The organism is Streptomyces sp. CNH287 (assembly GCF_000424825.1).
On the sequence record NZ_AUKQ01000003.1, the window covers coordinates 169,621 to 225,384 of the forward strand.

At 72.4% G+C, this 55,764-nt stretch carries 49 protein-coding genes and 3 tRNA genes (1 of these 52 only partly in view); 20 read left to right on the forward strand and 32 right to left on the reverse strand.

Annotated elements, in window-relative coordinates:
• Nucleotides 1-187: the beginning of a glycoside hydrolase family 19 protein gene (locus tag H299_RS0100710; RefSeq protein ID WP_051262060.1), read on the reverse strand. Its footprint begins 644 nt before the window's first position; only the first 187 of its 831 coding nucleotides appear in the window; it begins with the start codon at nt 185-187; its stop codon lies off the left edge, out of view.
• Between the two features lie 251 nt (nt 188-438).
• Here H299_RS0100710 and H299_RS0100715 point away from each other — a divergent pair, with 251 nt between their 5' ends.
• The 3 genes from H299_RS0100715 to H299_RS0100725 all read left to right on the forward strand — a co-directional run bounded on the left by H299_RS0100715 (nt 439) and on the right by H299_RS0100725 (nt 3,011).
• Nucleotides 439-1,149, forward strand: a complete 711-nt coding sequence (locus tag H299_RS0100715) for a hypothetical protein (protein ID WP_051261987.1) — start codon at nt 439-441, stop codon at nt 1,147-1,149.
• A gap of 6 nt (nt 1,150-1,155) precedes the next feature.
• Nucleotides 1,156-1,833, forward strand: coding sequence for a class F sortase (locus H299_RS0100720; RefSeq protein ID WP_051261988.1), 678 nt, complete (start codon nt 1,156-1,158; stop codon nt 1,831-1,833).
• Nucleotides 1,834-1,967: 134 nt separating this feature from the next.
• Nucleotides 1,968-3,011 carry a glycoside hydrolase family 6 protein gene (locus tag H299_RS0100725; RefSeq protein ID WP_027746847.1) on the forward strand — a complete coding sequence of 348 codons (1,044 nt, stop codon included), beginning with the start codon at nt 1,968-1,970 and terminating at the stop codon, nt 3,009-3,011.
• Between the two features lie 41 nt (nt 3,012-3,052).
• Here the strand turns inward: H299_RS0100725 and glxA are convergent, their stop codons facing one another.
• Nucleotides 3,053-5,059, reverse strand: a complete 2,007-nt coding sequence (glxA, locus tag H299_RS0100730) for a radical copper oxidase GlxA (protein ID WP_027746848.1) — start codon at nt 5,057-5,059, stop codon at nt 3,053-3,055.
• Nucleotides 5,056-7,086, reverse strand: a complete 2,031-nt coding sequence (locus H299_RS0100735; protein ID WP_027746849.1) for a glycosyltransferase family 2 protein — start codon at nt 7,084-7,086, stop codon at nt 5,056-5,058. The genes glxA and H299_RS0100735 overlap by 4 nt, the downstream gene beginning before the upstream one ends.
• A gap of 424 nt (nt 7,087-7,510) precedes the next feature.
• On the opposite strand from H299_RS0100735, the gene H299_RS31415 reads away from it, so the two are divergent.
• Nucleotides 7,511-8,212 (forward strand): hypothetical protein, encoded by a 702-nt coding sequence (locus H299_RS31415; protein ID WP_051261989.1) that lies wholly within the window; start codon nt 7,511-7,513, stop codon nt 8,210-8,212.
• Nucleotides 8,213-8,290: 78 nt separating this feature from the next.
• On the forward strand, nt 8,291-9,325 hold the full coding sequence (locus H299_RS0100745) for a DUF3533 domain-containing protein (protein ID WP_027746850.1): 1,035 nt from the start codon (nt 8,291-8,293) through the stop codon (nt 9,323-9,325).
• Nucleotides 9,326-9,404: 79 nt separating this feature from the next.
• On the opposite strand, the gene H299_RS0100750 is transcribed toward H299_RS0100745, so the two are convergent.
• From H299_RS0100750 to ehuB, 6 genes are all read right to left on the reverse strand, one after another.
• Nucleotides 9,405-9,478 (reverse strand) — tRNA-Lys (locus H299_RS0100750).
• A gap of 64 nt (nt 9,479-9,542) precedes the next feature.
• Complete coding sequence (locus H299_RS0100755) at nt 9,543-10,301, reverse strand: IclR family transcriptional regulator domain-containing protein (RefSeq protein WP_027746851.1); 759 nt, start codon at nt 10,299-10,301, stop codon at nt 9,543-9,545.
• Between the two features lie 190 nt (nt 10,302-10,491).
• On the reverse strand, nt 10,492-11,307 hold the full coding sequence (ehuA, locus tag H299_RS0100760; RefSeq protein WP_027746852.1) for an ectoine/hydroxyectoine ABC transporter ATP-binding protein EhuA: 816 nt from the start codon (nt 11,305-11,307) through the stop codon (nt 10,492-10,494).
• Nucleotides 11,297-11,947: an ectoine/hydroxyectoine ABC transporter permease subunit EhuD gene (ehuD, locus tag H299_RS0100765; protein ID WP_027746853.1), complete on the reverse strand. Its 651-nt coding sequence runs from the start codon at nt 11,945-11,947 to the stop codon at nt 11,297-11,299. Before ehuD ends, ehuA begins: the two co-directional genes overlap by 11 nt.
• Nucleotides 11,944-12,687 (reverse strand): ectoine/hydroxyectoine ABC transporter permease subunit EhuC, encoded by a 744-nt coding sequence (gene ehuC, locus H299_RS0100770; RefSeq protein WP_027746854.1) that lies wholly within the window; start codon nt 12,685-12,687, stop codon nt 11,944-11,946. Before ehuC ends, ehuD begins: the two co-directional genes overlap by 4 nt.
• Nucleotides 12,687-13,595 carry an ectoine/hydroxyectoine ABC transporter substrate-binding protein EhuB gene (gene ehuB, locus H299_RS0100775; protein WP_051261990.1) on the reverse strand — a complete coding sequence of 303 codons (909 nt, stop codon included), beginning with the start codon at nt 13,593-13,595 and terminating at the stop codon, nt 12,687-12,689. The genes ehuC and ehuB overlap by 1 nt, the downstream gene beginning before the upstream one ends.
• A gap of 122 nt (nt 13,596-13,717) precedes the next feature.
• Here ehuB and H299_RS0100780 point away from each other — a divergent pair, with 122 nt between their 5' ends.
• Complete coding sequence (locus H299_RS0100780; RefSeq protein ID WP_027746856.1) at nt 13,718-14,218, forward strand: DUF3830 family protein; 501 nt, start codon at nt 13,718-13,720, stop codon at nt 14,216-14,218.
• Nucleotides 14,219-14,268: 50 nt separating this feature from the next.
• Here the strand turns inward: H299_RS0100780 and H299_RS31420 are convergent, their stop codons facing one another.
• Nucleotides 14,269-15,720 carry an amidase gene (locus tag H299_RS31420; RefSeq protein WP_051261991.1) on the reverse strand — a complete coding sequence of 484 codons (1,452 nt, stop codon included), beginning with the start codon at nt 15,718-15,720 and terminating at the stop codon, nt 14,269-14,271.
• Between the two features lie 136 nt (nt 15,721-15,856).
• Nucleotides 15,857-16,822, reverse strand: a complete 966-nt coding sequence (locus tag H299_RS0100790; RefSeq protein ID WP_027746857.1) for a D-2-hydroxyacid dehydrogenase — start codon at nt 16,820-16,822, stop codon at nt 15,857-15,859.
• 214 nt (nt 16,823-17,036) lie between these two features.
• Here H299_RS0100790 and H299_RS0100795 point away from each other — a divergent pair, with 214 nt between their 5' ends.
• The 3 genes from H299_RS0100795 to H299_RS0100805 all read left to right on the forward strand — a co-directional run bounded on the left by H299_RS0100795 (nt 17,037) and on the right by H299_RS0100805 (nt 20,197).
• Entirely contained in the window at nt 17,037-18,026 is a 990-nt protein-coding gene (locus H299_RS0100795) for an aspartate racemase/maleate isomerase family protein (protein WP_027746858.1), read from the forward strand.
• 157 nt (nt 18,027-18,183) lie between these two features.
• Complete coding sequence (locus H299_RS0100800; RefSeq protein WP_027746859.1) at nt 18,184-18,906, forward strand: aspartate racemase/maleate isomerase family protein; 723 nt, start codon at nt 18,184-18,186, stop codon at nt 18,904-18,906.
• Between the two features lie 163 nt (nt 18,907-19,069).
• Entirely contained in the window at nt 19,070-20,197 is a 1,128-nt protein-coding gene (locus tag H299_RS0100805) for an LLM class flavin-dependent oxidoreductase (RefSeq protein WP_027746860.1), read from the forward strand.
• A gap of 36 nt (nt 20,198-20,233) precedes the next feature.
• Here the strand turns inward: H299_RS0100805 and H299_RS0100810 are convergent, their stop codons facing one another.
• Nucleotides 20,234-22,000 carry an EAL domain-containing protein gene (locus tag H299_RS0100810; protein WP_027746861.1) on the reverse strand — a complete coding sequence of 589 codons (1,767 nt, stop codon included), beginning with the start codon at nt 21,998-22,000 and terminating at the stop codon, nt 20,234-20,236.
• 350 nt (nt 22,001-22,350) lie between these two features.
• On the opposite strand from H299_RS0100810, the gene H299_RS0100815 reads away from it, so the two are divergent.
• Nucleotides 22,351-23,637: a M6 family metalloprotease domain-containing protein gene (locus H299_RS0100815; RefSeq protein WP_027746862.1), complete on the forward strand. Its 1,287-nt coding sequence runs from the start codon at nt 22,351-22,353 to the stop codon at nt 23,635-23,637.
• A gap of 67 nt (nt 23,638-23,704) precedes the next feature.
• Here the strand turns inward: H299_RS0100815 and H299_RS0100820 are convergent.
• The 4 genes from H299_RS0100820 to H299_RS31430 all read right to left on the reverse strand — a co-directional run bounded on the left by H299_RS0100820 (nt 23,705) and on the right by H299_RS31430 (nt 26,027).
• Nucleotides 23,705-23,778 (reverse strand) — tRNA-Lys (locus H299_RS0100820).
• A 24-nt stretch (nt 23,779-23,802) separates the two neighbouring features.
• Entirely contained in the window at nt 23,803-24,402 is a 600-nt protein-coding gene (locus H299_RS31425) for a bifunctional DNA primase/polymerase (RefSeq protein WP_037757210.1), read from the reverse strand.
• Nucleotides 24,403-24,616: 214 nt separating this feature from the next.
• Nucleotides 24,617-24,979, reverse strand: a complete 363-nt coding sequence (locus H299_RS0100830) for a hypothetical protein (protein ID WP_027746863.1) — start codon at nt 24,977-24,979, stop codon at nt 24,617-24,619.
• Between the two features lie 58 nt (nt 24,980-25,037).
• Nucleotides 25,038-26,027, reverse strand: a complete 990-nt coding sequence (locus H299_RS31430) for a phosphatase PAP2 family protein (protein WP_078512359.1) — start codon at nt 26,025-26,027, stop codon at nt 25,038-25,040.
• Nucleotides 26,028-26,213: 186 nt separating this feature from the next.
• Here H299_RS31430 and H299_RS0100840 point away from each other — a divergent pair, with 186 nt between their 5' ends.
• Entirely contained in the window at nt 26,214-26,810 is a 597-nt protein-coding gene (locus H299_RS0100840; protein ID WP_027746864.1) for a histidine phosphatase family protein, read from the forward strand.
• A 94-nt stretch (nt 26,811-26,904) separates the two neighbouring features.
• Here the strand turns inward: H299_RS0100840 and H299_RS0100845 are convergent, their stop codons facing one another.
• Nucleotides 26,905-28,437, reverse strand: a complete 1,533-nt coding sequence (locus H299_RS0100845) for an NsdA family TPR-like regulatory protein (protein WP_027746865.1) — start codon at nt 28,435-28,437, stop codon at nt 26,905-26,907.
• 170 nt (nt 28,438-28,607) lie between these two features.
• On the opposite strand from H299_RS0100845, the gene H299_RS31435 reads away from it, so the two are divergent.
• Nucleotides 28,608-29,006, forward strand: a complete 399-nt coding sequence (locus tag H299_RS31435; protein WP_051261993.1) for a hypothetical protein — start codon at nt 28,608-28,610, stop codon at nt 29,004-29,006.
• Between the two features lie 77 nt (nt 29,007-29,083).
• On the forward strand, nt 29,084-30,022 hold the full coding sequence (locus tag H299_RS0100855; protein WP_027746867.1) for a fused MFS/spermidine synthase: 939 nt from the start codon (nt 29,084-29,086) through the stop codon (nt 30,020-30,022).
• A 39-nt stretch (nt 30,023-30,061) separates the two neighbouring features.
• Here H299_RS0100855 and H299_RS0100860 read toward each other — a convergent pair whose 3' ends face one another.
• The 4 genes from H299_RS0100860 to H299_RS0100875 all read right to left on the reverse strand — a co-directional run bounded on the left by H299_RS0100860 (nt 30,062) and on the right by H299_RS0100875 (nt 34,852).
• On the reverse strand, nt 30,062-31,486 hold the full coding sequence (locus tag H299_RS0100860) for a GH1 family beta-glucosidase (protein ID WP_027746868.1): 1,425 nt from the start codon (nt 31,484-31,486) through the stop codon (nt 30,062-30,064).
• Between the two features lie 132 nt (nt 31,487-31,618).
• Nucleotides 31,619-32,545: a carbohydrate ABC transporter permease gene (locus H299_RS0100865; RefSeq protein ID WP_486587123.1), complete on the reverse strand. Its 927-nt coding sequence runs from the start codon at nt 32,543-32,545 to the stop codon at nt 31,619-31,621.
• Nucleotides 32,467-33,519, reverse strand: a complete 1,053-nt coding sequence (locus H299_RS0100870; protein WP_027746870.1) for an ABC transporter permease subunit — start codon at nt 33,517-33,519, stop codon at nt 32,467-32,469. The genes H299_RS0100865 and H299_RS0100870 overlap by 79 nt, the downstream gene beginning before the upstream one ends.
• A gap of 13 nt (nt 33,520-33,532) precedes the next feature.
• Nucleotides 33,533-34,852: an extracellular solute-binding protein gene (locus tag H299_RS0100875; protein ID WP_037757216.1), complete on the reverse strand. Its 1,320-nt coding sequence runs from the start codon at nt 34,850-34,852 to the stop codon at nt 33,533-33,535.
• 200 nt (nt 34,853-35,052) lie between these two features.
• Here H299_RS0100875 and H299_RS0100880 point away from each other — a divergent pair, with 200 nt between their 5' ends.
• Nucleotides 35,053-36,084: a LacI family DNA-binding transcriptional regulator gene (locus H299_RS0100880; RefSeq protein ID WP_027746872.1), complete on the forward strand. Its 1,032-nt coding sequence runs from the start codon at nt 35,053-35,055 to the stop codon at nt 36,082-36,084.
• Nucleotides 36,085-36,183: 99 nt separating this feature from the next.
• Complete coding sequence (locus tag H299_RS31440; RefSeq protein ID WP_078512360.1) at nt 36,184-36,837, forward strand: peptidoglycan DD-metalloendopeptidase family protein; 654 nt, start codon at nt 36,184-36,186, stop codon at nt 36,835-36,837.
• Between the two features lie 81 nt (nt 36,838-36,918).
• Here H299_RS31440 and H299_RS0100890 read toward each other — a convergent pair.
• From H299_RS0100890 to H299_RS0100900, 3 genes are all read right to left on the reverse strand, one after another.
• Nucleotides 36,919-36,991: transfer RNA gene (locus tag H299_RS0100890), tRNA-His, on the reverse strand.
• A 69-nt stretch (nt 36,992-37,060) separates the two neighbouring features.
• The gene (orn, locus tag H299_RS0100895) at nt 37,061-37,669 is read right to left on the reverse strand and encodes an oligoribonuclease (RefSeq protein WP_027746873.1); all 609 of its coding nucleotides are present in this window, start codon (nt 37,667-37,669) and stop codon (nt 37,061-37,063) included.
• A 133-nt stretch (nt 37,670-37,802) separates the two neighbouring features.
• Nucleotides 37,803-39,038 carry a helix-turn-helix domain-containing protein gene (locus H299_RS0100900; protein ID WP_027746874.1) on the reverse strand — a complete coding sequence of 412 codons (1,236 nt, stop codon included), beginning with the start codon at nt 39,036-39,038 and terminating at the stop codon, nt 37,803-37,805.
• Between the two features lie 863 nt (nt 39,039-39,901).
• Here H299_RS0100900 and H299_RS0100905 point away from each other — a divergent pair.
• Entirely contained in the window at nt 39,902-40,423 is a 522-nt protein-coding gene (locus H299_RS0100905) for a universal stress protein (RefSeq protein ID WP_027746875.1), read from the forward strand.
• Nucleotides 40,424-40,817: 394 nt separating this feature from the next.
• Here the strand turns inward: H299_RS0100905 and glmS are convergent, their stop codons facing one another.
• Both glmS and H299_RS0100915 read right to left on the reverse strand, forming a co-directional pair.
• A complete protein-coding gene (gene glmS / locus H299_RS0100910; RefSeq protein ID WP_027746876.1) occupies nt 40,818-42,632 on the reverse strand; it encodes a glutamine--fructose-6-phosphate transaminase (isomerizing) in 1,815 nt (604 codons plus the stop codon).
• A gap of 53 nt (nt 42,633-42,685) precedes the next feature.
• Entirely contained in the window at nt 42,686-42,973 is a 288-nt protein-coding gene (locus tag H299_RS0100915; protein WP_027746877.1) for a hypothetical protein, read from the reverse strand.
• 191 nt (nt 42,974-43,164) lie between these two features.
• Between H299_RS0100915 and H299_RS0100920 the strand changes: the two genes are divergently transcribed.
• Complete coding sequence (locus tag H299_RS0100920; RefSeq protein ID WP_078512362.1) at nt 43,165-44,793, forward strand: beta-N-acetylhexosaminidase; 1,629 nt, start codon at nt 43,165-43,167, stop codon at nt 44,791-44,793.
• Between the two features lie 63 nt (nt 44,794-44,856).
• Here H299_RS0100920 and H299_RS0100925 read toward each other — a convergent pair whose 3' ends face one another.
• Genes H299_RS0100925 through H299_RS0100945 form a run of 5 tightly spaced genes read right to left on the reverse strand, consistent with a single transcriptional unit; the run spans nt 44,857 to nt 51,772 of the window.
• Nucleotides 44,857-45,777, reverse strand: a complete 921-nt coding sequence (locus H299_RS0100925; protein ID WP_027746879.1) for a DUF4429 domain-containing protein — start codon at nt 45,775-45,777, stop codon at nt 44,857-44,859.
• A 45-nt stretch (nt 45,778-45,822) separates the two neighbouring features.
• The gene (locus tag H299_RS0100930; RefSeq protein ID WP_027746880.1) at nt 45,823-46,986 is read right to left on the reverse strand and encodes an acyl-CoA dehydrogenase family protein; all 1,164 of its coding nucleotides are present in this window, start codon (nt 46,984-46,986) and stop codon (nt 45,823-45,825) included.
• A gap of 4 nt (nt 46,987-46,990) precedes the next feature.
• A complete protein-coding gene (locus tag H299_RS0100935; protein ID WP_051261995.1) occupies nt 46,991-47,959 on the reverse strand; it encodes a hydroxymethylglutaryl-CoA lyase in 969 nt (322 codons plus the stop codon).
• Complete coding sequence (locus tag H299_RS0100940) at nt 47,956-50,127, reverse strand: ATP-binding protein (protein ID WP_027746882.1); 2,172 nt, start codon at nt 50,125-50,127, stop codon at nt 47,956-47,958. The genes H299_RS0100935 and H299_RS0100940 overlap by 4 nt, the downstream gene beginning before the upstream one ends.
• A gap of 13 nt (nt 50,128-50,140) precedes the next feature.
• The gene (locus H299_RS0100945) at nt 50,141-51,772 is read right to left on the reverse strand and encodes a carboxyl transferase domain-containing protein (protein WP_027746883.1); all 1,632 of its coding nucleotides are present in this window, start codon (nt 51,770-51,772) and stop codon (nt 50,141-50,143) included.
• A 184-nt stretch (nt 51,773-51,956) separates the two neighbouring features.
• Between H299_RS0100945 and H299_RS0100950 the strand changes: the two genes are divergently transcribed.
• The 3 genes from H299_RS0100950 (at nt 51,957) to tesB (ending at nt 54,831) form a co-directional block, all read left to right on the forward strand.
• A complete protein-coding gene (locus H299_RS0100950; RefSeq protein ID WP_106965687.1) occupies nt 51,957-52,583 on the forward strand; it encodes an SACE_7040 family transcriptional regulator in 627 nt (208 codons plus the stop codon).
• 215 nt (nt 52,584-52,798) lie between these two features.
• Entirely contained in the window at nt 52,799-53,956 is a 1,158-nt protein-coding gene (locus H299_RS0100955) for an acyl-CoA dehydrogenase family protein (RefSeq protein WP_027746885.1), read from the forward strand.
• Entirely contained in the window at nt 53,953-54,831 is an 879-nt protein-coding gene (gene tesB / locus H299_RS0100960) for an acyl-CoA thioesterase II (protein ID WP_027746886.1), read from the forward strand. Before H299_RS0100955 ends, tesB begins: the two co-directional genes overlap by 4 nt.
• Before the next feature lie 32 nt (nt 54,832-54,863).
• Here the strand turns inward: tesB and erm are convergent, their stop codons facing one another.
• Entirely contained in the window at nt 54,864-55,625 is a 762-nt protein-coding gene (erm, locus tag H299_RS0100965) for an ErmE/ErmH/ErmO/ErmR family 23S rRNA (adenine(2058)-N(6))-methyltransferase (protein WP_027746887.1), read from the reverse strand.
• Nucleotides 55,626-55,764: the final 139 nt, after the last annotated feature.

Below are 55,764 nucleotides of genomic sequence, written 5' to 3' on the forward strand. Positions count from 1 at the left end.
GGTCCGACCAGGCGGAGGTGGAGCCCGGGGCCTCGTTCCGCGTCCACCACTTGGCGCTCCAGTTGCGCCCGTGGTGGGAGACCGTCTCACCGGCCGTGTACGTGCTGGTGGAACTCCACAGCGGCGCGCACGCGGGCGCGGCGGAGCCTTCGGCGGCGGCGCCGGCCTGGGGGAGGAAGACGGTCATGGCGAGGACGGCGCTCAGGACGGTCACGAATCTCTTGATGCGTTTCAGCGCTGCTCACTCCTTCGGTGCGGCGCGCCGAAAACCTCGGCAGGCCGACGTGGCGTGCGAACACTGAAGCCGAATGGTCTGGACCTGTCAATGTGCGGAGCGCGCCGCGACAAGGGGGTGCCGCCGCAGCCTGAATGGCGCAGCCGGGCGTGCGCGGCGGTCTCCCAGGGGGGATGTTCGGGAGCAGCGACCCGGAGGTTCCCATGGCCCGGACACCACTTCACCACGCCCGACGGCGTCCCCTGACCGCCGGCGGGCTGACGGCCGCCGTGCTGGCCGTGTGCACGGCGGCGTTCGGCGCGCTGCCGGCCGCCGCGGCGCCCGGCCCCGGCTCCGTCCCCGCCGCGCCCGTACCGGCCGCAGTCGCGGGCCCCGAGGGTGACGAACCGGGGGGCGACGATCCTGGAGGCGGCGACCCTGGCGGCGGCCGGGTCGAGGTGACGCCCCGCCAGGCCAAGCCCGGTGACTGGGTCGACCTGCGCGTCGACTTCTGCGCCGACGACGAGAGCGCCCTCGCCGCCTCCGACGCCTTCGTACGGGACGTCACGCTCGAACCGGCCGCCGACGACGCGCTCGTGGGCACCGCCCGCATCCGCCCCCGCGCCAAGCCCGGCGCGTACGAGATCACCGTCGACTGCCAGGTCGTGATCGACACCGGCGGCGGCGAGGGCACCGTCACCGTGGTCGGCGGCGGCGGTCACCACGAGCCGGCCGTTCCCACAGCGGCCCCCTCCGCCCCCGCGTCCCCCGTGGCGCCCGTACGCGCGGGCGGCGGCGGCACGGCCGGGGACGCCGACGGCACGGGCGGGGCGTCGCGCACCGCGGGGCTCGCCCTGACGGGCGGTGCCCTGGTCCTGGGCGCCGTGGCGTTCACGGTGCGGCGCAGGCGTGCGGCGGACCCGACCGGGCGCTGAGCCGCCGTGGCCGGGGACGAGGGAGTACGGCGCGGGCTGCGCGGCCGGGCCCTGAGCGGCGTGGTCTGGGCCGCGCTGCTGCTGGGGCTGTGGCTGTGGGCACGGGACATCACCGAGGGCGTGACCGGCGGCTTCTCCCTGGGCGAGGCCCCGGCGGCAGGCCGCCCCTCAGGCGACGGGCCGCCGATGCCCGCCGCGCACGACCCGGTGGACGGCACGGCCCGGCCGGTGCAGTTGGACGTGGCCGGTCTCGGCATCCACGCCCGCCTCGTCCCGCGCCCGCTGGACCGGGGCGGTGCCGTCACGGCGCCGCCGTATGCGACCCCCGGCGTGGCGGGCTGGTACCGCGACGGGCCGACGGCGGGCGAGGAGGGGGTAGCCGTGCTGGTCGGTCACGTCGACACCGACCGGAAGCCCGCGGTCTTCTATCCGCTCAGCAGCGCGCGGCCCGGCAGCAGGGTCGAGGTCACCCGGGGGGACGGGCTGGTGGCCGAGTTCACCGTGGAGTCGACGGAGGTGGTCGGCCGGGCGGAGTTCGACGCGGCCGAGGTCTACGGCCCGCGCGAGGAGGGCCGGGCCGAACTGCGACTGCTCACCTGCGGCGGCTCCTTCGACCGGGAGGCGCGCGCGTACACCTCCAACGTGGTGGTCTCCGCCTACCTCACCGGAACCCGACGCGTATGAGCCGCGGCCGCACACCTCCACCGGGGCGGCCCGCGAACGGAGCAACTCCGCCGCCCCACGGTTGCGGGCGCCCGGAGCGCCTGTGCAACGATGTTGGCCAGGACCGGTCCCTGGTCGTCTCCGAAGGGTCGTGGATGTACGGCACACACGCGGGCCGCGCGCGACGAGGCGCACGGGCCCGGCTGGCCGCCGCCGGCGCGGCGCTGGGCACGGCGCTCCTCGCGGGCTGCACCTCCGACGCGGACTCCGCCGACGAGGACCCGGCCGAGGACGGCAGCGCCAAGCAGCGTCCCACCTCGCAGGCGCCGTACTGGGTCAACCCGGACGGCAAGGCCGCCGAACAGGTGGCCGATTACCGCGCGGAGGGCAAGGACAAGCAGGCCGGGCTGATCGAGAAGATCGCCGCGCAGCCGGTGGCCGAGTGGATCATCGGGGACCCGCAGAGCGAAACCCGCCGGATCACCCTCGCCGCCGAGAAGGCCGGCCGCAGCGCCCTGCTGGTCCTCTACAATCTGCCCCACCGCGACTGCGGGCAGTACTCACAGGGCGGCTCGGGCAGTGCCCAGGAGTACCGCGACTGGCTGGGCCAGGTCGTGGCCGGCATCGGCGACCGCAAGGCCACCGTGATCGTGGAGCCGGACGCACTGCCCCACCTGCTGGAGGAGGGCTGCACCCCGCAGGAGTTCCACGACGAGCGCTACGCGCTGCTCGACGAGGCCGTCCAGAAGCTCACCGCGCTGCCGCACACCAAGGTCTACCTGGACGCGGGCAACCCGGACTGGGTCCGGGACGCGGGCGGCCTGGTCGAGCCGCTGCGCCGGGCGGGCATCGACGCGGCCGACGGCTTCGCGCTGAACGTCTCCAACTACCAGACGACCGAGTCGAACGTCGCCTACGGGAACAAGCTGTCGGCCATGGTCGGCGACAAGCCGTTCGTCGTGGACACCAGCCGCAACGGCAGGGGCCCGGCCAAGGGCCATGACGAGGAGTCCTGGTGCAACCCGCCCGGCCGCGGGCTGGGCGAGGAGCCCACGACGAGGACGGGCGAGGAGCGGGTGGACGCCTTCTTGTGGATCAAGCGGCCCGGGGAGTCGGACGGCGCGTGCAAGGGCGGCCCGGAGGCCGGTGACTGGTACCCGGAGTACGCGCTGGACCTGGCGCGGAACGCGGGCGGCTGACCGCGCTCCGAGCCCGTCGTACGCGCGGTGCCCCGGCGCCGTCAGTCCCCCGGCGGCGTCGGGGGCATCTCGGGCATCGTGGTGTGCGACTCGGCCGTGCGGTCGACCGGCACCTTCACCCAGACCGCCTCCGAGGGCACCCCCTCGCCGTCCACCGCGTTGACCATGTACCAGCCCGGCGGCACGAGCGAGGGGTCGTCCGGGATGGCCACCTTGACCCCGTCCGCCGTCTTCTCGTAGTCGAGCGCGAGGGAGCGCTGCTCGACGTTGGTGACGTGGGTGAAGGAGCCGGGCCGGATCAGCCGCATCTTCTTGACGGCGTCCGCGTCCTTGGTGCGGAAGGCCACGGACTCGCCCAGCTCCACCGTACGGCGCGGCTTGCCGGTGTCCTTCAGTTCGGGGCGCTCACCGTCCTGGTGGAGGTAGGGCGGGGTATAGATCTCGATGCGCTGGTCGAACTTGCCGGGCTTGGTGTCGGCGTCGTCGGAGAAGAGCGAGTCGGAGCCGAAGGTCATCACCCGGCCGTCCGGCAGCAACAGCCCGCCGGAGTGGTAGTTGCGGCCCACCAGCGGGTCGGCGACCTCCTTGAACTCGTTCTTCGCCGGGTCGTAGAGCGCCGCCTTCAGGACGTTGCTGCCGCTGCGGCCCCGGTACTCCCCCGAGCCGTTGGTGGTCAGCACCGTGTCGTCGGGCAGGATCACGCTGCTCGGGTAGCGTGCCTCGGCGTAGAGATCGGGTCCGTCCGTGAAGCGGGGGTGCTCCTCGCTCAGGTCGGCGATCCTGGTCTTCGCCGTCGACTTCGGGCTCTCGCCGACCCCGCCGCCGCCGAGCACCATGTACCGCTGGTCCTGGGCGGGCGGCAGCAGCACGGACATGGAGGTCTCCAGGATGCCCGCGTCACTCATGCCGGGCACCTCGGTGAACTTGTTGCTCTCCAGGTCCCACACTCCCGGGACCCGGCCCTTGTCGTCGGGTCCGTAGCCGGCGTTGGAGCCGGTGTAGAAGACCTTGCCGTCCCGGGCGAGGAAGAGCGCGGGGTAGGTGGGGAAGAAGCGTGTCTTGGGGAGGTAGCCCCACTTCTTCGTCTTCGGGTCGTAGATCTCGTTCTTGCCGGGGACGACCTGGCCGATCTCGTCCAGGCCGGAGACCGAGAGGACCGAGCCGTCCTCCAGAGTGGTCAGTGTCGGGTACCAGCGGGCCTCGCCCATCGGGTCGACGGTGATGTAGCGCTCGGCCACCGGGTCGAACTCGTAGGCGTCCTTGATGCCCTGGAAGTCCTTCTTGTCGAAGGAGAGCTTCTGGGCGATGCCGTAGACGTTCTCCTTGTCCCCGGCGCCCAGGCCCTGGATGCGGTACTGGTCCTGGGTGCCCGTCTGGTACTGCTTGCCCTTCTTCGGCGCCTCGACGTACACGCGCGCGCTGCTGGGCTCGACGGTCATCTTCCCGGTGTCCGGGTCCTTCACCTTCTTGGCGCGCGGGACGAGCAGGTTGCTGTGCGCGGTGAACGTCTTGCCGTTCTCCCGGCCGGTGAAGCGGGTGCCCTTCTTCAGGGTCTTTGCCTTGTCCGGGTTCTCGTTGTAGACGATCATCAGGCCACCGGCCTTCTCGACGTCGCCCTCCAGCGTCTCGTAGCGCTGGGTACCGCCCGCCACCAGCAGGTTTCCGTCCGGCAGCTGGGCGTGTCCGGCGCAGAAGAGGTCGGCGGGGGTGTCGATGTTCTTGAAGCTGTTCTTGACCGGGTCCCACAGGACGGTACGGAAGGTGCCCGCGTCGAACAGCTTCGAGTCGTTCCCGGAACCGGCCACCAGCAGCACCTTGCCGGTCTGCAGCAGCGCGGCGTGGATCGTGTTGATCTTGAACTCGTCGGGCACGTCCACCACGTCCCAGTGCCCGTTCACCGCCTTGTACCCGGGCTTGTTGATCTTGTAGTGGTGATACTTGTCCGAGGCGAAGTTGTAGAGCGCGGGACCGTTGAAACCCGCCAGCACGAACGCCGCCGCCGCACCGATCGCCAGGCGGCGGGTACGGCGGCTCGGGCGGTAGTTCATTTCTCACGTCCCCCAAGGGTGATGTGCAGGGTCTGTTCGGGGGCGGCGGGCCGGGGCGCGGGGTCCGGGGCGGCGCCCGGTGCCGGAGGTCCGCCGCCGGCCGGCGGTCCCTGGCCGTCCCGGACCGCGTTCCGGTCCGCGCCCCGGCCGCGGGGCCACCCGTGTTTGCGACCATGTTTGCGCTTCTTCTGCTCGGTACGGAGCGTGACGCGCCAGCCGATGATCGGAGCTGCGGTGATCAGCAGTGCCAGTGCGGCCCAGGTGAGCATCGCCGGGTGGTCGTGGCCGAGGGAGAACGAGCCGCCCAGCGAGCCGCCGAAGACGGCGATGAAGAAGAGATGCACGCGGAAGGTGCCGAAGAGGGTGTCGGGGCTGGCCGAGTCACCCTTGGGAGTGACCACGAACGTGCTCTTGCGGCGCAGCACCGTGTCGAAGAGCGAGCGCGCGTAGATCGGTGCGGACAGGGCCGACATCAGCATCCCGGCCAGTCCGCCGGACCCCTCGGGCTCGTGCGGGGAGACGTTGTGCCGCCGGTTCCAGATGTAGAGGCCGATCTGGAGCGCGGTGGCGTTGCCGTAGAGCATCATCCAGACGGCCGGGTCGATCTGCACGCCGGAGGCGCCCATGCCCAGGAAGAGCGCGCAGCTGAGGGCAGCCAGAATCCAGTTCATGGCGGAGATCGGGTAGAAGATCATCAGCATGGTGTAGTTGAAGAGCTTCCCCGGGCCCAGCGTGGTGACGCCGCGCCAGTACTGCTTGAAGATCGTCTCGTAGGTGCCCCGTGACCAGCGCAGCTGCTGGGTGAAGAAGTCCGTCCAGGCGTTCGGGCCCTCGCCGACGGCGAGCACGTCGGGGGTGTAGACCGAGCGCCACCGGTTGCCGGTCCCCGGGTTCCGGGCCCGGTGCATCTCGAAGCCGGTGGCCATGTCCTCGGTGATCGAGTCGTAGAGGCCGCCGATGCCCTTGAGCGCGGAGATCCGCACGGCGTTGCTGGTGCCGACGAACATCGGCGCCTCGTAGTGGTTCCCGGCGCGTTGGATGAGGGCGTGGAAGAGGAACTGCTGGCTCTCGGCGGCCTTGGTGACGAAGTTGTCGTAGTTGCCGTAGACCTGGGGGCCGATGACGAAGCCGACGTCCGGGTCGCGGAAGTAGCCGAGCATCCGCTCCAGGTAGTTGGGCAGCGGCACGTGGTCGGTGTCGACGGAGGCGAAGTAGTCGTACGCGTCGCCGTGCGCGTCCAGCCAGGCGTTGTAGTTGCCGTGCTTGGTCTTCGCGCGGTGCGGCCCCCTCTCCTGGTTCCAGCGGGCGACGCCCTTGCGGCTGAAGTGGCGTACGCCCAGTCGGCGGCAGACCTCCTTGACCGCAAGATCGTCCCCCTCGTCCAGCAGCCAGACGTGCATCAGCCCGCGGTGCCGGATGCGTACGGCCGCCTCCAGGGTCCTGGTGACCATCTCCAGCGGCTCCTTGCCGGGTACGAAGGAGGTCAGGAAGGCGACCTTGGTGCCGGGCTCGGGGACCACCGGGACCGGGTCGCGTGCGACGAGGGTGGCGTGCGCGTTGGAGATCACGTTCATCGTGCGGAACAGCTCGATCAGGCCGATCGCGACCAGCATCACGATGTCGAGCTTGAGCACCAGGCCCGAGACCTCGCCCCCGTCCCGGTCCGTCCAGTGCCGCGGCTGCATCAGCCAGATCAGCAGGCCCGCCGACAGCAGCGGGGCGAGGCACAGGAGGACGGCGGCGCGGATGCGGTGCGGCTCGTCGGCCAGCAGGCTGCGGTACCGCACCCGGTAGGGCTCACCCGCCGGGGGCTGGGTGAGCGGGCCGGCGAGGCGGCTGTAGTGCTCGTAGTCGTAGCGGGGGAGGGCCTTGCGCGTCCGGCCGGGCGGCGTCCGGCCGTGTGCCGCCTGGCCGTCCGACGCCGCGCCGCCCGTGCGCAGGTGGCGCGGCAGCCGCAGCCGGGTGGTCTGCGACGGGTCGCCCGCGGAGTGCGGTGGCGGCCCGGCTTCCTCGGTCGTCGACGTCATGAATCCTTCCCCCTGTACACGGCGCTGCGCGTCGTGGCTCGCGCCCGCTTCTCCGGTCCCTCTCACACGGGCGAGGCGGCTGCCGGTTTCGGGCCGCCGATCGCGGAGAAGGTGTTCCGATTCCATGCCGCGTGGGGTCAATCGCACTGGTGAGAGGCGCTGCTTGAGGTGGGGCTGCACATTCCGGTTGACCGCTCTCCCGCGCGCTGACTTTACGGCAGGCTGTCGGGAGAATCCGCATGATCGCAAGAATGAATTACAGCGTTTTGCTCCCTTTTGCTCCGTATGGACGGGAGTAGTGGTGACGGACGCGTCGTCAGAACGTGCAGACAGCATGGTCAGGCTGTAACCCCGGGTAAGGATCAGGCCTGCGCATGGCGCGCGTCGGGGAGTATGGACGAGTCGCCGAACAACGGGAGTACGGATGCCGCTCGCCGAAATCCTGACCGCCGCCTGGCAGCTGCGCCACCGGACCGCGGGCGCCGCGCGCGGGCGCGCCGTGCTGGGTCTGGCGGGCGCGCCGGGCGCGGGCAAGTCCACGCTGGCCCGCACGCTGGTGGCGGAGCTGACGGCGCGGCACGGACCGCGCAGCGTGGCCTACCTGCCGCTGGACGGCTTCCACCTCTCCGATCCCCAGCTGGTCCGGCTGGGCCTGCTCGACCGCAAGGGCGCGCCCGCCACCTTCGACGTACACGGCTACGCGGCCCTGCTGGCCCGGGTCGCGGCCTGCCGCGAGCACGACATCTACGTGCCCGACTACGACCGGGTGGCGGACGCCCCGATCGCCGCGCGCCACGTCGTGCCCCCGGAGGCGGAGCTAGTGATCACCGAGGGGAACTACCTCGCCTGCGAGCTGCCCGGCTGGACCGAGGCCCGGCGGCACCTCGACGACCTCTGGTACGTGGACGCACCGGACGCCGTACGGGAGTGGCGGCTGCTGGAGCGGCGGCTCGCCCAGGGCACCGCCCCGCAGGAGGCGCGCGACTGGCTCCGCCGCAGCGACATCCCCAACGGCGAGCTGGTACGCGCCTCGCGGGACCACCCCTGGGTGAGCCGCCGCGTCAGCTCGCCCCTGGACGGCCCGGCCGCGGCGCCGGACGGCCCGCCCGGGCCGGACGCCCGCTGAGCCGCGCGCGCCGCGCCTGTCCGGTGTCCGGCGTGCGGTATGGATGGGGGCAAATCGCCCGCGTCCAAGGAACCGCCCATGCGCAACAGCCCCCTGCTCGCCGAGCTTCGCGACGCGATCACCCCGCGCGCCTTCCTGCTCATGGTGGGCGTGCTCCTGGTACAGCTCGGCTTCCTCCTCTCCTACATCGGCGCCTTCCACCACCCCGAGGCCCAGCGTGTCCCGCTCGCCGTCGTCGCCCCCGCCGAGGTCGTCGAACGGCTGGACACACTGCCCGGCGAGCCGGTCGGCACCACTGCCGTACCCGACGAGCGGGCCGCACGGGAGCGGATCATGCGGCGGGAGGCGCAGGGCGCGTACGTCATGGACCCGCGCGGCACCCGGGACACCGTGCTGGTCGCCTCCGGCGCGGGCAACTCCGTGACCCAGGCCGTGACCGAGGTCGCCCGTGAGTTCGCCGCCGCGCAGAACCGCACGGTCAAGGCGGAGGACATCGCACCGGCCGGGGCGGGCGACCGGGGCAGCCTGACCGCCTTCTACCTCGTCATCGGCTGGCTGGTCGGCGGCTACCTGGCGGCGTCCATGCTGGGGATCACGGCCGGGGCGCGCCCGGCCACCACGCGCCGCGCGGTGCTGCGGCTCGTGGTCATGGCCCTGTACGCGGTGGTCTCCGGCCTGGGCGGCGCGCTGATCGTCGATCCGGTGCTGGGGGCGCTGCCGGGCCACTTCGCGGCGCTGTGGGGGATCGGCACGCTGGTGGTGCTGGCGGCGGGGACGGCGACGATCGCGCTCCAGGTGATGTTCGGCGTGGTCGGCATCGGCCTGGCCATCGTCCTCTTCGTCGTCCTGGGCAATCCCAGTGCGGGCGGCGCCTACCAGCGGAGCATGATCCCGCCCTTCTGGCGCGTCATCGGCGACTGGCTCCCGCCGGGGGCCGGTACGACTGCCATCCGCAACACCGTCTACTTCGACGGCAACGCGATGACGGGTCCGATGTGGGTGCTGGCCGTCTGGGCCCTCGCGGGCGTCCTGTTCACCCTGGTGTGTGCCGTTCGTCGGCGGGACACCGAGCTGCCCGCCCTCAGCCGCTACCCGGCGATGCGGCCCGACTGAGGCGGGCGGGCGAGAGGGCCGGAGCGCAGGAAAACACCGCAGGCCGACGAGGAACTCGCCGACCTGCGGTGGGTGTCTGTGCGCCGTCAGGGACTCGAACCCCGGACCCGCTGATTAAGAGTCAGCTGCTCTAACCAACTGAGCTAACGGCGCCTGCTGACAGGAATCATCATACCCACCCCGCGAGGGTGCTCCCGACCACCGGCCGGCGCGCGGGTCAGATCGCCAGCGAGAGCATGACCGGCGCCGCCCGCTGGTTGAGCGCCTCGGCCGCCTTGCGCAGCCGGTGGGCGTCCTCGACCGGGAGCGAGAGGGCCAGGCAGCCCACCGAAGCCCCGGCCGTGACCGGCACGGCCGCGCAGACCGTGCCCACCGCGTACTCCTGGAGGTCGAGTACGGGGACGGTGGGCGGCTGCTGGTCGAGGGCGTTCAGCAGGAGGCGCTCGTCGGTGATCGTGCGGGAGGTGAGGCGGGCGGTGCGGTGCCGGGAGAGGTGGTCCTTGCGGCCGTCGTGGTCGAGCTGGCCCAGCAGGCACTTGCCGATCGCGGTGGCGTGCACGGCGGAGCGGAAGTCGACCCACTCGTTGACCATCGGGGTGCTGGGGCTCTCCGAGTACCGCATGACCTCCATCTCGCCGTCGGTGTAGCGGCTGAGGTAGATCGCGGCGCCCAGGGCGTCCCGCAGCTCGGAGAGCGTGCGGTCCAGCCGCTCGCGCAGCGCGCGGCTGCGGTCGCCGCCGGAGCCGAGCAGCACCAGCGACTCCCCGACGACGTACGTCCCGTCCGCGACCTGCTCCAGATAGCCCTCCCGGCGCAGCATCAGCAGCAGGTGCGCCAGATGCCCCGAGGGCAGTCCGGTCTCCCGGCTGAGCTGGTCCTCTCCCATGCCGTCGCGGTGCCCGGCGACTGATTCGAGTACGCGCAGCGCGTACTGCACCGAGTGGAACGGCGCGGTCGGTTCCGGCCTGAGCGCCACGGTGCCCCCTGTGGTTGTGACCGTCTGCTCCGTGACCAGAGCTGGGGGTCACGGGATACGTATCACGATAGCGCTCAACGGGCCCTGGTGCGGCGGTTGTCGCCGCTATCGGCATATGCCACACGCGGGTGCGGCCCCCGCCTTCCGTCAGGCGTCAGGGGGGCGGGGGCCGCGGCGTCCGTTCAGCGGATCACAGGACCGCGCTGAGGAACTCCCGGGTGCGCTCGTGCTCGGGGTCGGAGAACATCTTCTCCGGCGAACCGGACTCGATCACCCGGCCCGCGTCGAACATCAGGACGTCGTCGGAGATGTCCCGCGCGAAGTTCATCTCGTGCGTGACGCAGAGCATCGTGATGTCCGTGGTGTGCGCGATGTCGCGCAGCACGTCGAGCACGCCGGCCACCAGCTCCGGGTCGAGTGCGGAGGTGACCTCGTCCAGCAGGAGCACCTGCGGGCGCATCGCGAGCGCGCGGGCGATCGCCACCCGCTGCTGCTGGCCGCCGGAGAGCTGGCTCGGGTACTTGTCGATGTGCTCGGTCAGACCGACCAGTTCGACCAGTTCCCGGGCGCGCTGCTCGGCCTCGTCCTTGGAGAGCCCGAGCACGTGCACGGGGGCCTCGGTGATGTTCCGCAGCACGCCCATGTTCGGGAAGAGGTTGAACTGCTGGAACACCATGCCGATGTTCTTGCGCACCTCGCGCACGTGGCTCTCGCCCGCCGGGACGAGCTTGCCGCCCCGCTCCTCGTGGGTGAGGTACTCGCCGCCCACCTTGATGGTGCCCTCGTCGGGCTTGATCAGGGTCATCAGCAGCCGCAGGATCGTCGTCTTGCCCGATCCGGAGGGGCCGATGAGGGTGACGTGCTTGCCGGACGAGACCGTGAAGTCCAGGTGGTCCAGGACGACGTTGGTGCCGAACCGCTTCATCACGCCGTCGAAGCGGATCAGTTCGCTGCCGTCGGCGGCCGGGTTCGCGGTTTCTTTCGAAGTGCTGTTCTCAGCGGACAAGACGACGCTCCAGGGCTCGAAGGAGAAGAGAAGCCGGGTAGGCGATGACAATGAAGGCGACTCCGACCACGGTCAGCGCCTCGGTGGTGAAGGTCTCATTGCTGTACGCCTGGGCCTCGCCGAGCATCTCGAAGGCCCCGATGACCGCGATCATGGGGGAGTCCTTGAGCATGGAGATGACGTAGTTGCCCAGGGCGGGGATGACCCGGCGGATGGCCTGCGGCAGGATCACCGAGGTCCAGGTACGGGTCTTGGGCAGGCTCAGCGCGGTCGCCGCCTCCCACTGCCCGGCCGGCACGCCGTCGATGCCGGCCCGGTAGACCTCAGCGGTGTAGGTGGAGTAATGCAACCCGAGACCGACGATGCCGGTAGCGAGCGGAGACATCGAGGGTCCCCACTCGGGCACCACGTAGAAGAGGAAGAACAGCTGCACCAGCAGCGGGGTGTTGCGGATGAACTCGGTGATGCCGATCACCGGCCAGCTGATCCACTTGACCGTGGAGCGCTGGGCGATGGCCCACACCAGGCCGAGCGAGAAGGCGATCAGCGAGCCGATGGCGAGGGCCTGAAGGGTGACCAGCACCCCGTCCCAGAACCGCGGCATGAATTCGTCGACAACCGACCAGTCCCACTTGTTCATCCCATACCTCCTGCGACCTGGCTGCCGGCCTGGTCGGTCTCACCACGCGCGCTGAGCTTGCGGCTGATGAAGCCCGGCTTCTTCTCGAGCCCCTGCCCGATGTTGCGCTTCGCGTGCCGCTCCAGCGCCCGCATGCCGCGGGTGAGGGTGAAGGCCATGGCGAAGTAGAGCACCAGGAGCAGGGTGTAGATCGGGGCACTCTCGTTGCTGCCCAGCCGGACGAGGTTGCCCGCGAAGAGCATGTCCGCGACGGTGATCGTGGAGACCAGCGCCGTGCCCTTCAGCAGCTCGATCAGCAGGTTGTTGAACGGGGGGATCATCTCGGGCCACGCCTGCGGGAGTTCGATCCGGCGCAGCCGCTGCATGCGCGTGAAGCTGAGCGCGATGCCCGCCTCACGCTGGGCGGGCGTGACGGCCGCCAGCGCGCCGCGCACCACCTCGGAGCCGTACGCCCCGTAGGTCAGGCCCAGCGCGCTCACTCCGGCCCACATGGGGACCAGCTGCCAGCCGAAGAGCGGCAGGGCGAAGAACATCCAGAACATCAGCACGAGCGCCGAGGTGCCGCGGAAGATCTCGAAGTAGGTACCGGCAAGGAAGCGCACGATCCAGTACTGCGAGGTGCGCAGGACGCCGACGAGCAGGGCGACCGCACCGGCCAGCGCCGCGCTGTAGAGCGTCACCTGGATGGTGATCCAGATGCCTGGCAGGAACCAGGTGGTGAACATGCCTGAGGTCATCATCAGCCACACAGCTCCTTCGCGGTCTTGTCGGTCATCTCGTTCCTGCCGAAACCGTACGGTTTGACGATCTTCAGCAGCTCTTCGTAGTTGTTCTCCTTGAGCTTGTGAATCTCCTTGTTGAACTCGTCGCGGAAGTTCTTCTCCGACAGGCGGAATGCGAAGCCGCCCGCACCGTAAGCCGGCTCGCCGTCCACGACGGGCTGGAACGCCTCGGTGGCCTCTGCACGCTTCGAACCCGCGACGGCGCCCTTGACCGTCACGTTGGTGCCCGCGAAGGCGTCCACGCGGCCCGTTTCCACCGCGCTGAGACCGGCCACCTGGTCGGGCAGGATCAACATGTCCTTGATGCCCGCCGCCTCGGCGTAGGCAATCTCCGCATATGCCTTGCCGGTGGCGAACTTGAGCCCCTTCTTGGCAATGTCCTCGTATCTCTTGATTCCGTGCGGATTGCCCTTTCGCACGATGAAGGAGTCCAACATGATGTAGTCCGGATCGGCGAAGAGCACCTGCTCACAGCGTGTCGCGTTGATGTACATCCCCGCGGAGACGACATCGAACTGCTGCGCCTTGAGTCCGGGGATCAATGCCCCGAAATCCACCGGGATGGCCTTGATGGTGGGGATGCCGAGCCGCTTGAAGACGACCTCGGCGATCGCCGGGGCCTCGCCGGCCGGGTCGCCGTCGTCGTCGATGTAGCCGAAGGGGGGCTCGCTGGCGATGCCGACCTTCACCGACCCCTGGTCGCGCAGGCGAGCCAGCAGGTCGCCTCCTTCCACCTTCCCTTCGTCCGGTGCCCGACTGCACCCGGCGATGCCGAACGCACCCAGAGCCGCCGTGCCCGCCAGGAGCGAGCGGCGGCTGAACCCTTTTCCGATGAATGGCGTATGTGCCCTAAGTGGTGGAGCCATGGGCGCGCGGCTACCCACGCTGCCGAGAGTTATGCGGATTGTTTCCAGCCCTTGACGTGGTCGTTGTCGTGTTGTCCGCTGCGTCAGTATTGACACGTAACCGATCAGTCTTGGGAGGCAAGATGCCGGACCGCTTCATCGAAGTGTCCCTGGCCAAGCGGGGTGTGAGTTGCACGGCCAAGTTGCTCGACGACCGTGCCCCGATCACCTGCGCCGCGGTGTGGGACGCGCTGCCGCTCGGTGGTGACGTTTATCACGCCAAGTACGCCCGGAATGAGATCTACGCGCTGATTCCGCCCTTCGCTCCGGAGGAGCCGCCCCTGGAAAATCCCACTATCACCCCCATTCCGGGTGACCTGTGCTATTTCACATTCACTGAGACCCAGCTGGGCACCAAGTCCTACGGCTACGAGGCCGAGGCCGACCACCAGGGCCGCAAGACGGTGATCGACCTCGCCCTCTTCTACGAGCGGAACAACCTGCTCATCAACGGAGACGCCGGCTGGGTCCCCGGCATCGTCTGGGGCAGCGTCGTGGACGGCCTCGACCGGATGGCGGACGCCTGCCAGGACCTCTGGCGGGCGGGCGCACTGGGCGAGACGCTCAACTTCCGCCGGGTGTAGCGGACGTCGGGCGGCGCGAGGAATCCCCTCGCGCCGCCTGCGCCACCGCCCTACGCCTTCGTGGCGGGCCCCGGACCGGGCACGGGCAGCGATCCGAGCCCGGCCCGGGGTGCCGGGATGTCGGCGGCCCCGGCCGCGTAGAGGGCGTGCGCCGCCCGCAGCACCAACGCGTCGGAGTGGCGTGCGGCAACCAGCTGCACGCCTACCGGCATGCCGTCCCCGTCCACCCCGCAGGGCAGCGAGCAGGCAGGCTGCTGCGTCATGTTGAACGGGTAGGTGAACGGCGTCCAGCTCGTCCAGCGCGGATCGACCGAGCCCGCGGGCACCTCGAGCCCGAGCGCGAACGCGGTGATCGGCATGGTCGGGGTGACCAGCAGGTCGTACTCGCGGTGGAAGTCGCCCATCGCCTTGCCCAGAGCCATGCGCACGTCCACCGCGGCCAGGTAGTCCACCGCGCTCGCCCGCCGGCCCTCCTCGCAGACCTCGCGCAGCGCCGGGTCCATCGCCGCCCGCTGCTCCTCGGTGAAGTACTGGGTGATCCGGGCCGCCCCGGCGAACCACAGGGTGTGGAACGCCTCCACCGGGTCCGGCAGCGGCGGATCGGTCTCCTCGACGTGCGCGCCCAGCTCCGCCAGCCGCTCCACCGCGCGCCGCACGGCCGCGGCGACCACCGGGTCGACCTCCACCTGCCCGCCGAGCGTGGGGGAGTAGGCGATCCGCAGCCCGGCCACGCCGTCGGTGAGCCCCTCCCGGAAGCCGGACGGCACCGGGCCGAGCTGCGACCAGTCGCGCGGGTCGGGAGCGGTGATCACGTCCATCAGCAGCGCGCTGTCCGCCGCGTCCCGCGTCATCGGGCCCACGTGCGCCAGCGTGCCGAAGGCGCTCGCGGGGTACATCGGCACCCGGCCGTACGTGGGCTTCAGCGCGAAGATCCCGCTGAAGGAGGCGGGGATGCGCACGGAGCCGCCCGCGTCCGTCCCCAGGCTCAGCGGGCCCGCCCCCAGGGCCACGGCCGCCGCGCCGCCGCCGCTGGAGCCGCCCGCGGTGCGCTCCGGGTCGTACGGGTTGCCCGTCGCGCCGTGCCGCGGGCTGTCGGTGACGCCCTTCCAGCCGAACTCCGGGGTCGTCGTACGGGCCAGCAGGACCGCGCCGTGCTCGCGCAGGCGGGCGACCGAGGGGGCGTCCTCGTCCCACTTCTGGCCCTCCTCGCCGACCGACCAGGAGCCCTTCAGGGTCGGGATGCCGCGCTGGAGCAGGATGTCCTTCACGGTCACCGGCACGCCGTCGACCAGCCCGGCGGGCTCGCCGCGGCCCCAGCGCTCCTCGCTGGCGCGGGCCTGGTCGAGCGCCTCCTCGGCGTTGAACCGGACGAAGGCGTTCACCTGCGGCTGTACGGCCTCCGCCCGCGCGAGCGTGGCCTCGGTGACCTCGAGCGGTGAGAAGTCACGAGCGGCGTACCCGGCGGTGAGCTGGGTCGCGGACAGAGCGGTGAGATCGGACAACGCGTGCTCCTCGGATCGATGCGGTCGAGCAGGAGGGGTGGGTCAGAAGGGGTGAGACGGGAGTTGTCGGGCAGGAGTGGGCCCCCGCCCCGGGAGGGGGCGGGGGAGTGGCGGAGGCGGGGCGGCGCGCGGCCGGTCAGCTGCCGCCGGGGACGTAGCCGAGCTGCTTGTCGACCACGTTCAGCAGCGGCTCGCCCGCCTCCCACCGGTCGAAGTTGTCCAGAAACTGCTCGGCGAGGTCGTCCCGCCAGCCGATGGTGTCGCCGCTCATGTGCGGCGAGACGAGCAGCCCCGGCACGTCCCACAGCGGGCTCTCCACCGGCAGCGGCTCCTCGTGGAAGACGTCCAGCGCAGCCCCGGCGATCCGGTGCGAACGCAAAGCCTCGACGAGATCGGCCTCGACGACATGCTGCCCGCGGCCGACGTTGACGAAGCGGGCCGTCGGCTTCATCTGGGCGAAGGCCGACGCGTCGAACATGCCGCGCGAGGAGTCGGTGAGCGGCGCGACGCACACCACCCAGTCGGCCTCGCCCAGCAGACCACCGAGCGCGTCGTTCGCGTGCACCCGGCCGAAGTCCGGGTCGCCGGACCGTTCGGTGCGGCCGACGAGGTCGACGGTGACACCGAGTGCCATGAGAGTGCGCCCGATTTTTCGTCCGATCGGCCCTGATCCGACGACCACGGCCCGAGTTCCGCCGACCCGGAATGTCTCTCGGTGCCGCCAGCGCCGCTGGCGCTGCAATTCCCGGCTGCCGTGGAAATCCTTGGCCATGGCGAGCACGAGCCCCGCCACGTATTCGGCGATGGGCTGGTCGAAGACACCTCGGGCATTTGTGAGAATCGTCTCCGAAGAGGCCAGTTCGGGCAGCAGCCGGTCGACGCCCGCACTGGGCGTGTGCACCCAGCGCGGCCGGGCGCCGGGGCCGGGCCAGGCCGCGCGCACGGCGTCGGACAGGAAGTCCCACACGAGCAGGACGTCGGCCTCCGGAAGGCGCTCTGCCAGCGTCTTCTCGTCGGCGTGCACCACGCGGGCACGCCCGGCGAGGCGGCCGAGACGGGGAAGTGGATCAGCATCCAGGACAAGAACACATGTTTCGGACATTGGAAGGAAACCGTTTCGAAACGAGGGGCGGCTGGGCTCTTCGGACAGGCGCGGGGACAGCGCGCGGACGGCGTCGCAGATGCGAGGATTGACCACGGTAGGGAGAGCGAACTACCTTCGTCAACAAAGGCATCTGTCCCGGCGTTCCCGGCGTCTGACCGGTTATCTCTTTCTTTGGCCCGTGCCACCCCTCCGTCTCTTTTTGGGGCTCGAAATGGATGTCTCCTTCCTTGGTGGACCGCAGCCGCAGCGCGGCGTCGGAGTCGTCGCGCCGTTCGACTTCGCGCTCGATCGCGAGCTATGGCGCTGGGTGCCCGACGACGTGTCGCTGCACCTCACCCGTACCCCCTTCGTCCCCGTCGAGGTAAGCCTCGACCTGGCCCGCCTCGTGAGCGAGCACGAAACGCTGCACGAGGCCGTACTCGCACTGACCGCGGTGGCTCCGGAGGTCGTGGCCTACGCCTGCACCTCGGGCAGCTTCGTGGGCGGCACCGCTGGTGAGAAGGCCATGACCGTGGCCATGCAGCAGGCCGGCGAAGTGCCGACCCTGACCACCTCGGGTGCCGCGCTGGAGGCGCTGCGTGAACTGGGCGCGCGCCGCGTCGCGATCATCACCCCGTACACGAAGTCGGTCACCGACTCACTGGAGGACTATCTCGGCGAGGCCGGCATCGCGGTCACCGGGCGCAGCTACCTCGGTCTGACCAGCCACATCTGGAAGGTCCCGTACCGGGACGTGGTCGACATGGCCCGCGAGGCCGTCGTCGACGCCCCGGACGCGCTCTTCATCAGCTGCACCAACCTGCCGACCTACGACGTGATCCCGCAGCTCGAAGCGGAGCTGCGGATGCCGGTGCTGTCGGCGAACCAGGTCACCATGTGGGCGGCGCTCCAACGCATCGGCAAACAGGCCGTCGGCAACTACCAGGCGCTGCTCGACCCGGTGGCGCGACGCGGCCCGGCCGCCATGGCGCCGCTGGAGCCGTGCGGTCCGGGCGAGCAGTACGGCCCAGGCGACGCGTACGCGCAGGGCGAGCAGGCCGAACCCGGCCCGGTCGAGCCGTCGCACCCCGCGGGCCCGGTGGGGCCCGAGGCCGCGCTGACCGGCGCGGACCAGGGCGGCGGCGAGCCGCTGGACACCTTCGACCCGCAGTTCCCGCCCGCCGGGCCCGACGACAGGGCCGGCGGCCAGCCCCCGGTGTGACCCGTGCCGGGCCCGCGGAGCCCGGCTTCCCCCGTATCCCGCTGCCGGGCCCGGAGCCCCGAGCCCGGCAGCCACGCGCGCGCCCGCACGCGCGCGGCCCACGTACGGCATCCCCCTCCACCGGCGCCCGCCGGTGGCTTCACGCGAAGGAGAACACATGGCACAGGCGGTGGGGTTCCTCTACCCCGGCTACTCGGCGGAGGACGACTTTCCGCGGCTCGAGGGCATCCTGCGGGAGGCCGGAGCAGACGTACGGCTGCCGCTGGTGCACACGGACATCGGCGAGGACGCCCACCGCGTCGACGCCCTGCTGGAGATGGGCTCGGCGGCCCGGCTCGCCGCCAAGGTGGAGGAGGTCAAGGACCTCGGCGCCGAGGCGGTCGTCTGGGCCTGCACCAGTGCCAGCTTCGTCTTCGGCTGGGACGGCGCGCACGAGCAGGTGCGCGAGCTGTCCGCCACCGCGGGCCTGCCCGCCTCCAGCACCTCCTTCGCCTTCGCGCAGGCCGTACGCGCGCTCGGTGCCGAGCGGGTCGCCATCGCGGCGACCTACCCGGAGGACGTCGCGGAGCTGTTCACCGCCTTCCTGAAGGCGGCGGGCTCGGAGGTGGTGGCGATGCGCGGCAGCGGCATCATCACCGCGGCCGAGGTGGGCACCTGGGGCCGCGAGGAGGTCCTCGCGCTGGCCCGGGGAGGCGACCACCCGGACGCCCAGGCCGTCCTGCTGCCCGACACCGCCCTGCACACGGCGGCCTGGATTCCCGAGCTGGAGGAGGCCCTGGGCAAGCCGGTGCTGACCGCGAACCAGGTCACCGTGCGCGAGGGGCTCCGGCTGCTCGGCGTCTCGGCGCGCGTGCCGGCCCTGGGCGCGCTCTTCGCCTGAGAGCCTGCCGGGTCGCCTCCGCCCGGGCGCTCCCGTCCCGCCCCTGGCGCACCAGGGGCGGGACGGGAATAGCCGGGCGCCGCGCCCGGTTGCCGCCCTGGGAGGCGCAGCCACAGGCAGGCAGGGCGCCGGACGCAGGGCGAACGAGGAGGCGGGGCCGGCCGTGGCCGACGAAGGCAGCGACGACACACGCGGCGACGACACACGCGGCAGCGCCGTACGGGGCGACGCCATACGCGGCGAGGCCCGGGGCACCGCCCCCGTACCGCTCTCCGTGCTGGACCTGGCGACGGTCGGGGAGGGCTGCACCGCGACGGACGCGCTGCGCACCTCCGCCCGCCTCGCCCAGCTGGCCGACCGGCGCGGCTTCACCCGCTTCTGGGTGGCCGAGCACCACTCCATGCCGGGGGTAGCCAGCTCGTCCCCGGCGGTCCTCCTCGCCTCCCTCGCCGCCCGCACGGAACGCATCCGGCTGGGCTCGGGCGGCGTCATGCTGCCCAACCACGCACCGCTGGTGATCGCCGAGCAGTTCGGCACCCTGGAGGCGCTGGCCCCCGGCCGGATCGACCTCGGCCTGGGCCGGGCGCCCGGCACCGACGGCGCGACCGCCGCCGCGCTGCGCCGCACGGAGAACCTGCGCGAGGGAGCGGACGAGTTCCCGCAGCAGCTCGCCGAGCTGACCCGCTTCCTGGACGACGACTTCCCCGACGGGCACGCGTACGCCCGCATCCACGCCGTCCCCGGCCCGGTGCAGGGCGGCACCGCCCGGCCGCCGGTGTGGCTCCTCGGCTCCTCCGGGTTCAGCGCGCGGCTCGCCGCCTCCCTCGGCCTGCCGTTCGCCTTCGCTCACCACTTCTCGGCGGCACACACCGTCCCGGCCCTGGAGCTGTACCGCGAGACCTTCCGGCCCTCCGCCGCGCTGGCGCACCCGTACGCGGTGATCGGCGTCTCGGCGCTGGCGGCCGAGGACGAGGCGGCGGCGCACCGCCAGGTGCTCACCGGCGCGCTGGCCATGCTGCGGCTGCGCACCGGCCGTCCGGGGCTGATCCCGACGCCCGAGGAGGCGGCGGCGTACTCCTTCAGCGCCGTCGAGCGGGACTTCGTGGACGGCTGGCTGGGCAACGTGGTCAAGGGGACGCCCGAGGCGGTACGCGAGGGCCTGGACGCCCTGGTCAAGCGCACCGGGGCCGACGAGCTGATGATCACGGCCAACGCGCACACCCCCGAGGCGCGCGTCCGCAGCTACGAACTGATCGCGGACGCCTACGGGTTGCCCGTGGGCCCCGCCTGACCGGGGCGGCCCTGGAGGTACGGGGGCACGCCCGGCTCAGCCCAGCAGCGCCGTGATCCCCTCCGCCGCCATGGGCCGGGCGTAATACCAGCCCTGCCCCGAGTCGCAGCCGATCCGGCGCAGCCGCTCCGCCTGCGCCTCGCTCTCGACGCACTCGGCCGTCACCGTCAGCCCGAGCTTGTGCGCCAGCTGCACGAGCGCCGTGACGATCGTCTCGTCCGCCGGATTGAGGTGCCGGGCCGTGCGGAAGCCGCGTACGAAGGTGCCGTCGAGCTTCAGCGTCCGCACCGGGAGGCGGCTGAGATAGGCGAGGTTGGAGTAGCCGGTGCCGAAGTCGTCGATGGCGATCCGGACGCCCATCTCGCTCAGCTCGTGCAGCGCCTGGAGGGGGCGCCCGGCCGAGCCCATCACCGCCGACTCCGTCAGCTCCAGCTGGAGCAGGCCGGAGGGCACACCGGTCTGCTCCAGAATGCGTTCGACGTCCGCGACCAGGTCCGAGTCCCAGACCTGCCGCACGGCGACGTTGACGCTGACGAAGATCGGCCGCCCCGGGTGCGCGTCCAGCCAGCGGCGCGCCTGGCGGCAGGACTCGGCCAGCACCCAGCGGCCCAGCGGGACGATTGCGCCGTTCTCCTCGGCCAGGCCGATGAAGCGGTCCGGGCCCAGGGTGCCGAAGCGCGGGTGCCGCCAGCGCACCAGCGCCTCCACGCCGTGCAGCCGGTCGTCGCCGAAGTCCACGATGGGCTGGTACTCCAGCATGAACTCGCCGCGCTCGACGGCCGGCCGCAGCGTGCTGGTGAGGGCCTGCCGGGTCATGCGGTGGGCGTTGCGCTCCGGGTCGAAGAGCGTCCAGCGCGCCTTGCCGTCCGCCTTCGCCCAGTACAGCGTGGTGTCGGCGGCCTGCATCAGCCCCGTCGCGCTGATCCCGGCCGCCTCCCGCTCCAGCACGCCGATGCTGGCGGACACCGCGAGCCGCTGGCCGCCCAGCTCGAAGGGCCGCTGAAGGGCCAGCAGCACCGTCTGGGCGAGCCGGGTGAGCTGTTCGGTGCCGGTGGAGCCCTCGACCAGCAGCGCGAACTCGTCCCCGCCCAGCCGGGCGACCAAATGCCCGCCGTCCTCGCCGCAGCGGGTCAGCCGCCGCGCCACCGCGTCCAGCAGCTGGTCCCCGACGGGGTGGCCGAGCGTGTCGTTGACGGCCTTGAAGCCGTCCAGGTCGAGGTAGCACAGGCCGATGCGCCCGGTCGCCGAGTCGGAGAGGGCGGCCGAGAGCCGTTCGAAGAAGAGGGCCCGATTGGGCAGCCGGGTCACCGGGTCGTGCATCTGGAGGTGGCGCAGCCGCTGCTGGAGCGCGCGGCGCTCGCTGACGTCCACCACGGACAGCAGGGCCTCACCGCCCTGCCCGTCGGGGCCGTGCACCGTCGGGGCGACGGTGATCTCGGCCCACAGCGGATGCCCGTCCGCGTGCTTGAGCCAGCGGGTGCAGGACATCCGGGCGCTGCGCCCGTGCAGCGCCTCCTCGTACGCGCCGTGCGCCCGGGCGTCGAGGTCCATGCCGGGCAGGCCGGCGACGGGGGCGGCGACCAGCCCGTCCGGGGCGGCGCCCAGCAGCCGCTCCAGCGCGCGGTTGGCGGTGCGTACGCGCCCCCGGCGGTCGAGCACGGCCATGGCGATGTGCGCGGCGTTGAAGGCGGCCCTGAAGTCGCTCTCCCTGGGCCCGCTCTGCTCACTTTCCGTGAGGGTCTGCGCTGGTGCGGGCGAAGGCTGGGCACAGGCCTCGTCCGGTCCGTCGGAGGGTCCGTTCACCGATCACTCCTGCGGTCACTCGTCGCGTGCGGACCGGTCGAGCGACCGACCGTAGGCCATCCGGAGGCTGATCCGCGCTGGAAATGTGGCGATCATAGAGGTTCACACGGTGCGCGATCCAGCATCGGGACGCGGTATCCGGCGCCCCGGCCGGGGCCTGTACGGGAGCGGGTGAGCGAGAGTGACCGTTTCTGCAAAAGAGTCGGAAGCGACCGGTCAGTCTTGATCATTAACTACCCAGGGTAATCATATTGCAGGTGACCCGAGCGGCGTAGCGGAACGGGGCGAAACCACCGCAATCACGACATCGTGGTGGAGGACCGCACTTCCCCACCCGGCGAGGTCGCCACGTGGCTCGATCGGTTATACCCGAGGGAGTGGCCCGGCAGCGTCCACTGCGGCGCACCGCGGCCGTACTCACCTCGCTGACCGCGATCATCGGGACGGCGCTCGTCGCCGGACCGGCCACCGCCACGTCCGCCGTCCGCTCCTGCGCCCTCCCGCGCACCGGGGCCCACCACTCCGAGGGCCTCGACAGCTGGAACACCTCCTACCCTCGCCCCGACCGTCCGCTGGACGCCCTGATGGTCTTCCTCTCCTTCCCGGACTGGAAGCCCTTCGTGACCCCGGGCGAGCTGTACGCCGACCACTTCCCCGCCACGGCCGACTTCTTCGCCCGCGCCTCCTACGGCCGCCTGGAACTGCGCGGCCATCCGCAGGAGCACTGGACGGGCATGCCCGCGCCCTCCACCGACTACGGGATACAGCGCGACTGGGACGCGGAGATGCGTACGAGCTTCCTGCGCGACGCGATCGCGGCGGCCGACCCCGGCGTGGACTTCGGCGACTACGACCTCGTCTACCTGGTCGCCGACCCGGACGCGCCCGGCGTCAACTCCGACGCCACCAAGGTCGTGAACTTCGACGAGCCGATGATGGTCGACGGCACGGAGATACGCCGCATCGTCACCGTCTTCGAGCAGCACCCGCCGGACCGGAACGTCCTCGCCCACGAGACCGGTCACGTCTTCGACCTCCCCGACCTCTACCACCGGCCCGGGGACGGCAAGGGCGACTGGGACACCCACGTGGGGGACTGGGATCTGATGGGCAGTCAGTTCGGTCTGGCGCCGGACCTGTTCGGCTGGCACAAGTGGAAGCTGGGCTGGCTGCGCCCCTGGCAGGTGGACTGCGTGCCGCCAGGGGCGGGCACCACGCGGCACACGCTGCGCCCGCTCGGCGCCCCGCTGGACGCCGTCGGCGGACGGCGGCTCGCCCGCTTCGGCGCGCGGGCGGACGCGCGGCTGATCGTCGTCCGCACCGGCCCGCTCGAAGCGCTGGCGATCGAGGCGCGCACCGCCGAGGGCAGTGACGCCGGGGTCTGCGCCGAGGGCGTGCTCCTCTACCGGGTCCGCGCGGGCGCCGCCTCGGCCGACGGGCCGGTGCAGGTGGTCGACGGGCATCCGGACACCAACAGCTGCCGGCGCAGCTCCGTCTACCCGCCGCTGGCGGACGCGGCCCTGGGGGCGGGCGAGAGCTGGGCCACGGACGAGGGCGGCGGCGTACGCGTCCAGGTCGGCGCGGCCACCGGGGAGGGTGGCTGGCACGTCACGATCACCCGCGGGGAGCGGCCGTAGCAGCACGCCGCAGAGCCCCGCACACGCCGGAGGCCCCCTCGCGGACGAGGGGGCCTCCGGTTGTCTGTGCGCCGTCAGGGACTCGAACCCCGGACCCGCTGATTAAGAGTCAGCTGCTCTAACCAACTGAGCTAACGGCGCCTGCTGACGTCGTAGACCTTAGCATCAGGATCGGGCGTAGCGAAAATTGGATTTCTCCCGGTCGTGACCGCCGTCACCCCCGCGACCTGCGAGGGAGGAGCGGAGCGTGCGCACGCTCGCCCAGAGCAGCAGTTCGGGGCCGGGCAGCCAGGGGTGGCGTACGTCCGGGGCCACCAGCCAGCGGGACGCGGCGGCCGGGGAGTCCTCGGGGGCCGCGGGTGCCAGCGGGGGCACCGTCACCGCGTCGCCGAGGCCGTGGCACAGCAGCGGAGGAAACCTTTCCTCCCGGCCGTCGCCCCGCCACTCCTCCCAGCGCAGCAGAGCGGGCAGCCGGTCGGCCGTGCCCACGGCGGTGAACAGCAGCAGCCGCCCGCGGTGGACGGCGACCGGGCCGCAGCCGCGCCCGCGCGACCAGAGGTGGTCCAGCAGCGTGCGGCCCTGGTGCGCGGGGGTGCTCGCCACGTCGAAGGCGGTGCCGCAGGGCAGCACGCTCGGCGCGTCCGGGCGCAGTGCCCACAGCGCATGCACGCTGCGCGGGAAGCGGCTGGCGGAGGCCAGCCAGTCCGCACCCTCCGGGGTGACGCGGGTGACGGGGTTCGCTGCGGTGCCGACGGGATAGCTCATGGCGGATACGTCTACCGGCCGCTCGGGCGGCACTTCCCGGGATCAACGGAAACGGGGACGCGCGGCGGCCTTCTCGGGTACTCTCCGCGCTCGCACGTGTGCGTTGCGTGTGCGGTGGTGTGCGGGAAGCGTGCCGGGGCGGCTGCGGGAGGGGCTCCACCCTCCCGCACCGAGCGCGGACGCCGCCGCCTTCCCCGCGGCCCCTGGGGAGACCTCAGTCGCGGGCGGGGTCCCCCAGCAGTCCGCGGCCGAACTCCACCATCTTGCGGGCGTAGTCCTCCGTCCAGCCCGCGCGCTCGGCGATGACCTCGTCGGGCAGCCGGTCGAACCGCTTGGGGTCGGCCAGCTGCGCGGCGGCCATCGCCTGGAACTCCATCGCGCGGTCGGCGGCGGCCCGGAAGGCCAGCGTCAGCTCCGTCGCCCGGGAGAGGAGTTCCCGCGGGTCCTCCAGCGACTCCAGGTCGAAGAAGTGCTCGTCGTCACCGAGGGTCTCCGCCGGCTCGTGGAGCAGGGGTGCGGGGCGGCGGAAGCGGGGTGCGCTGCCGGGCTGATCGGGAGCCGCGGGCGGCTCTGGCATGGGAGGACCTCCAGGTTCGGGTGCCGCCGTCCATTGTCGCGCGCCGCGCAAGCCCCCGTCAGCCCGTGCTGGATCTTGCCGGTCGCGACTCGTGGCCGGACGCCTCTGCCGTGCCGCCGGACGCCTCCGCCGGTCCGCCGGGCTGCGCTCCGCCGGACTGCGGCCCGTCGGTCCCCGGCCCGTCGGTCCCCGGCCCGTCGGTCCGTGGTCCGCCCGTGCGCGGGTCCACCGTGCGCCGGCCGCTCCGGAGCACCACCGCCGTCCCGACCGAGTACCGGCCCGGAAGCAGCCGCACCCGCACTCGCGCCAGCACGGCCCGCAGCACGTCCGCGGCGCGGAGGCCCGGCCGGACCAGCAGCGCGCCCAGGGCCATCACCGCGACGCCCGCGACCGCGTCCAGGAAGTAGTGGTTGGCGGTGCCCATGACCACGATGACGATGGTCAGCGGATACGCCACGGCCAGCACCCGCGGCCACGGGGACCGCCGGGCGTGCCGCCACAGCACCACCCCGCACCAGAGCGCCCAGCCGACGTGCAGGCTCGGCATCGCCGCGTACTCGTTCGTGAAGCCGCCCAGGCCCTGCGGTGCGCTGGCCTCCGCGCCCCACCAGCCGTAGTCGCCGTACTGCGCCATGGTGTCCGTGAAGCCGTACGCGGCGTCCAGCAGCCGGGGCGGGCAGGTCGGGTAGAGGACGAAGCCGATCAGGCCGATCACGGTGGAGGCCAGCAGCCAGGCGCGTAGCGCGCGGTAGTGGGCGTGGTGGCGGCGCCACACCCAGACCAGCACCGCCGGAGTCACCACGTAGTGCAGCGAGGCGTAGACGTAGTCGGCCGGGATGCCGAACCACGACTCGGCGGTGAAGAGCCGGTTCAGCGGGCGCTCGAAGTCGAGCCGCAGGTTCTCCTCGAGGCGGAGGATCGCCAGGCCGTGGTCGACGGCCTCCGCGGCGTCCCCCCGCGCGACGAGGCGCCCGGCGGAGTAGAGCGAGTAGATGAGGATGATCAACGGCAGCTCCGTCCACCAGCGCAGTCGGCGGCCTTGCTGCATCCGATCGCTCTCCCACAGTCGTTACGGTTGGGCGGCGGGCGTCTGACCTGGTGGCGTACGCCAGTGGAAAGGACGCGACCGTCATCCGACGGGTTGACGGTCGCGGTGAATTGATGAGGTTTCCGGCCCTTCGCGGCCGGATGGCGGGATGTCGCGGCATCCCGGTTCGAGAGGCGGCGAGAGTCCATGGCAGCGCGCATTCTGCTGGTCCGGCACGGTCAGACGCAGTGGTCGGTGACCGGACAGCACACCGGCAGGACCGACATCCCGCTGCTTGAGGAGGGCCGCCGGGCGGCCGAACTCCTCGGCGAGCGGCTGCGGGCCGCGCCGTGGCACGGCCTGCCCGGCACCGAGGTCCGCACCAGCCCGCTGGCCCGCGCCCGCGAGACCTGCCGACTGGCCGGGTTCGCCGAGCGGGCCGAGGACTGGGACGCGCTGCTGGAGTGGGACTACGGCGACTACGAGGGCCTCACCACCGAGTCCATCCAACAGCGCGTCGGAGACGACTGGTTCATCTGGCGCGACGGCGTGCGGGGCGGCGAGGAGCTGGACGAGCTGCGTGCCCGGGCCGACGCGGTGGTGGAGTGGGCGCGCTCGGCCGACCGGGACGTGCTGGTGTTCGCGCACGGGCACGTGCTGCGGATGCTCGGCGCGCGCTGGCTGGGCTGCGAGCCGGAGTTCGCGGCCCGTATCCGGCTGGACCCCGCGTCGCTGTCCATCCTCGGCTGGGCCTACGGCGCGCCCGCGATCGAGCGCTGGAACGACACGGGCCACCTGGGCTGAGGGTGCGGCTGCGGGGGCGCGGATCGCGGGGGCGAGGGCCTCGGGAGGGGCGGCGCCCGGACCGCGCCGCCGGCCGCCCGCGCCACGCCCCCCGTCACGGTCGCGGGCGGAGGAACGCGGAGGGGTGCGGCCTGCGCAGGAAGTCCGCGACGCCCGGCTCCTGGCGATAGGGCTCCAGCCGCCGGGCCGCCGCCGTGAGCATGCCGCGGATGCGGGCCGAGCGCACCCCGCCGAGCAGCGTGAGTGCGTCCCCGGCGGCGGCCGCGGCCTCCTCCGGGTCCCGCCGCGCGGCCAGGTTGCCCGCCAGTTCGGCGGTGAACAGTGCCCTGTTGCGGACGAAGTGGGGCTGCTGGAGGGCGACGGCGCGCCGGGCGTGGTCGATCGCGCCGTCCCAGTCCCCCAGCGCGGACCAGCACTGCGCCTCCAGCCCCGCCAGTTCCGCCTCGCCGAAGAAGGTCATCCACGCGGGGTCCCCATCGGCGGGCCCGCGCGCGTACAGCCGGTGCGCGCGCTCGAGCGCCCGTACGCAGCCGCCGCGGTCGCCCAGTCCGGCCCAGCCGCCCGCCTCGCGCAGCGCGAGCAGCGACAGCAGCCGTGCGGAGCCCAGCCGTTCGGCGGCGCGCGCCCCGGCCTGGGCCGCCGAGACGGCCTCGCGCGGGCGGCCCGCGTCCCGGGCCAGGAAGGCGGTGTTGCAGAAGGCGTGCGCCTCCAGCGCCGGGTCACCGGCGATCCGCGCGGTGGCGAGCGCCTCGGCGTAGTGGGAGCGCGCGTCCGTGAAGCGGCGGGAGTCGTGCGCCAGCCAGCCCACGGACAGGGCGAGTTCGCCCGCGCCCGCGTGCAGCCGCCCGGAGTCGGCGCGGCGGGGGGCACCGGCGTCGAGCAACTCGTAGGCGGCGCACAGGGATTCGCACGCCCGCGGGTAGAGGTCGTCGGCGCCGAAGCGGTCGTCCAGCACCCGGATGCGCTGGACGGCCCGTTCGACCTCGGCGACTTCGGATTCGCCGACGCGCGCGCCCGTACGCGCGGGCCGCTGGGCCGGACTGCGGGCGGCGCCGGTCAGCGAGACGGCCGCCAGGGCGGCCGGGCCGCCGGTCATGAACGCGCGACGTAGCACGTCGCTCTCCTCGTCGATCTCGGACTGCTCGGGGGACTGCGTCTGCTGGGGGAAGGGGGTCTGCTCGGGGAAGGGGGGCTCGTGGTCGGTGGGGCGGAAGATGCGGGGGGTGTCGCTGAGGACGCCCGCGGGGGAGGGACGTCCGGGCGCCGGGACGGGTTGCGTGCGGCGCATCGGTGCGGACGGGGGCGGGTCTTCACCTCCGTGCGCCCCTTGAGTACGCGTGGTCCGACCACGGACGGACTCGCGGGGCGCGAAGCCCATGTCCGCGAGCGTCCGGCCCGGGAACATGTGCAGGAACACCCGTTCGTACGCGTAGTTGGGGCACCGGATCTCTCCGGCCTCCACCCGCCCGACGTACCGGGCGTCACAGCACACGCGCTCGCCGATCTCCCGCGCCGACCTCCGTACGGCCGCCGCGAACTCGCCGGGTGACAGGTGGCCCCGCAGCTGCCGGAAGGCCGAGTTGGGCCCCTGGGGCGGACCCGGTGACGTGGATGGTGACGACGTCATGGCCGGACCGTACCGGCTGTGACGAGGGCGGTACGCTGGGTTTGGCTACAAAAGGGAAATCTCCACCGCGATCTGCCATGAACTGCCATCCTTTGCAGCGTTCCGCCGCCGTAGCGGTTGACGCCGTGAGGCGTTGGACTGTGCACATCGAGTGCGGAGGAGTGGTCCCCTTGCCGGACACCGGAGCAGTTGCGTGCGGAGCCGTAAGGCCGGGCGGTCCCGGCGCCGGGGAGCCCTGCGACCTGGTGACGGTGCCGGTCCGTACAGGCCTGGAGGCGGTCGACATCCTGCGGCTGCGGGACCGCATCGGCCCGGTGCTGCACGACGGGGCCCGCGGCACGCTGGGCTTCCTGGTGCCGCCGGGCACCGCCGCGGGCTGGGACGTGCCCGGCAGCGCCTGTACACCGACGCACACGCACGCGGTGCGGCCCTCCTCCCGCGCGGTGGGCGGCGACAGTTGGCTCGTGCCGCCGGAGCGCGCGTACGGGCGGGCGACCGAACCGTCCCGGCTGCGCGCCGCCCTGCGCCAGGCGGCCCGCACCATCGAGGCCGTCGACCGCTCGCGGTAGCCCGCGCCCGCGCCGGCCCGAGACCACCGGCGCCCGTACGGCGGGCGGGCCCCGTACGCCCGGCCCATAATGGCTGCGTGGCCAGGAACAGACGCACCCGCGCGAGCGGCGAGGAGCCGGAGGGCCGGCGCACCCGCGCGCGCCGGGAGCCGCTCGGCGAGTCCGTCGACGGTGGGCTCGCGCAGCTGCGCCCCGACCCGGACCGGCCGCGCGGCTGGACGCTGCTGCTGGACGGCGCCCCGCAGTCGCACGTCGACCTCGCCGACCCGGCGTACCTCGACTTCGCCTACCAGCGCAGGCTCGGCCACGTCATCGACCTCGCGGCACCGCCCGGACGCCCCGTGCGCGTCCTGCATCTGGGCGGCGGCGCGTGCACGCTCGCCCGCTACACCGCCTTCACCCGGCCCCGGTCCACCCAGCAGGTGGTGGAGTCGGACGGCGCGCTCATCGCCCTGGTGCGCCGCGAACTGCCCTGGGACGGCAACTGGCGGATACGCGTACGGACCGGCGACGCCCGCGCCGCGCTCGCCCGGGTCCCCGACGGCTGGGCGGACCTGCTCATCTGCGACGTCTTCAGCGGCGCCCGCACCCCCGCGCACCTGACGAGCGGCGAGTTCCTCGCGGAGGCCCGCCGCACGCTCGCCGCGGACGGCCGCTACGCCGCGAACCTCGCCGACGGTTCGGGGGCGACCCCGGGTCCCGGCGCGGGGGCGGGGCCCGTCGCGCCGCTGGCGCACCTGCGCGCCCAGATCGCCACCGCGCAGCAGGTGTTCGGCCACCTGTGCCTGATCGCCGACCCGGCGGTGCTGCGCGGACGACGCTTCGGCAACGCCGTCCTGCTCGCCGCCGACCGCGAACTGCCCCTCGCCGAGCTGACCCGGCGTACCGCGGCGGACCCGCACCCGGGACGGGTGGAGCACGGGCCCGCGCTCGCCGCCTTCACCGGCGGGGCGCGCGCGGTGACCGACGCGACGGCCGTACCGTCCCCGGCGCCCCCGGCCGCCGTCTTCCGCTGAGCGCCGAGCCACGGAGCGCGGCGCTCAGCCGTCCCCTGCCTACGCGTCCGGCAGCCGCCCCGTGCGCGCCAGGTCCGCGTACCAGTGGGCGCTGGACTTGGGCGTGCGCCGCTGGGTCTCGAAGTCCACGTGCACGGCGCCGAAGCGCTTGCTGTACCCGTACGCCCACTCGAAGTTGTCCAGCAGCGACCACAGGAAGTAGCCCCGTACGTCGGCCCCACCGCCGAGCGCGTCCAGGACCGCGCTCAGGTGCCGGCGCAGGTACGCGATCCGCTCCGGGTCGTGCACCCGGCCCTGGGCGTCCACCTTGTCGTCGTAGGCGGCGCCGTTCTCGGTGACGTACAGCGGCAGGTCGGGCGCCTCGCGGGAGAAGCGCAGCAGCAGTTCGGTCAGGCCGCCGGGGTCGATGCCCCAGCCCATCTCGGTGCGTTCGCCGGGCGGCTGGTGGAAGGCGACCCGGTCGGCGCCGGGCCAGGGCGAGTGGGCGCTGGCGCCGTGCCCGTCGTCGCGCACCACCGCGCCGTCGCCGGGGACGGCGGAGACGACGACCGGCGTGTAGTAGTTGAGGCACAGCCCGTCCAGCGGCTGCCGGACGGCGGCCAGGTCGCCGTCCCTTACGAACGACCAGTCGGTCAGCCGCGCGGTGTCCGCCAGCAGGTCCTCGTCGTACGCCCCGTGCAGCATCGGGCCGCTGAAGATCCGGGTGGCGAGTGCGTCGATGCGGCGGGCCGCGTCGCGGTCGGCCGGGTCGTCGGAGCGGGGGCGCACGGCCGCGGGGTTGAGACTGACCGTCAGCTCGGCGGGCGCGGGCAGGGTGTCGCGGAGGGCCCGCACGGCCAGGCCGTGGCCGAGGTTGAGGTGGTGCGCGGCGCGCAGCGCGTCGACGGGGTCCGTGCGGCCGGGGGCGTGGACGCCGGAGCCGTAGCCGAGGAAGGCGCTGCACCAGGGCTCGTTGAGGGTGGTCCACATCCGTACGCGGTCGCCGAGGGCCTCGGCGACCAGGAGGGCGTAGTCGGCGAAGCGGTGGGCGGTGGTGCGCTGCGGCCAGCCGCCCGCGTCCTCCAGGTCCTGCGGCAGATCCCAGTGGTAGAGCGTGAGCAGCGGGGTGATGCCCTTGGCCAGCAGCTCGTCGACGAGCGCGCGGTAGAAGTCCAGGCCGCGCTGGACGGCGGGGCCGCGGCCGGTGGGCTGGACGCGGGACCAGGAGACGGAGAAGCGGTAGGCGGACATGCCGAGTCCGGACATGAGCGCGACGTCGTCGCGGAAGCGGTGGTAATGGTCGCAGGCGGTGTCGCCGGTGTCGCCGCCCGCGGTCTTGCCGGGGGTGTGCGAGAAGGTGTCCCAGATGGACGGGGTGCGGCCGTCCTCGCGGGCGGCGCCTTCGACCTGGTAGGCCGCGGTGGAGGTGCCCCAGAGGAAGCCGTCGGGGAACCCGGTGCGGGACGTGCAAGGGTGCTGAGACATGGAAGCGCTCCCATTCGTGGGCCGTGCAAGGCCGTGCGGAGAGGTGCGGAGAGGTGGGTTCGGGGATCAGGGGGACGGGGGGGCCGGGGTGCCGGGGTCAGGGGGCCGTGCCGGGGAACGCCCGGCCCGGGCTCAGCCCTTGACGGCCCCCTGCATGATGCCGCCGACGATCTGCCTGCCGAAGAGCGCGAACGCGAGCAGCAGCGGCAGGGTGCCCAGCAGCGCACCCGCCATGATCACCGACTGGTCGGGGATGTAACCCCGGCCGAGGCCGGTCAGGGCGACCTGGACGGTCGGGTTCTCCTGCGTCAGGGCGATGATCGGCCAGAAGAACTCGTTCCACGCCATGACGAAGGTCAGCATGCCCAGCACGGCCATCGCGGGGCGGGCCACCGGGAAGACGATGTGCCAGATGACCCGCAGGCTGTGCGCCCCGTCCACCCGCGCGGCCTCGATCAGTTCCGTCGGCAGGGCGCTGATCAGGTACTGCCGCATGAAGAAGACGCCGAAGGCGCTCACCATCATCGGCAGGACGACGGCCTGGAGCTGGTTGGTCCACTCCAGTTCGGCGATGGCCATGAACAGTGGGACCACGCTCAGCTGGGGCGGGACCATCATGGTGCCGATCACCAGGAGCAGCAGCAGGTTCTTCGCCCGGAAGCGCAGTTTGGCGAAGGCGAATCCGGCCAGGGTGGCGAAGAGCACGGTGGTGAAGGCGATCGAGCCTGCCACGACCGTCGTGTTGAGCAGCGCCTTGCCCATGTTCGCGTCGCTCCAGGCGGTGCCCAGGTTCGCGAAGAGGTTGCCGCCGAACCAGAACGGCGGCGGTGTCTCGGCGAGCCGCGCGTTGTCCCGGGAGGCGGCGATCGCCGTCCAGACGAGCGGGAAGAGCGAGCCGAGGGTGAAGACGATCAGGACCGCGTACGTGATCCGGCCGCCTCGCAGGTGGTTTCCGGCGCGTGGTGCCATCGGGTGCCTCCTCACTGGCTTTTCTGTACCCGGCGGCTGATCAGCCAGTTCACCAGGCCGATCACCACCAGGATCAGGAGCATCGTCCAGGCGATGGCGGAGGCCCGGCCGAGATGGAAGTTGAACCAGCCCTGTTCGTAGAGGTAGAGCCCCAGGGTCTGGTACTGGTGCGAGGCGCCCCCGGTCTGCGTGCCGCCGAAGAGCAGCGGTTCGCCGAAGAGCTGGGTCGCGCCGATGGTGGAGACGACGACGGTGAAGAGGATCGTCGGGCGCAGCGCCGGAATCGTGACGTGCCGGAACTGCTGCCAGCGGGACGCGCCGTCCAGCGCGGCCGACTCGTACAGGTCGTCCGGGATGGCCTGCATCGCGGCCAGGTAGATCAGCGCGTTGTACCCCGTCCAGCGCCAGATCACGATGGTGGACACCGCGAACTGCGAGCTCCAGGTGCCGTTCTCCCAGTCCACGGGGTCGATCCCCACCGAGCCGAGCGCCCAGTTGAGCATCCCGTAGTCGCGCCCGTAGATCATCGCGAACACCAGGGTGGCGGCGGCCACCGAGGTGGCGTACGGGGTGAGGACGGCGACCCGGAAGAACATGGAGCCGCGCAGCCGGTAGTGGAGCAGGTGCGCCAGGCCGAGCGCCATCAGCAGCTGCGGCACCGTGGAGAGGACGCCGATGGTCAGGGTGTTGCGCAGGGCCTGCCAGAAGAACTCGTCCTCCAGCAGCTGGGAGTAGTTGTGCAGTCCGGCCCATTCCATCCGGGTCGGACTGTGCAGCGAGACCCGGTGGAGGGAGGCCCAGCCCGTGTAGAGCAGCGGGAAGAGGCCGAAGGCGGCGAAGAAGAGGAAGAAGGGCGAGATGAGGAGGTAGGGGCTCCAGCGGGCGTCGCGCCGGTAGCGGCGGCTGCGCCGGGCGGCCCGGCGCGCGGCGGCGTCGGCGGGCCCGCCGGACTTCCCGCGCCCGCCCGGCCTCCCGCGCCTGCCGGGTGCGCCCGGGGCGCCCGGGGGCCGGGCCGCGCCCCCCGGAGAGGCGGGGGGCACGGCGTCCAGGTGTTCGGCGGTCACGCGGCGGCCCCGGTCACGCGTCGAGTGCGTTGTCGACCGACTTCACCGCGGCCTTCCAGCCTTCGTCCGGTGACTTGCCCTGCTGTTCGACCTGCCGGATTCCCTCGGCGATCTTCTCGTTGATGATCTGGTCCTTCGGGCCCAGGATGGAGGTCGGTATGTTCTTCGCCGCGTCCGAGAAGATCCGCCCGATGGGCGCGTCGCCGAAGTACTCGTGTTCGGCGTTCTTGACTTCGGGCAGTTCGAAGGCGGTCTGCGAGCTGGGGAAGCTGGCCTGCTTCTGGAAGAGCTTCGCCTGCTGCCGCGGAGCGGTCAGCCACGCGGCGAGTTCGGCCGCCTCCTCCTTGTGCTTGGCGGCCTCGGGCACGGCGAGGAAGGAGCCGCCCCAGTTGCCGGGCTTGGGCGCGGCGGCCACGTCCCAGGCGTCCGCGCTCTTCTCCCCGGCCTTCTCCTTGATGTAGCCGAGCATCCAGGGCGGGCAGGCGACGGTGGCGAAGTCGCCGTTGGCGTATCCCTGGTCCCAGCCGGTGTCGAACTGCTTGAGCTTGGCGGTCATGCCGCCCTCCGCGGCCTCCATCGCCAGGTCCCAGGACGCCTGGACGGACGCGCTGTCCTTGTAGACCGCCTTGCCGTCCTCGTCGTAGTTCTTCTTCTCGTAACCGGCCAGCGAGCCGTTGTAGAGACCGGCGGCGCTGTCCATGTAGCTGGTGCCCTTGGGCGCCTTCGCCATGTATCTCTCACCCGTGGCCACGTACTTCGCCCAGTCGCCGGCCCACAGCTCGCCGACCTCACCGCGCTCGGTGGGCAGCCCGGCCTTCTCGAAGAGGTCCTTGCGGTAGCAGATGGCCATCGGGCCGATGTCGGTGCCCAGTCCGATGACCTTGCCGTCCCCGGTCTTCGCCTGGTCCCACTTCCACGGCAGGTAGCTGTCCTCCTCGACCCCCGGCGCCTTCGAGAGGTCGGTGAACTTGTCGGCCTGGATGGCGGCCAGTTCGTTGATGTTGCTGACTTCGACGGCCTGGATGTCCTGGAGGCCGCTGTTCGCGGAGAGGCGGTTCAGCAGGGCGGGGTAGTAGTCCTCGCTGCGCTCGGTGGAGTTCTCCTTGATGGTGATGTGCGGGTTGAGCTTCTCGTACTCGTCGTACAGCCCGGCCTGCTGGTAGCCGAAGACTCCGAAGACGCCGACGGAGAGGGTGATCTCGCCCCCCTTGCCGTCCGCCGGGCCCCCGCCGCTGTCCGAGGAGCAGCCGGCGAGCAGCCCGGCGCCCAGTGCGGCGGAGACGCCCAGCGCGGCCAGGCGGAATGAGGGTGAGCGGGTTCTGCTGCGGTGCATCGCGACCTCCCGTGCGTACAGGACATGAAGGGATAGGGCAGAATCAGAGCGCTATGCACGAGTGGGAGCGCTCCCACTCGTGATGCCTTGAAGAGTCGCGGACCCCGCACGGGGTGTCAAGGAGTGGCACAGCGATTCCCCCTGAACGGGATGTAGTTGAATGAATCCGTTGTCGGCGGACGGGTTCGGGTGAGGTGTGCATGGGAGCGGTACGCGGGGGACGGGCCGCCAGGCCCACACTGGAGCAGGTCGCCGTGCGCGCGGGCGTCGGGCGCGGCACCGTCTCGCGGGTGATCAACGGGTCACCCCTGGTCAGCGACCGTACGCGGGCCGCGGTCGAGGCGGCGGTGGCCGAGCTGGGGTACGTGCCGAACCGCACCGCGCGCGCCCTCGCCGTCGGCAGGACGGACGCCATCGCCCTCGTCGTGCCCGAGCCGCAGATACGGCTGTTCTCCGAGCCCTACTTCTCCGGCATCCTGCGCGGCGTCAGCGAGGAACTGGCCGACACCGACATGCAGTTGCTGCTGACCCTCGTACGCGACCAGCGCGAGCGCGACCGCTTCGCGCAGTTCGTCTCCGCGCACCGGGTCGACGGCGTGCTGCTGGTCTCCGTGCACAACGACGACCCGCTGCCCGACCTGCTGGAGAGCATCGGGATGCCCGTCGTGCTCAACGGCCGCCGCACCAGCGGCGAACCGCTGCCGTACGTCGACTCGGACAACGTCGGCGGTGCCGCGCTGGCCGTGGAGCACCTGATCGGGCGGGGGCGGCGCACGGTCGCGACGATCACCGGGCCGCTGGACATGTACGCGGCGCAGTGCCGCCTGGAGGGCTACCGCGCGGCGCTGCGGGCGGCCGGCCGCGAGGCCGACGCGTCGCTCGTGCGGCACGGCGACTTCACCGAGGAGAGCGGCCACCGGGCGATGCGCGAGCTGCTGGTGGGCAACCCGTCGGTGGACGCCGTCTTCTGTGCCTCGGACGTGATGGCCGCGGGCGCCCGGGTGGCGCTGCGCGAGGCGGGGCGGTCGGTGCCCGGCGAGGTGGCGCTCGTCGGCTTCGACGACTCCTCGGTCGCGCGGCACATGGACCCGCCGCTGACGACCGTGCGCCAGCCCATCGAGGAGATGGGGCGCACGATGGCGCGGGCGCTGCTGGAGGAGATCGCGCAGGAGGCGGTGGACAGGCCGCACGAGGTGCTGCCCACGGAGCTGGTCCGCCGCGGCTCGTCCTGAACCGCGGGGGTTCTGGCCGAGGGCCGAGCCGGCCCGGCCGTCACTCCGACGGACAGTGCCCGAGTGCGTACGGCCGGTGTCTGTACTTGGCTCACAGGCATGAATTCAGCGACTCGACGCTCGATAGCTCCGTTCCGTCGCGCGGTCTGCGGCACGCTGACGACCGCTCTTCTCCTCGGCGGCACCTGGGGGCTCGCCGCCGCTCCCGCCCCGGCGGCCGCATCGCACCAGGGGGGCGCGCGCCACCTCTCCGGCGAGCCGGCCAACACCGAGCCGTACGCCGTGGGCGGCCCCTGGCAGACGCTGCGCTCCCACGTCTACGGCGAGTGGCCCGCCGGGTCACCCGGCTCCTGGTCGAGCCCCGTGGCGAAGGTCCGTGTCTCCGCCCCCTACGGCATCCGCGGGAACTGGACCGCCGGCCATCACACGGGCATCGACCTCTCCGTCCCCGTCGGCACTCCCGTGCGCTCGGTCGGCTCCGGCACCGTCGTCTTCTCCGGCTACTCGGGGGACTACGGCCACACGGTCACGATCCGCATGACGGACGGGAAGTACACCCTCTTCGCGCACCTCTCGCAGCGCCAGGTGAAGAAGGGCGACCGGGTCAAGGCCGGGACGCTGCTGGGGAAGTCCGGCAACAGCGGCCGTACGACCGGGCCGCATCTCCACTTCGAGGTCCGCGAGAAGCGGGCCTACGGTACGGACGTCGACCCGGTGGCCTACCTGGCCCAGCACGGCGTCCGCGTCCGCTGATCCGGCGGCCCGCGCAGCCGGGGCCGGTGGGAACGATCAAGGCCCGGCCCCGCTTGCGCGGGCCGGGCCTTGATCGATGAGGGTGAATGACGGGACTTGAACCCGCGACATCCTGGACCACAACCAGGTGCTCTGCCAACTGAGCTACATCCACCATGACCGGCGCTTCTCGTCCGGCCCAGAAAGAGTGTACAGGGTCGGCCGGGGTGCTCGCGCCCGGTATTCACGCGGGGGAGGAGGACCCCGCGTGGCGTGCCGCGATCTTCTTCGCGGTGTCCGAGTCGGGCCCCGGATGCGGCACGAAGATCGCCTCCCGGTAGTAGCGCAGTTCGGCGATGGACTCCCGGATGTCGGCCAGCGCGCGGTGGTTGCCCTGCTTGTCCGGACTGTTGAAGTAGGCCCGGGGATACCAGCGCCGGGCCAGCTCCTTGACCGAGGAGACGTCCACGATCCGGTAGTGCAGATGCCGCTCCAGTGCGGGCATGTCACGGGCGAGGAAGCCCCGGTCGGTCCCCACGGAGTTCCCGCACAGGGGCGCCTTGCCGGGCTCGTCGGCGTGCTCGCGCACGTAGGCGAGGACCTGGGCCTCGGCGTCCGCCAGCGTGGTGCCGCGGTCCAGCTCGTCGAGCAGTCCGGAGGCGGTGTGCATGGCGCGCACCACCTCGGGCATCGACTCCAAGGAGGCGTCGGGCGGGCGGATCACGACGTCCACGCCCTCACCGAGCACGTTCAGCTCGGAGTCGGTCACCAGTGCGGCCACCTCGACGAGCGCGTCCTCGGTCAGTGAGAGGCCGGTCATCTCGCAGTCGATCCACACCATGCGATTGTTCATACGTTTCACCCTACGTCGCCCAGCTCGGGAGCTGTCCTCGCCCTGCCGCCGCCACCCGCCCGCCGCCGCAGTGGAGCGGCGGCGGCGAGCGGGCGGAGACCGGGCGTACGGGACGACGGCGATCGTACGGGGGCTACGGGGACGAGACGCCCCAGCTGCGGCCCCGCTGCCTCGGCAGTTTCGGTGCGTAGGCGTCCGACTCCGGTTTGCCGGGCTCGGGCCGGCCGTCCCCGCCGCCTCCGTGCGGCACCGCTCCCTCGTGCTCCCCTTCGGCGGCTGCCGCTGCCGCCACCGCCTCCTTGCGCGCGTCCGGGATGCGCGCCTCGCCGCCCTCGCCGTCCGGCCGCCGCGCCCGGTACGCCGCCCGGTAGGCGGCGGGCGAGGCCCCCAGCTGGCGGCGGAAGTGCCCGCGCAGCGCGACCGGCGACCGGAAACCGCACCGGCTGGCGACTTCGTCCACCGAGTAGTCGGACGTCTCCAGCAGCCGCTGCGCCTGGAGCACCCGCTGGGTGATCAGCCATTGCAGGGGAGCGCTGCCGGTCAGTGAGCGGAAGCGTCGGTCGAAGGTGCGGCGGCTCATGTACGCACGGGCGGCGAGCGCCTCCACATCGAACTGTTCGTGGAGGTGTTCGAGCGCCCAGGCGACAACTTCGGCCAGCGGGTCCGCACCGATCTCCTCTGGTAAGGAGCGGTCCAGATGCCGGGGATGCCCTGTGTCGACCCCGTTGTTGCGGCGCGGTGGTACGACCAGGCGCCGCGCGAGCGCCCCGGCCGCGTCGGCGCCGTGGTCGGTGCGGACGACGTGCAGGCAGAGGTCTATGCCTGCCGCCGTGCCGGCCGAGGTGAGGATGTCGCCGTCGTCGACGAACAGCTCCCGCGGGTCGACGTGGACGGCCGGATAGCGCTTCGCCAGCGTGGGCGCGTACATCCAGTGCGTGGTCGCCGGGCGGCCGTCCAGCAGGCCGGCCGCCGCCAGCACGAAGGAGCCGGTGCACAGCCCGATGATCCGCGCGCCTTCCTCGTGTGCCCGGCGCAACCCGTCCAGCGCGGCGGGTGGCGGCGGCTGGGTTATGGAGCGCCACGCCGGGACCACCACGGTGCCCGCGCGGGAGAGCGCCTCCAGACCGTACGGCGCCGAAAGCTCCAGGCCGCCGGTGGTGCGCAGCGGCCCGTCCTCGCCCGCGCAGATCAGCAGGCGGTAGCGCGGCACCCCCGCGTCCTGCCGGTCGATCCCGAACACGGAGAGCGGGATGGAGCTTTCGAAGATGGGTCCGCCACTGAACAGCAGCACGGCGACGATCTCGCGCCGACGGCGCGCGGCCAGCTTGCGGGCGGTCGACGCCGGACCGTTCGTGGAGTCCTGGCTCATTGGACCTAAGCCCCCCTCAATCGTCGCGTCCTCTCGGTCCTGCACTTCTCCCCCGCGGCGATAGCCAAGATCGAATCTACTGTGTCGGATGAGGTCGGAGTGACAACTTCAGCACCCGACGTTATGTCGACAAGGCAACTTGGCGTAAAGCATTCGATCACGAAGCGTTCCACTCGGCGAGCGTGTTGGGTAGTGCGCATCCCCCTCCTGCCCTGCCACCGTAGGGTGCGCGGCCCCGGTGCGCTCCTTTCCCCCCAGGTGGCGGCGGTGTTGAGGGTAGCTGCACGCAAGGTACGTACCACGTGCGGAAGTTGGCCGAAAAACGCAGGGGATCTGGGGTTCTTCAGGTTTGTGCTCCGGCGTGCGCCCCCCATGCACCCCCTCGTGCTTCCGGTCGTGGCGAATTTCGGGCGGATGTCGGGGTGTGCGGGCGGCCGAATGACGCGCTTCGTGCTGCCCGGCTGCCCGGCTGGGTGTCGTTCCGCCATCGCGCCTCCCGTCAGTGCCGCCGCCACATTGGCAGGGTGACACGAAAGGGTATCGATCGGGTGATCGCACGGACACGAAGGGTGTCCCGGAGTGGGTCGTGAGAAGGCGGCGCGGCCGGGAGGCGCAGGTGGCAGGCGGCCGGGCGGCGGCGGTAAGGGGTGCGGGTCGGCATTGCGCAAAGGCCCCGGCTCCGGCATGCTCCGGGGTCTACGCGCCGTGGACGGCCGCTCCGTCCGCGGTGAACGACGGGGAGTGTCGCCGTACCCTTGGGGTAAAGGGTAGGGAAAGATGCTTCCCAGTCGTCGTTCCGACGCTCGTACCGACAAGACAACCACCGTCCCCCTCCGCAAGAGGACTCCCTCGCCGAGATAGCCATGGCTGGACACGAGATCCCCGAACCCGCGGACCGCAAGCAGGTCGCCGATCCGACGGCGGCACCTGGCGCGGCGGAGCACGCCCGTGAGGGCTGTGATCCAGCGTTCAAGCATGGCGTCGTCGTGGGATTCGACGGCTCCATGTCAAGTGAGCGGGCACTTGCCTACGCGATCGGCATGGGTGTTCGGACAAGTTCCGGACTGATCATCGTCCATGTCGCGAACCGGCTGCCGACGACGGTGTGGGCGGGCTGCGAGCCCCCCGTCTTCGTGGACGTGCCGGACCACCGCACGGAGGTCCTCGGCCTGGAGCTGGCCTGCGCGGACCACCTCTCCCAGGTGCCCTGGATTCTGGTCGAGCGCGGCGGCGACATCTGCCACGAGCTGGAAGAGGTCGGCCAGGAGTACGAGGCGAACGCGATCGTGGTCGGTTCCACGCACGGCCTGGTCGGGCGGATCTTCGGCTCGGTCGCCGGGCGGCTGGCGCGCCGCGCGCAGCGTCCCGTCGTCGTCATCCCCTGACCGCGCCTCCGGCGGGCCGCCGCCGTCTGCCGCTCCGCCGCGCGGGGCCGTACCGGGTCGCATGGGCGGCCGCATCGGGGTCGCTGGTGCGAACTCCTGTACGCCGCCCCCCGCTTCCGCCGCCGCCCGCGGTGAATCCGGCACAATCCATCGCCTCGCGGAGGTGCATTGTGCGCTTGTGAGGGGCATACAGAAAGCAGCGCGCTGCCGGACGGGAGGTGACGGTCCCGTACGCGGCAGCACACCGCCGGCGTTATGGGCAACGCCGGCCAGGGAGGCGGACTCCCGCGCGGTTGGTGGCCCGCGCGGGAGTTTGCTGCCCCTCTTCGACCTACCCCTCTTCGACCTGCCGCTCTCCGGTCCGTTCGGCTCCGGAAGCTGTGCGCCTTGGGGGCTATTCGACGGTGACGGACTTGGCCAGGTTGCGGGGCTTGTCGATGTCCCGGCCCAGGGTCAGCGCCGTGTGGTAGGCGAGCAGTTGCAGCGGGATGCCCATCAGGATCGGGTCGAGTTCCGGCTCGTTCCGGGGCACCACGAGGGTGTGGTCGGCCTTCTCCTGCTCGCTGTGCGCGACGGCCAGGATGGTGCCGCTGCGGGCCTTGATCTCCTCCAGCGTGGCCCGGTTCTTGTCCAGCAGTTCATCGTCCGGGAGGATCGCCACGGTCGGCACCGCGGGCTCGATCAGCGCCAGCGGCCCGTGCTTCAGCTCGGAGGCCGGATACGCCTCGGCGTGGATGTAGGACACCTCCTTGAGCTTCAGGGAGGCCTCCCGCGCCACCGGATAGCCCCGTACGCGGCCGACGAACATCATGCTCCGGGCGTGTGCGTAGTCGGCGGCCAGCTTCTCGATCGCCGCCTCGTCGGCGAGGATCTCGGCGATCTGGCCGGGCAGCTTGCGCAGCCCCTCGATGATGCGGCGGCCGTCGGCGACGGACAGGTCGCGGATGCGGCCCAGGTGCAGGGCCAGCAGGGCGAAGGCGACCGCGGTGTTGGTGAAGCACTTGGTGGAGACGACGCAGACCTCGGGCCCGGCGTGCACGTACACGCCGCCGTCGGTCTCCCGCGCGATGGCGGAGCCGACGACGTTCACCACCCCCAGCACCCGGGCGCCTTTGCGCTTGAGCTCCTGCACGGCGGCGAGCGTGTCGTAGGTCTCGCCGGACTGGCTGACGGCGAGGTAGAGCGTGTCGGGGTCGACGACGGCGTTGCGGTAGCGGAACTCGCTGGCGGGCTCGGCGTCGGCCGGAATCCGGGCCAGCTCCTCGATCAGCTGGGCGCCGATCATGCCCGCGTGGTAGGCGGAGCCGCAGCCCAGGATCTTCACCCGGCGCACGCCGCGCGCCTCGCGGGCGTCCAGGTTGAGCCCGCCCAGGTGCACGGTCGCGAAACGGTCGTCGATCCGCCCGCGCAGCACCCGGTCCACCGCGTCGGCCTGCTCGGCGATCTCCTTGTGCATGTACGTCTCGTGGCCGCCCATGTCGTACGACTCGGCCGCCCACTCCACGGTCTCCGGCGAGGTCGAGGTGCTGGAGCCCTCGGTGGTGTAGGTGCGGTAGTCCTCCGCCTTGATGGTCGCCATCTCGCCGTCGTCGAGGGTGACGACCTGGCGGGTGTGCGAGACGAGCGCCGCGACGTCGGAGGCGACGAACATCTCGTGCTCGCCGATGCCCAGCACCACGGGGGAGCCGTTGCGGGCGACGACGATGCGGTCGGGGAAGTCGGCGTGCAGCACGGCGATTCCGTAGGTGCCCTCGATGTGCCGGAGCGCGTCGCGGACCCGGGCCTCCAGCGTCTCCTCGGTGGCCCGGCCGATCAGATGGGCCAGCACCTCGGTGTCGGTGTCGGAGACGAGCGCGACGCCCTCGGCGTTGAGCCGGGCGCGCAGATCGTCGGCGTTGTCGATGATGCCGTTGTGCACGACCGCCACCTTCTCGGCGGGGTCGAGGTGGGGGTGCGCGTTGACGTCGTTGGGCGCGCCGTGGGTGGCCCAGCGGGAGTGGGCGATGCCGGAGGTGCCGGTGAAGCGCTTGGGGATGCGGGATTCCAGCTCCCGTACGCGGCCCTTGGCCTTGACGGTGCGCAGACCCGAGGTCTTGCTCTGGATCGCGATGCCCGCGCTGTCGTACCCCCGGTACTCCAGGCGCTGGAGTCCTTCCAGGAGCAGCGGGGCGACGTCCCGCTTGCCGATGTATCCGACGATTCCGCACATGCGCTTCTCCTGGGGCAGTGGGGCGGTGGGCAGTTGGTGGGTGCGGCCGGGGCTCAGCCGTAGACGATGCGGCGCAGCTGCCGCTGGGAGAGTTCGGGCGGTGCCACGGCGCGGTGGGGCAGTTCGGCCGCGATCCGTTCGAAGATCTCCACGTTCACCAGTCCCCGGGAGCGCAGTTCGCGGTGGCGGCGGCGTACGAACTCCTCCGCCGTCTCGTCGAAGTAGGCGAGCACGTCCAGTACGACCCGGGCCGCCTCACCTCGCGGCAGCGCGGTGGTGCGGACCAGGTGGTCGATCAGGTCGTCGTGGACCGGGGTCACCGGCGTCCGGCGTTCGGGCACCCGTTGATACTGGGCTGCGGGGGAGGGGGTTCGCAAGAATCCTGCCCGATATCGGGCAGGAGTGGAGCCAATAGGGTGTGCATTGGTCTGCACCTTGACCGTGAGCGGGCTCCGCGGTACGAGTGTGTGAGCGAACGATCGCCCTGTGTGCATATCCGGCCGCCCCGCGACGGGGCCCGAAGGGACCACCCGTGAGACGCCTCTGGCCCGCGCTGTGCTGTGCCGCCCTGCTGGTGACCGCCCTCCCTGGCTCCGTGCCGGCGGCGGCGTCCGGCACGGTGGGGAGCGCCGGAGCCGTGCCCTCCGCCACGCCCTCCGCCGCGGAGCCGAGGCCGCTGGACCACGTCATCCCGGCCCCCGCCTCCGTACGGCCGGGCGGTGCCCCGTACGTGCTGAGGGAGGACGCCCGGGTCCTGGTGCCCGAGGGCTCCCCCGAGGTGCGCGCGCTCGGGCAGCGGCTGGCCGGGCTGCTGCGCCCGGCCACCGGATACGCGCTGCCGGTGACCGTAGCGGGGCGTGGGAAGGGCCGGGCGGACGGCGGCATCCGGCTCGCACTCGGCGGGCCGCGGCGGCTGGGCGCGGAGGGGTACCGGCTGGACGCCTCGCCCGGCGGCGTCGTGCTGAGCGCCCGCACCCCGGCCGGACTCTTCTACGGCGTGCAGACGCTGCGGCAGCTGCTGCCCGCGCGCGTGGAGGCGCGCACCGAGCAGCCCGGCCCGTGGCAGGTGGCGGGCGGCCGGATCACGGACGTGCCGCGCTACGGGTACCGCGGCGGGATGCTCGACATGGCCCGGCACTTCCTCCCGGTCGAGCAGGTCAAGCACTACGTCGACCTGCTCGCCATGTACAAGATCAACAAACTGCACCTGCACCTCTCGGACGACCAGGGCTGGCGGATCGCCATCGACTCCTGGCCCCGGCTGGCCGAGTACGGCGGCAGCACGGAGGTCGGTGGCGGCGAGGGCGGCCACTACACCAAGGCGGACTACCGGGAGATCGTGCGCTACGCCGCCGAGCGGCACCTGACCGTCGTACCGGAGATCGACATGCCGGGGCACACCAACGCTGCCCTCGCCTCGTACGCCGAACTCAACTGCGACGGGGTGGCGCCGCCGCTGTACACCGGTGTCGAGGTGGGCTTCAGCTCGCTGTGCGTGCCGCTGGAGCGCACCTACGACTTCGTGGACGACGTGGTCCGGGAGATCGCCGCCATGACGCCCGGCCCCTATCTGCACATCGGCGGCGACGAGGCGCACTCGACCAGCCCGGAGGACTTCGAACGCTTCATGGTCCGGGCGCAGGAGAGCGTCGCCACGTACGGCAAGACCGTCGTCGGCTGGCACCAGCTGGTGGACGCGCGGCCGGCCGAGGGCGCCGTCGCGCAGTTCTGGGGGCGGAGTCCGCACGCGCCCCAGGTGGCCGAGGCGGCCCGGAACGGCACCCGGCTGATCATGTCCCCGGCCAACCGCGCCTACCTGGACATGAAGTACGACAAGGACACGCCGCTGGGGCTGTCCTGGGCGGGCTACGTCGAGGCGAAGCAGTCCTACGACTGGGACCCGGGCGCGTACATCGAGGGGGTGCCGGGCGAGGCCGTGCTCGGCGTCGAGGCGCCGCTGTGGACCGAGACGCTCCAGACGGACGACGAGCTGGAGTTCATGGCCTTCCCGCGGCTGCCGGGGATCGCGGAACTCGGCTGGTCGCCCGCGTCGACGCACGACTGGGGTGACTACCGCACACGGCTCGCGGAACACGGGCCGAGGTGGGAGCGGCTGGGGATCGACTACTGGCGTTCACCGGAGGTGCCCTGGAACGGCTGAGCCACCGCGGGGCGGGGGCAGGCTCCGGGTGCAGGCGGCGGGGGCAGAAGGCGGGGCACGCCGTCAGAAGCGGTCCAGTATCGCCTTCTTGGCCGCGGCGAACTCGGCGTCCGTGAGCACTCCCGCGCGGTGCAGCTCCCCCAGTTCCCGCAGCCGCCGCAGCAGTCCGTCATGATCGACGGCGTCCGCTCCGCCACCCTTGGCCAGCGCCACGGGCGCGGGGGTCTCGACAGGCGCCGGCGCGGCCCCGGCGGACGCCGGGAACGGCTCGCTGCCCGAAGGGTGCGGCAGCCGGGCCGTGACCGCGGCGGCCAGCAGCACCGCGCCGCCCGTCTCGCGCGCCTGGCGGATGCCCCACAGGGTGAGGCAGTTGGGGTCGTACTGCGGCTTGAGGGTGGCGTGTGCCCCCTTCGGGCGGAAGCGGAGGCTGCCGCTCTCCCAGCCGACGGCAGGGGTCCACTCCACCCCTGTGAGGTCGTGCAGCGGGAAGCTGCGGGGGCCGCCGGAGGACTTGCTCTCCTCTGTTATCCAGTTCCACTCGACCTGGACCCGCTCGCCGTCGAACGTGGCGGTGCCGTCGGTGCCCGCGCCGGTCAGCGGCACGGCCGGACCCGGCAGCAGGTACCGGTCGCACGGGCCGTCCGGGACCTGGTCCAGCAGCAGCGCCTGACGCACCTCGTCCACGAAGTACTCGGCGACCCCGGAGCGGTCCGGCTCGACCGCGAGCTGGTACGGGTCCGAGGGGTCGGGGAGCCGGCCGCGCGCCACCTGGGAGAGCGGATCGGCCCCCTCACGCAGCCGGAGCCGCAGCCGCCCGCCCCTGCGGCCCGCCTCGAAGGCGACGCCCGCGACGGCCGCCAGCGGCACGGACACCTCGCCCAGGCTCCTGCGCAGGGCGGGCACGCTCTTGCCGCTGCCGGGCACGATCCGCACGGTGTCGCCGTCGAAGGTCCAGGTCCCCGCACGCTGGATGATTTCCGCCATGGGCAGATTGTCTCAGTGCCCGCGCCGCAGCCGGAGCGCGCGTGCTCAGCCCACGCCCAGCTCTCGCGCGATGAGCATGCGCTGGACCTCGCTGGTACCCTCACCGATCTCGAGGATCTTGGAGTCCCGCCACATCCGCGCCACCGGGTACTCGTTCATGAAGCCGTAGCCGCCGTGGATCTGGGTGGCCTCGCGGGCGTTGGTCACCGCGATCTCGGAGGAGTACAGCTTGGCCAGCGCCGCCGCCTTCTTGAACGGCTCGCCCGCCAGCAGCCGCGAGGCGGCGTCCCGCCAGGTGACCCGCGCCGTGTGGGCGCGCATCTCCATGTCGGCCAGCTTGAACTGGATCGCCTGGTTGGCGCCGATGGGCTTCCCGAAGGCCGTCCGGGTCTTCGCGTACGCCACCGACTCGTCGACGCAGCCCTGGGCCAGGCCGGTGGCGAGCGCCGAGATGGCGATCCGGCCCTCGTCCAGGATGCGCAGGAACTGGGCGTACCCGCGGCCCTCCTCGCCCAGGAGGTTCGCCGCGGGCACGCGCACGTCCGCGAAGGACAGTTCGCGGGTGTCCGAGGCGTTCCAGCCGACCTTGGAGTAAGGGGCCGCGACGGTGAATCCGCGGGTGCCGGACGGCACGATGATGCTGGAGATGAGCGGCGAGCCGTCCTCCTTGCGGCCGGTGACGGCCGTGACCGTGACCAGCCCGGTGATGTCGGTGCCCGAGTTGGTGATGAAGCACTTGGTGCCGTTGATCACCCACTCGCCCGTGCCCTCGTCCCGCACGGCGGTCGTACGGGTGCCGCCGGCGTCCGAGCCGCAGCCCGGCTCGGTCAGCCCGAAGGCGCCCAGCAGCTCCCCGGAGCACATCCGGGGCAGCCACTCGCGCCGCTGCTCCTCGGTGCCGAAGCGGTAGATCGGCATCGCGCCGAGGGAGACTCCGGCCTCCAGGGTGATCGCCACCGAGGAGTCGACGCGCGCCAGCTCCTCCAGGACGAGGCCGAGCGCGAGGTAGTCCCCGCCCATGCCGCCGTACTCCTCCGGGAAGGGCAGGCCGAACAGGCCCATCTCGCCCATCTGCCGGATGATCTCGTACGGGAATTCGTGGTTCTCGTAGAAGTCGCCGATCTTGGGGGCGATGACGTCGTGGGCGAACGCCTCCACCGTGCGGCGCAGTTCCTCGTGCTCGGAGGTCAGGCGGTGGTCCAGGGACATGGGGTCACTCCTTGTGGGAGAGGGCGCGGACGGTACGGGACGGGCTGGGGCGGCCCAGCCGGTCGGCCATCCACACGCTGGTGGCGGTGAGGCGGCCGAGGTCGACGCCGGTTTCGATGCCGAGGCCGTGCAGCATCCACACGAGATCTTCGGTGGCGAGGTTGCCGGTGGCGCTCCTGGCGAAGGGGCAGCCGCCCAGGCCGCCCGCCGAGGCGTCCACCGTGCTGACTCCGTGCTGGAGCGCGGCGAGGGTGTTGGCCAGGGCCTGGCCGTAGGTGTCGTGGAAGTGGACGGCGAGGAGGGCGGGCGGGATGCCCGCCTCCGCCAGGCCGCCGAGCAGGGCCGCGACGTGGCCCGGGGTGGCGACGCCGATGGTGTCCCCGAGGCTCAGCTCGTCGCAGCCGTAGTCCAGCAGGCGGCGGCACACCCGGAGGACCTGGCCCGGGTCCACCGGGCCCTCCCACGGGTCACCGAAGCACATGGAGAGATAGCCGCGCACCGTGGCGCCGCTGTCCTTGGCGCGGGCGACGACCGGTTCGAAGACGGCCAGCGACTCCTCGACGGTGCGGTTGAGGTTGGCCTTGGCGAAGGACTCCGTGGCGCTGGCGAAGACCGCCACCTCGCGCGCGCCGAGGGCCAGCGCGCGGTCCAGCCCCCGCGCGTTGGGCACGAGCACGGGGAGGCGGACGCCGCCCAGGTCCGCGAGGCGCGGGTAGAGGTCCTCGGCGTCGGCCAGCTGCGGCACCCACCGGGGGTGCACGAAGCTGGTCGCCTCGATCGTGCGCAGCCCGGCGGCGGCGAGCCGGTGGATGAACTCGGCCTTCACCTCGACCGGGACGACGGCCTGTTCGTTCTGCAGGCCGTCCCGGGCACCCACCTCGTGGATGCGGACCACGGGCGGCAGGGTCTCCACCGGCGCGGTCATGGGCAAGCCGTCGGGGATCGGGAGGCTCTGGGGCGGGCCGGCGGTCATCGGACACCCTCCTCCCGCGCACCGGCGGAGCCCGGTTCCGTGCCGCCCGGTGCTGCGGCGTCCGGCTCCGCGGCGTCCGGCTCCACCACGGCGAGCACCTGGTCCATCGCGACGGTGCTGCCCGCCCGCACGTCCAGCTCGGCCACCCGCCCGTCGTACGGCGCGACGATGACGTGCTCCATCTTCATCGCCTCGACCACCAGCAGGCTCTGCCCGGCCGTGACGGTATCGCCGACGGCGGCCTTGACCACCGTCACCGTGCCCGGCATGGGCGCGGTGAGCGCGTCCCCGCCGTGTGCTCCGGCCGCGCCCCGCAGGGCGGCCTCCACCGGGTCGTGGTCGAGAAGTTGCCAGCTGTCGGCGGAGCGGCCGAGCCAGCAGCTGCCCACAGCGCTGACGTGCCGGAAGTGGTGGCTGACCCCGCGCCATTCCAGCCGCAGGGCGTCCGCCGCGCCGTCCCGGGTCAGCCGGGCGGCACCGGGCTCGCCGTCCGCGCCGACCCGGACCTCCGCCGCGTCCGCGAAGCCGCGCACCCGCACGGCCACCGGCTCGCGGCCCGGGGCCCGCAGATGGTGCACCGTCCAGGCCGCCGTACCGCCCAGCCGCCAGCCGCTCGGCACCGAGAAGGGGTCCGTCCACCCGCTGGGCTCGCCGGACCCTCCGGTGCTCTCCGTGCCGCCGGTGCCCTCCGTGCCGCCCGCGTCGCTCCCGCCGCGCGGCGCCAGGGCGGCCTGCCGCAGCAGGGCCGCCGCCGCGTACACCTCGTCCGGCACGCCCTCCTGGACCAGCGTGTGCGCGTCACGGTCCACCAGGCCGGTGTCCAAGTCGCCCGCCACCACGGCGGGATGGGCGAGCAGCCGGTGCAGGAACGCGGTGTTCGTCTCGACGCCCAGCACGGCGGTGCCCGCCAGCGCGGTGCGCAGCCGGTGCAGCGCGGACCGCCGGTCCGGCCCGTGCGCGATGACCTTGGCGAGCATCGGGTCGTACGCCGTGCCGACCTCCATGCCCGCCACCAGCCCGGAGTCCGTACGCACCCCGGGGCCGCGCGGCTCGCCGAGCAGCCGCACGCTGCCCGCCGACGGCAGGAAATCCACGCGGTCGCCCGCCACTCGGGCGCTCTCGGCGCAGATCCGGGCCTCGACCGCGTGGCCCGTCAGCCGGATGTCGCGCTGGGCGAACGGCAGCGGCTCGCCCGCCGCGATGCGCAGCTGCCACTCGACCAGGTCCAGGCCGGTGACCATCTCCGTCACCGGGTGCTCGACCTGGAGCCGGGTGTTCATCTCCATGAAGTAGTACGCGGCCGGGCCCTCGCCGGGCGCGAGGCCGCCGCCGGGCACGATGAACTCCACCGTGCCCGCCCCGCGGTAGCCGCAGGACTTGGCGGCGTCCACCGCCGCCGCGCCCATGGCCGCCCGGGTCGCCTCGTCCAGCAGCGGGCTGGGCGCCTCCTCGATGATCTTCTGGTGGCGGCGCTGGAGCGAGCACTCGCGCTCGCCGAGGTGGATCACCTGGCCGTCGCCGTCCGCCAGGATCTGGATCTCGATGTGGCGGGGGCGGTCGATCCAGCGCTCCACCAGCAGCGTGTCGTCCCCGAACGAGCCGCGCGCCTCGCGCCGGGCACCGGCGATCTCGTCGGCCAGCAGGGCCTCGTCGCGCACCAGGCGCATGCCCTTGCCGCCGCCGCCCGCCGAGGGCTTCAGCAGCACCGGCATGCCGATCTCCCGCGCGGCGGCGACCAGTTCGGCGTCCGTCAGGCCGCTGCCTGAGGAGCCCGGCACCACCGGTACCCCGGCCGACCGCACCCGCTCCTTGGCGCGGATCTTGTCACCCATCAGCTCGATCGCGTCGGCCGGCGGACCGATGAACACCAGCCCGGCCCGCTCGCAGGCGCGCGCGAAAGCGGCGTTCTCCGCGAGGAAGCCGTAACCCGGGTGGACGGCCTGCGCGCCCGTACGGGCGGCGGCGTCCAGCAGGCGCTCCACGCGGAGGTAGCTCTCGGCTGCGGGGGTGGGGCCGATCCGGACGGCCGTGTCGGCCTCCCGGACGTGCCTGGCGTCCGCGTCCGCGTCGCTGTACACCGCGACGGAGCGGACGCCGGCCTCCCGCAAGGTCCGGATCACCCGCACCGCGATCTCGCCGCGATTGGCCACCAGCACCGTGTCGAACATCGTCATGCCCCCCTCACATCCGGAAGACGCCGTAGTGCGGCACGCTCGGGTCCCGCTGCGGCAGCGGCGCGTTGGCGCAGGCCGTGAGCGCGAGACCGAGCACCGTCCGCGTCTCCAGCGGGTCGATCACGCCGTCGTCCCACAGGCGGGCACTGGCGTAGTACGCGTCCCCCTGCTGCTCGTACTGCGCGCGCACGGGCTCCCGGAAGGCGTCCTCGTCCTCCTGGCTCCACTCCTCGCCGCGCGCCTCCAGTTGGTCCCGCTTGACGGTGGCGAGGACCGAGGCGGCCTGCTCGCCGCCCATCACCGAGATCTTGGCGTTCGGCCACATCCACAGGAAGCGCGGCCCGTAGGCCCGGCCGCACATCGAGTAGTTCCCCGCGCCGTACGAGCCGCCTATCACCACCGTCAGCTTGGGGACCCTGGTGCAGGCGACGGCCGTGACCATCTTGGCGCCGTGCTTCGCGATCCCGCCCGATTCGTAGGCCCGGCCGACCATGAAGCCCGAGATGTTCTGGAGGAAGAGGAGGGGGATGCCGCGCTGGTCGCACAGCTCGATGAAGTGCGCGCCCTTCTGGGCCGATTCGGCGAAGAGAATGCCGTTGTTCGCGACGATGCCGACCGGGTGGCCCTGGACGCGCGCGAAGCCGGTGACCAGCGTCGTGCCGTACTCCGCCTTGAACTCCTGGAAACGCGAGCCGTCCACCAGGCGGGCGATCACCTCCCGCACGTCGTACGGCGTGCGGGAGTCGGCGGGGACCGCGGCGTACAGCTCGGCCGGATCGGCCGCGGGCTCGACAGCGGGCCGCACCGGCCACGGCAGCGGGGCGCGCTCGGGCAGCGTGCCCACGATGTGCCGGACGATGCGCAGGGCGTGCGGGTCGTCCTCGGCCAGGTGGTCGGTCACCCCGGAGACCCGGGAGTGCACCTCGCCGCCGCCCAGCTCCTCCGCCGTGACGACCTCGCCGGTCGCGGCCTTCACCAGCGGCGGGCCGCCGAGGAAGATGGTGCCCTGGCCGCGCACGATCACCGCTTCGTCGCTCATCGCCGGTACGTACGCGCCGCCCGCCGTGCAGGAGCCGAGCACCGCGGCGATCTGCGGGATGCCCGCACCGGACATCCGCGCCTGGTTGTAGAAGATCCTGCCGAAGTGGTCGCGGTCGGGGAAGACCTCGTCCTGCATCGGCAGGAACGCGCCGCCGGAGTCGACGAGATACACGCACGGCAGGCGGTTCTCCAGCGCGATCTCCTGGGCGCGCAGGTGCTTCTTGACCGTCATCGGGTAGTACGTGCCGCCCTTGACCGTGGCGTCGTTGGCCACGACGACCACCTCGCGGCCGGACACCCGGCCGATGCCGGCGATCACCCCGGCCGCCGGTGCCGCGTCCCCGTACATCCCGCCGGCGGCCAGCGGGGCCAACTCCAGGAACGGGGACCCCGGGTCCAGCAGGGCGTCCACCCGGTCGCGCGGGAGCAGCTTGCCCCGCGCGGTGTGCCGGGCGCGGGCCCGCTCGCCGCCGCCGAGCCGCGCGGCGGCCAGCTTCTCCCGCAGCCGCGCCGCCAGCTCGCGATGCGCTGCGGCGTTCGCCAGGGCGGAATCGGATGCCGGGTCGACGCTGCTGACCAGCGTCGTTGCCTCCTCCATGCCGCGGAGCCCCCTTGCTCTGTGCGTGCCTGGTGCGTGCTTGGTGCCATGCTCTGTACGTACTGCCTGCGGTGCGCGCGGCGCCGCCGCGCTCGGGCCGTGCGGGCGCTCCGCGCCGAAGCAGCGGTTAATCTCCGTTAACGTCCGTCCTCAAGGTTAACGAGCATTAACCCGGCTGTCTAGAATGTGCGGCATGAGCACGGAGACAGTCCTCCCCACCCGTCGTGAGCAGATCCTGCGCGAGGCCGCGCGCCTCTTCGCCGAGCGCGGCTTCCACGGCGTCGGCGTGGACGAGATAGGCGCGGCCGTCGGGATCAGCGGGCCAGGCCTCTACCGGCACTTCGCGGGCAAGGACGCCATGCTCGCCGAGCTGCTGGTCGGCATCAGCGAGCGGCTGCACGAGGGCGGTCGCAGGTGCACGGAGCAGACGGCGGCGGCCGGGCTCGCCCCGGAGGCGACGCTCGACGCCCTGATCGCGGGCCACATCGACTTCGCGCTGGACGACCGGCCGCTGATCACCCTGCACGACCGCGAGCTGGACCGGCTGCGGGAGGCCGACCGCAGGCAGGTGCGGAAGCTCCAGCGGCAGTACGTCGAGATGTGGGTCTCCGCCGTGCGCGCCCTCTATCCGGGGCTGACCGAACTGGAGGCCCGGGTCTCCGTGCACACGGTGTTCGGCCTGCTCAACTCCACGCCCCGGCTCGGCGGCCCGGCCGCGCGCCCCGACCGCGCCACCACGGCCGCGCTGCTGCACCGGCTCGCGCGGGGCGCGTTCGCGGCGGTGGGGGAGACCCCGGGCACCGGCGGCTGAGCCGTGCGGCCGGTGCGGCGGCGCGGCCGGTGCGCCCGCAGCGTCGCCGCCCCCTCCGCGCGCCTTCGTCCGCCATGGACAGTCCCGGCTCCCGTCCGGTAACTTCGAGGCATTCCTGAGCAAGCGCTTAGGTTCTGTCCCGGAGCAGTTCACCAGCCGCGATCCACCCGCTGGTGAGAAGGCGGGCCGCAGTTCGGCCGCGGAGGAGGTGCGCTGTGCGACGTACGGTGTTCAACGAGGACCACGAGGCGTTCCGCCGCACCCTGCGGGATTTCATCGCCGCCGAGGTCGTGCCCTTCTACCCGGGCTGGGCGGCGCAGGGCTTCGTGCCGCGCGAGCTGTACCGGAAGCTCGGCGAGCTGGGCGTCTTCGGCATCGAGGTGCCGGAGGAGTACGGCGGCGCGGGCGAGACGAGCTTCAAGTTCAACGCCGTGATCAACGAGGAGTGCGCGCGGGCCGGGGTCAGCTTCGGCGGCTCCAGCGTGCACACGGCGCTGTGCCTGCCCTACCTCCTGAAGTACGCCGACGAGGCGCAGAAGCGCCGCTGGCTGCCGGGCTTCGTCTCCGGCGAGCTGATGACCGCCATCGCCATGACCGAGCCGGGCGCCGGCTCCGACCTGGCCGGGATGCAGACGACCGCGAAGCTCTCCGCCGACGGCCGGCACTACGTCCTCAACGGCTCCAAGACCTTCATCACCGGCGGCGTCCAGGCCGACCGCGTGCTGGTCTGCTGCCGTACCTCCGCCCCCGATCCGGCCGACCGGCGCGGCGGCATCTCCATCCTGGTCGTGGACACCGCCTCCGAGGGCTACGCGGTCGGCCGCACGCTCGACAAGCTCGGCCTGAAGTCCTCCGACACCGCGGAGCTGTCGTTCGACGACGTGCTCGTTCCCGTCGAGGACCTGCTGGGCGAGGAGGGCGCGGCCTTCGGCTACCTCGCGCACAACCTGCCGCAGGAGCGGCTGGGCATCGCGCTGGGCGCCTGTTCCCAGGCCGAGGCGGCCGTGCGGTTCGCCTACGACTACGTCAAGGAGCGCACGGTCTTCGGCAAGGAGGTGGCCTCCTTCCAGAACACCAAGTTCGTGCTCGCCGACTGCCGCGCCGACGTGGACGCCATGCAGGCCGTCTGCGACCGCGCGCTGGAGGCGCACGACGCGGGCGAGCTGACCGCCGCCGACGCCGCCTCCGCCAAGCTGTTCACCACCGAGACCGCCGCCCGCGTGATCGACAAGTGCCTCCAGCTGCACGGGGGCTACGGCTACATGACGGAGTACCCGATCGCCCGGCTCTACGCCGACACCCGTGTCACCCGGATCTACGGCGGCACCAGCGAGGTCATGCGGTCGATCATCGCCAAGTCGATGGGCCTGTGAACGCGCTCGCGAGCCTGCTCGACCTGCTCGACCTGGAGCGGGTGGAGGAGGACATCTTCCGGGGCGACAGCGTGCCCTCCGTCGTCCCCCGCGTCTTCGGCGGCCAGGTCGCCGCGCAGGCGCTGGTGGCCGCCTGCCGCACCGTCCCCGCGGGCCGCCTGCCGCACTCCCTGCACGCGTACTTCCTGCGTGCGGGCGATCCGGGGGCGCCCATCGTCTACACGGTCGACCGCATCCGGGACGGGCGCTCCTTCACCACCCGCCGCGTGGTCGCGGTGCAGCACGGGCAGCCGATCTTCCACCTCTCCGCCTCCTGCCAGGCGTACGAGGACGGGCTCGAGCACCAGGAGCCGATGCCCGCCGCGCCCGACCCCGAGACGCTGCCCCCGGCCGAGGAGCTGCTGCCGCGCCACGCGCACCTCTTCCGCGACCCGGAGGTCGCCAGGCGGCTGCTGAAGGCCCGGGAGGCGGTCGATCTGCGCTACGTGGAGGCGCCGCCGTTCGTCAGCGCGGGGCAGCCGCGCGAGCCGCGCTCGCAGGTGTGGTTCCGGACGAACGGCAAGCTGGACGGCGTACGGGACGACCCCACGCTGCACATCTGCCTGGCGACCTACGTCTCGGACATGACGCTGCTGGACTCCGTGCTGCTCGCGCACGGCCGCGGCGGCTGGGCGGTCGGCGACGTGGTGGGCGCCAGCCTGGATCACGCGATGTGGTTCCACCGCCCGTTCCGTGCTGATGAGTGGCTGCTGTACGACCAGGAGTCCCCCACCGCGCAGGGCGGCAGGGGCCTCGGCAAGGGCCGGATCTTCACCCGCGATGGCCGCCTGGCGGTCTCGGTGATCCAGGAGGGCGTCGTCCGGGTGCCGCACTGAGGCGCGGGCGGTCCGCCGCCCGCGCCCCGGCGCTATCCCAGGTCGCGGTAGAGCCGCACCCACTGGTCCGGGGTGACCAGCCCCACGGGCAGCGACTCGTCCAGCCGCAGGGCGCCGAAGGCCGCCCGTACCCTGCGCGTCCGGTAGCGCCGGGTCAGGCTGGCGGCCAGCGAGCCGCCCACGCCCGTGAAGCCGTACTCGACGAACTCCCGGTAGCCGGGCAGCGCCGCGGGCGGCAGCAGCGGCTGCGGGCGGCGTACGAGGCGCAGCAGCGCCGCGTCGGTGCGCGGCACGGGGGTGAAGCGCTCCCGGCCGATCCGGGTGAGCAGCCGCCACTCGTGCTCCGGCCAGGTCCGCACGGTCAGCAGGCTCCAGCGCCCGTAGCCGCCGGTGTGCTTGCGCGCGTACTCCAGCTGGGTCAGCAGCGTGGCCGAGGTCAGCCGGGGGGCGGCCACGCACCAGCGGACGATGTCGGCGGTGCGCGAGAAGGGGATGTTGCCGACCACCGCGAACGGTTCGGCGGGCGGTCGTGCCCGCGTGAAGTCGCCCCGCACCAGGCGGACGCGCGGCTCGGCGCGAAGGCGTGCGCGCAGCCCGGCGGCGAGCCGGGGGTCGATCTCGTAGGCGACGACCCGGCCGGCGGCGCGGGCCAGCGTCCGGGTGAGCGCCCCCTCGCCCGCGCCCGGCTCCAGCACGAGGCTGTCGGCGCTCAGGCGGGCGGAGCGCACGACGCGCTCGATGGTGGCGGGATGGCGCAGGAAGTTCTGGGAAAGCGTCTGACGACGGCGCGGCATGGTGCGGTCCTCGGGTGGAGGACAGGCGCGCGGGCATGGCCGGGGCGGGCCTGTCCGGTTCGATGGGGACACCGGAGGCCCTGGACAGGCGCGAGGACGCGTCGCGGACGCATAAGGCGTGCGACGTGGGACGTACGGC

Excerpts from the sequence above, each read along its gene's own strand:
- ehuB (WP_051261990.1), bottom strand. The coding sequence starts at position 13,595 with ATGGCTCCACCACTTAGGGCACATACGCCATTCATCGGAAAAGGGTTC.
- H299_RS0100790 (WP_027746857.1), bottom strand. The coding sequence starts at position 16,822 with ATGTCCGAAACATGTGTTCTTGTCCTGGATGCTGATCCACTTCCCCGT.
- H299_RS0100780 (WP_027746856.1), top strand. The coding sequence starts at position 13,718 with ATGCCGGACCGCTTCATCGAAGTGTCCCTGGCCAAGCGGGGTGTGAGT.
- H299_RS0100845 (WP_027746865.1), bottom strand. The coding sequence starts at position 28,437 with ATGACGTCGTCACCATCCACGTCACCGGGTCCGCCCCAGGGGCCCAAC.
- H299_RS0100945 (WP_027746883.1), bottom strand. The coding sequence starts at position 51,772 with ATGGAGGAGGCAACGACGCTGGTCAGCAGCGTCGACCCGGCATCCGAT.
- H299_RS0100795 (WP_027746858.1), top strand. The coding sequence starts at position 17,037 with ATGGATGTCTCCTTCCTTGGTGGACCGCAGCCGCAGCGCGGCGTCGGA.
- H299_RS31415 (WP_051261989.1), top strand. The coding sequence starts at position 7,511 with ATGCCGCTCGCCGAAATCCTGACCGCCGCCTGGCAGCTGCGCCACCGG.
- H299_RS31430 (WP_078512359.1), bottom strand. The coding sequence starts at position 26,027 with ATGCAGCAAGGCCGCCGACTGCGCTGGTGGACGGAGCTGCCGTTGATC.
- H299_RS0100725 (WP_027746847.1), top strand. The coding sequence starts at position 1,968 with ATGTACGGCACACACGCGGGCCGCGCGCGACGAGGCGCACGGGCCCGG.
- H299_RS0100905 (WP_027746875.1), top strand. The coding sequence starts at position 39,902 with ATGGCTGGACACGAGATCCCCGAACCCGCGGACCGCAAGCAGGTCGCC.
- erm (WP_027746887.1), bottom strand. The coding sequence starts at position 55,625 with ATGCCGCGCCGTCGTCAGACGCTTTCCCAGAACTTCCTGCGCCATCCC.
- H299_RS0100735 (WP_027746849.1), bottom strand. The coding sequence starts at position 7,086 with ATGACGTCGACGACCGAGGAAGCCGGGCCGCCACCGCACTCCGCGGGC.
- H299_RS0100940 (WP_027746882.1), bottom strand. The coding sequence starts at position 50,127 with ATGTTCGACACGGTGCTGGTGGCCAATCGCGGCGAGATCGCGGTGCGG.
- H299_RS0100715 (WP_051261987.1), top strand. The coding sequence starts at position 439 with ATGGCCCGGACACCACTTCACCACGCCCGACGGCGTCCCCTGACCGCC.
- orn (WP_027746873.1), bottom strand. The coding sequence starts at position 37,669 with ATGAACAATCGCATGGTGTGGATCGACTGCGAGATGACCGGCCTCTCA.
- glmS (WP_027746876.1), bottom strand. The coding sequence starts at position 42,632 with ATGTGCGGAATCGTCGGATACATCGGCAAGCGGGACGTCGCCCCGCTG.
- H299_RS0100900 (WP_027746874.1), bottom strand. The coding sequence starts at position 39,038 with ATGAGCCAGGACTCCACGAACGGTCCGGCGTCGACCGCCCGCAAGCTG.
- H299_RS0100935 (WP_051261995.1), bottom strand. The coding sequence starts at position 47,959 with ATGACCGCCGGCCCGCCCCAGAGCCTCCCGATCCCCGACGGCTTGCCC.
- H299_RS0100950 (WP_106965687.1), top strand. The coding sequence starts at position 51,957 with ATGTGCGGCATGAGCACGGAGACAGTCCTCCCCACCCGTCGTGAGCAG.
- H299_RS31440 (WP_078512360.1), top strand. The coding sequence starts at position 36,184 with ATGAATTCAGCGACTCGACGCTCGATAGCTCCGTTCCGTCGCGCGGTC.
- H299_RS0100830 (WP_027746863.1), bottom strand. The coding sequence starts at position 24,979 with ATGCCAGAGCCGCCCGCGGCTCCCGATCAGCCCGGCAGCGCACCCCGC.
- H299_RS0100925 (WP_027746879.1), bottom strand. The coding sequence starts at position 45,777 with ATGGCGGAAATCATCCAGCGTGCGGGGACCTGGACCTTCGACGGCGAC.
- H299_RS0100745 (WP_027746850.1), top strand. The coding sequence starts at position 8,291 with ATGCGCAACAGCCCCCTGCTCGCCGAGCTTCGCGACGCGATCACCCCG.
- H299_RS0100880 (WP_027746872.1), top strand. The coding sequence starts at position 35,053 with ATGGGAGCGGTACGCGGGGGACGGGCCGCCAGGCCCACACTGGAGCAG.
- H299_RS0100860 (WP_027746868.1), bottom strand. The coding sequence starts at position 31,486 with ATGTCTCAGCACCCTTGCACGTCCCGCACCGGGTTCCCCGACGGCTTC.
- ehuC (WP_027746854.1), bottom strand. The coding sequence starts at position 12,687 with ATGATGACCTCAGGCATGTTCACCACCTGGTTCCTGCCAGGCATCTGG.
- H299_RS31425 (WP_037757210.1), bottom strand. The coding sequence starts at position 24,402 with ATGAGCTATCCCGTCGGCACCGCAGCGAACCCCGTCACCCGCGTCACC.
- H299_RS0100930 (WP_027746880.1), bottom strand. The coding sequence starts at position 46,986 with ATGTCCCTGGACCACCGCCTGACCTCCGAGCACGAGGAACTGCGCCGC.
- glxA (WP_027746848.1), bottom strand. The coding sequence starts at position 5,059 with ATGAACTACCGCCCGAGCCGCCGTACCCGCCGCCTGGCGATCGGTGCG.
- H299_RS0100840 (WP_027746864.1), top strand. The coding sequence starts at position 26,214 with ATGGCAGCGCGCATTCTGCTGGTCCGGCACGGTCAGACGCAGTGGTCG.
- H299_RS0100875 (WP_037757216.1), bottom strand. The coding sequence starts at position 34,852 with ATGCACCGCAGCAGAACCCGCTCACCCTCATTCCGCCTGGCCGCGCTG.
- ehuD (WP_027746853.1), bottom strand. The coding sequence starts at position 11,947 with ATGAACAAGTGGGACTGGTCGGTTGTCGACGAATTCATGCCGCGGTTC.
- H299_RS0100800 (WP_027746859.1), top strand. The coding sequence starts at position 18,184 with ATGGCACAGGCGGTGGGGTTCCTCTACCCCGGCTACTCGGCGGAGGAC.